The sequence below is a fragment of the Streptomyces humicola genome, from assembly GCF_024436035.1.
Lineage (GTDB): Bacteria > Actinomycetota > Actinomycetes > Streptomycetales > Streptomycetaceae > Streptantibioticus_B > Streptantibioticus_B humicola.
Genome location: NZ_JANFNG010000007.1, coordinates 1 through 56738 on the forward strand (window position 1 = coordinate 1; position 56738 = coordinate 56738).

A 56738-nucleotide genomic window follows, 5' to 3' on the forward strand; every position below is an offset into this window, starting at 1 on the left:
GATGGTACTGCAGGGGGGACCCTGTGGGAGAGTAGGACGCCGCCGAACAATTATTGAGAAAGAAGCCCTTCCTGGGGAGTGATCCCCAGGAAGGGCTTCTTCGCGTTGCCGACCAGAGCGAGCGAATGCTGGAGTGAATGAATGCGGTACGACCTCGTCATCTTCGACAACGACGGTGTGCTCGTCGACAGTGAACCGATCTCCAACCGGATCCTGGCCGACTACCTGACCGAACTCGGCCATCCCACCTCGTACGAGGACTCGATTCGCGACTACATGGGTGCCGCGGTGCATCGCGTGCACGACCTCGTGATGGAGCGCTCGGGTAAGCAGCTTCCCGCCGACTTCGACGAGACCTTCCACGCCAGGGTGTTCGCCGCGTTCCGGCTCGAGTTGACGCCCGTCCCCGGGGTCGCCGACGTGCTCGGCAAGCTCGCTGCGGACGGTGTGCCGTTCTGTGTTGCGTCGTCGGGGAGCCACGAGCGGATCCGCGTGGCACTGCGCAAGACCGGTCTGTACGCGCATTTTGACGAGTCACGTATCTTCAGCTCGCAGGACGTCGGCCGGGGCAAGCCGGCGCCGGATCTCTTCCTGCATGCGGCGGAGGTGATGGGCGTGCCGCCCGCGCGATGTGCCGTCGTGGAGGACAGCCCGCTGGGTGTGCAGGCGGCCGCGGCAGCCGGGATGGATGTGTTCGGGTTCGCTGCGATGACCTCGGCGGCTGAACTCGCGGGTGCGAATGCGCTGTTCACCGACATGTCGGCGCTTTCCGCCCTGCTCTGCTGATACGTCCGCTGACGCAGCGGACGGACCAGGATCAGCCAGGGGATACCAATCAGTAGGCCCTGCCCGTACGCTCCAGCCCCATGGACGCACGCGTGCGGCACGGCCGGGCATCGCTCGCTGTCAGCTTCTTCGTGCAGGGGGCGGTCTTCGCACTTCTGGTGACCCGTATCCCTGCCATTCAGGCTCGCTACGGCATCTCCAACGCCCTCCTGCCTCTCTTCCTCGCCGCCGTGCCTGTGCTCGCCGGCGTCGGCAGCGTCACCACCGAGCACATCGTCAAGCGAGTGCGGCCGACGGTCGTGCTGCGCTGCGTCCAGCCCGTCGTCTGCCTCACGCTCGCGGGCGTCGGCGCCGGGAACGCGCTGTGGGAGTGCGCGCTGACGCTTGCACTCTTCGGGATCACGGTCGGTGGCCTGGACGCGTCCATGAACATGCTCGGGGTGAGCCTGCAACGGGCCTACGGCCGCAGCATCATGCTCGGCTTCCACGCCGCGTACAGCCTGGGCGGGATCACCGGCGCGTCACTTGCATGGGTGGGCGCGCACTGGCATCTGCCGCTTGTGGTGCTGTACGGGCCGGCGGTTGCCGTGCTGATTCCGATGGCGGGGGTTGCCGGGCGCTGGTTCGTCGACCAGGAGCCGGGCGCGCAGCCCGGCGTCACTGACCAGGCCGGGGAGGGGGCCGGCGTCGGGTTCCGTCCATTGCTGCCGCTCTGCCTGGTCATGGCGTTCGCATACATCGGCGACTCGACCGTCTCCAACTGGAGCGCCAAGTACCTGCAGGACATCCTGCACAGCTCGGAGCAGCTGGCGACCGTCCCGTACAACGTCTACATGGTGACCACGCTGCTCGGGCGCTCGGTGGGCGACTTGGGCGTGCGGCGTTTCGGGCCGGTGCCCGTCGTCCGCTTCGGGAGCGTGGTGGCGGCTGCAGGGTTCGCCGTGGTGGCCGCGGCGCCCGGTGCGTGGGTGGGGATGCTCGGCTTCACGCTGCTCGGCTTCGGGCTGTGCGTGATCGTTCCGCAGACCTTCGCCGCCGCGGGACGGCTCTTCCCGGGCGCGTCCGACACGGCCATCGCGCGGCTGAACGTCTTCAACTACGTCGGGTTCCTCGTCGGCTCCCCGCTGGTGGGTGCGATCGGCAACGCCTGGAACTACCGGGCCGCGATGCTCGTCCCGATGGTGCTTGTACTCGCGACACTGCTTTACGCCCGTTCGTTCGGTGTCAAACCTGACCGGTACGGTGTCGGACATGAGCGGGCGCGGGCAGTTGATGTGGGATGACGCGGTTACCGGCTACGACTTCGGGCCGAGCCACCCGATGGACCCGGTGCGGCTCGCGCTGACCAGATCGCTAATCGAGGCCTTCGGGCTGACCAGGGCCATGCGGGTGGTGTCGGCCCCGGCCGCCGGGGAGTCGACACTGCGGCTGGTGCACCGGCAGGACTACATCGATGCCGTGCGCCTCGCTTCCACCGATCCGATGGACGCGGATCCGGCGTACGGACTGGGGACGGAGGACGATCCCGCCTTCAACGGCATGCACGAGGTGTCGGCGCTGATCGCGGGGCAGTCGGTGGGGGCGGCGGAGGCCGTGTGGCGCGGCGATGTCGATCATGCCGTGAACTTCGCGGGCGGGCTGCACCACGCGATGCCCGGTGCGGCATCCGGTTTCTGTGTCTACAACGATGCGGCGCTGGCCATCGCGCGGTTGCTGGAACTGGGCGCTGAGCGTGTCGCGTACGTCGATGTGGATGTGCACCACGGCGACGGGGTCCAGGCGGCGTTCTGGGACGATCCGCGGGTGCTGACGATCTCAGTGCACGAGCATCCACGCACGCTGTTCCCACAGACCGGGTGGCCGGAGGAGACGGGCGGTCCGCAGGCCGAGGGGCGTGCGGTGAATCTGGCGCTGCCGGCCGGCACGGGGGACGAGGGGTGGCTGCGGGCGTTCCACGCCGTGGTGCCGGAGCTGGTGGCGGCGTTCCGCCCGCAGGTATTGGTCTCGCAGCACGGTGCCGATACGCATGTCGAGGATCCGCTGGCGCATCTGGCCGTCAGCCTGGACGCGCAGCGGGTGGTCGCGGAGGCGTGTCATGAGCTGGCGCACGAGCACGCAGGCGGCAGGTGGGTGGCCTTGGGCGGCGGCGGGTACGCGGTGGTGGACGTCGTCCCGCGGAGCTGGACGCATCTGACGGCGCTTGCCGCGGGCCGGCCGGTCCCGCCGGAGGCGGAGACACCGCAGGAGTGGCGGGCGGAGGTCTACCGGCGGACGCGGCAGAGCGCCCCGCTGCGGATGACGGACGGGCGGACCCCGGTGTGGCGTGGGTTCGAGGAGGCGGGGTACGACCCGGCGGACCGGCTCGACCAGGCGGTGCTGGCGACGCGCCGGGCCGTGTTCCCGCTGCACGGGCTGCTGCCGTGAGTCCTCTGTGAACGCCGTCGTAAACGCCGTGAGCGCCGTGGGCGCCGTAAACGCCGTGGCGCACGGTCTCACTCGAACGGGCCTTGTCCTGGCGGGATTTGGAGATATGTCTGCATGACGTCGTGGCATCGCGCCACGATCGGGGGGTGCTGACTTCCGGCGCGCTGCGCGCGCATCTGCTGGCAGCCCGGTTGGCCGGTCCCGTTGCCACGCCCCGGGAGGAGATCCTCCGCAGCTATCGGATGTTCGCGGAGCGGGATCCGCAGTATCTGATCGGTCTTGACCCGGAGGGGAGGTGGACGCCGGGCGAGCTGTTGACGTTGATGGCGGACCGGTGCGGCGTGTCGCCGGATCCGGGTTACAGAACCGGTCGAGATTTGATCAATCCCGATCGTACGGTGGCGGCGCTCGATGCCTTCGCAGAGCGGCTCGCGATCGCTGCGGTGGGTCGGGTGCCGGTGCTCTTCGGTACCGGGCATCCGGAGCGGCTCCTGGGGTTCTACGCCACTTTGGCGTCGGCGCTGTCGGCAGTGGGATGTCGTGTTCTCACCCCCGCGTATGGTCGATGTGTCGACATCTCGACCCGGTTCGGTCTACGCACGCACACGCTCGACTACGTACAAGGGGTCGCGGTGGTGCGTCCGGCGGGCGCGCGAGGTAACGGCCGTATGACCGGCGTGCACACCCATTCACCCTTGCCCGTCCGGGTGGCGCTCGCTGCCGCGGCCGACGGGGGAGGCCCGCTGCCGGCCCTGGTGATCGGGGACCACGGATGGGTCTGCGGGGCTGGTCAGCTGGGTGTCGAAGCGATCGGTCTCGCCGACGCCGACGATCCCGCGGTGTTCGTGGGCGAAGCCGAGGGACGGGTGTCGGTCGCCGTTCCCCTTGATGACGCTGTGCGGCCTGCTTACTACCGACCGCTTACTCGCTATGTACTCAATCGAGCGTGTCTGTCACAGTAGGCGACCGAACGTTACTCCTCTTCCCCACTTGCCTCACCCGCACCTAATCTGGGGGGTGAGCGCACGTGCCTGCAGGAGTCGCCGGAGGGGAAGCCGGTGGCCGTCATGTGCGGAAGGTTCAGGTGTTGACATGGCGTCTGTCGAGAGGCCTCTCAACGAGGTCGTGTTCCTGACCGTGGCCGAGGTGGCTTCGGTGATGCGAGTCTCCAAGATGACCGTGTACCGGCTGGTGCACAGCGGTCATCTGCCCGCGATCCGGGTGGGCAGGTCCTTCCGGGTCCCAGAACAGGCCGTCCACGACTACCTGAGGGAGTCCTACGTAGGGGTCGAGTCGGCCTAGCCCCTGGCCCTCGCGCGGACCCTGGGGTCAACCCTTGCCGTGACGCCTCCGACGCCCGGATGAACCCCGGATTACACCCGTTGCGATTCGACGGGTAGTCTTGGCCGACGTAGGTCGTGTGGGCTCCGACGCCCCGCACCGAGTGATTCCGATCATGAGCGAGGGTAGTCGTGGGCTCAGTCATCAAGAAGCGCCGTAAGCGCATGGCCAAGAAGAAGCACCGCAAGCTGCTCAAGCGCACGCGAGTGCAGCGCCGCAACAAGAAGTAAGCGAGCCCCAGGTTTGCTCTCCTGCCCTCCGCCCCCACCGCACTCGCGGCGGGGGCGGAGGGCAGCGGCGTTCGGACGGGCGCACGGGCAGCGGTCCACGGGCAATGACGCGCGTGGCGTACCCGTCTCGACACCCGTGCGTGTGGAAGCCGTCACTTCCCGCATCCCCAGGTCATCACAGCGCAACATCGAACCGATACGGTGACAGCTGGTGACATCGGTTCGATGCCGCCCCAGGCCGGGTGAGAAGGAAGGCTTCGATCTTGGGCAAGGTCGTGCTCGTCACGGGAGTGGCCCGCAGGCTCGGCGGCCGGTTCGTACGGCGTCTCCAGCGTGAGCCCGACGTCGACCGGGTGATCGCCGTCGACGCGGTGCCTCCCGAACACCATCTCGGCGGGGCCGAGTTCGTACGCGCCGACATCCGGCACCCCATGATCGCCAAGGTGCTCGCGGAGCACGCGGTCGACACCGTCGTCCACATGGACGTCAACGGCACGCCGCTCGGCCGCGCCCGCGGCGGCAGGGCCACCGTCAAAGAGATCAACGTCATCGGCACGATGCAGCTGCTCGGCGCATGCCAGAAGGCGCCCGCGGTGCGGCGGCTCGTGGTCAAGTCGACGACGAACGTCTACGGCTCCGCGCCCCGCGACCCTGCCGTGTTCACCGAGACCACGCCGCCGAAGTCCCTGCCGAGCGGCGGCTTCGCCAAGGACGCAGTCGAGGTTGAGGGCTACGTACGCGGCTTCGCCCGGCGCCGCCCCGACGTCGCCGTCGCCGTGCTCCGCTTCGCCAACATCCTCGGACCGAGCGCGGACTCCCCGCTCGCCGAGTACTTCTCGCTTCCGGTGCTGCCGACGGTCTTCGGTTACGACCCGCGGCTGCAGTTCGTCCATGAGGACGACGTCATCGAGGTGCTGATCGTGGCCTCCCAGGATCCGGCCCGCGGCACGCTCAACAGCGGCACGTTCAACATCGCGGGCGACGGGGTGCTGCTGCTGTCGCAGACGGCGCGGCGGCTGGGGAAGCCGACCGTGCCGGTGCTGCTGCCCGCCGTGACGCTGCTCGGCTCCATGATGCGCAATGTCGGCATCACCGATTTCTCGCCCGAGCAAATCCGTTTGCTGACGCACGGCCGGGTAGTGGACACCACACAGATGCGTGAGACGCTCGGATTCACGCCGAAATTCACCACCGCGGGGACTTTCCACGACTTCGCCGTCGGCCGGGGGCCCGGGCTGCTGCCGCCGGAGCGGCTCGCCCACGCCGTCGACACGGTCGCCGCGATGCTTCCCGGGGCCGGCGTCCACCGCCCGTACGAGGAGGAGCCGAACCATGGCTGACGCGAAGGTCATCCCGCTCGACGAGGACACCCGTTCGCGCCGAGGCACGGCACGGCCCGGTGGACGGGCGGCCGGTGGACGGCGCAAGAATGCGCCCGCCGGGCAGCCGGAGCTCACCGCGGTGCCGGCCGAGGAGCACTCCGAAGGCACGGCGCCGCGCAGGCGTGGGCTGCGGCGTGCAACGGCCCGGCAGGAGGAGGGAGCGGAGTCCGCCTCCGGCGCGGGCCGCGGCGACGGCGGCGACACCGCCGCCGAGCCGGCGCAGGAGGAGGCCGCACACGCCGCACACGCGGCGCCTTCGCCGGGGTCGTTGCCGCTGCCGGTCGGGATGCTCACGGACGCGCTCGGAGGCGCGGCCGACCGGCTGCTCGGTGGCAGCTGGGAGCGCAGGGTCGCCGGCGGCCTGTCGTTCCTGCGCCGCAGGATCACCGGGGACTACGAGGTCGACGAGTTCGGCTACGACGAGGAGCTCACCGACCAGGTGCTCATGTCGCTGCTGCGGCCGCTGTTCGACAACTACTTCCGGATCGAGGTCAAGGGGGTCGGCAACATCCCGTCGCAGGGTGGGGCACTCGTGGTCTGCAACCACTCCGGGACGCTGCCGTGGGACGCGCTCATGACACAGGTCGCCGTCCACGACCACCACCCGTCCGGCCGCCATCTGCGACTGCTCGCCGCCGATTTGGTCTTCGTGCTTCCCCTCATCAACGAGCTGGCGCGCAAGGCCGGGCACACCCTGGCGTGCGCGGAGGATGCGCAACTGCTGCTGGGGAACGGCGAAGTGGTCGGGGTGATGCCCGAGGGCTTCAAGGGGCTCGGCAAGCCGTTCTCGGAGCGCTACAAGCTCCAGCGCTTCGGGCGCGGCGGCTTCGTGTCGACGGCGCTGCGCACCGGGGTGCCGATCGTGCCGTGCTCGATCGTCGGGGCCGAGGAGATCTACCCGATGGTGGGGAACGCGAAGACGCTGGCGCGGCTGCTGGGTCTGCCGTACTTCCCGGTGACGCCGACGTTCCCGTGGCTGGGGCTGCTGGGGATGGTGCCGCTGCCGACGAAGTGGACGATCCAGTTCGGCGAGCCGATCCCGACGGACCACTACCCGCCGGAGGCGGCGGACGATCCGATGCTGGTGTTCAACCTCACCGACCAGGTGCGGGAGACGATCCAGCACACGCTCTACAAGCTGCTTGTGCAGCGCCGCTCGGTCTTCTTCTGACGCGTCTTCTTCCGAAGCCCGAGCAGCGCTGCGTCGACGTGGCGGCGGCTACTTCGATGAGTCGCCGCCCGTGATGCCGATGCCGGGCAGGATGCCCGGTAGCAGCGGCGGAATGGTGACACCCGGCTGCGAGGGCTGGCCGGAGCTGCTCTTGCCGGACGAGGAGCTCGGGCTGACGCTCGGTGCCGGGTTGTTGAGCAGTCCGGAGCCGCCGATGAGCCCCTGGCCCGCGCCGCCGGTCCCGTCCGTGGGCGACGGCGCGGTGTTCTTGCCGTGCCCGGAGGCGCCACTGTGCGACCCGGCTCCGCTGCCGGACGATGGGTGGCCGGTGCCGTTGGAGAACGAACCGCCCTCCCCCGAGCCCGTATCGCTGTGGTGATGGCGGGAGCCGCTGCCGGGCGCAGGGGGCAACAGGCTCTGCAGCGGGGCGACTTCCCGCTCTATGGCGTCGAAGACCGAGGTCACCTGGGCGCCGACCTCATGGAGCTGGGGCGGCAGCTGACGACGCAGCTGGCCCCACGTGCTGCCGTTCGTCCGCGAGAAGTCGTTGAGCGCCTCGATCGACGTGAGCGAGCCGTTGCGCTGGTAGGCACCGCTCAGCAGCCGGTGGCCTTCGGCGGCCTCCTTGTGCATGCCGACCAGCGCCCTGCCGACCTCGCGCACCGAGTCGGCATCGAGCGGCCCGGAACGGCCACGCTCCATGAGGCGGCGGGCCTCCTGCATTCGGGTCGAGGCCATGTCGAGCAGCACCCGGCCGCGGCCGGCGTCGTCGTTGGCCATGCCGAGGCGGAGGTCTTCCATGCCGCGTTTGAGCCCGTACAGGGTGTCACCGGGCAGCGCGTTGGTGCTCGCGGCGGCTACGCCTCCGAACGCCCCGGCGGCGACCCCGACGGTGAGCCCGCCCGCGGCGAGCCTGCGCGACCAGCGCGAGCGCGGTCGCAGCCTGCGCAGGCCGACGGCGCGGTGGGCGCCCGGACCCTTGCGCTGCTCTGGAACGCGTCCGCTCGTATCCAGCGTGCCGTCGGCGATCGCGGCCTCCATGGCGGCGATCAGCTGTGCCCGCTGGACCGTTTTCACCTCGGGGGCAAGATCCGGCTTCGGGACGTCGGCGAGTGCGCTCGCCATGGCCAGCAGCCGCTCCTGCGCAGGATCGGCGCGCCGGTCCGCTGCGTGCGTCTCGCGCTCGCCGGAGCCCTCCAGGGCCTTGGCGAAGGCGTTCGCCCGCCGGTGCGCCGTTGCTTGGCCGATCACGGGCGGCACCTCCTCTCGTCATCACCATCGACTCCCCGAAGTGCCCGAAGGGTTGCGCACCTTGAGGGCATCCACTCTTTCGAGTGAGTGGAGCGGAACAGGGTGCGATCGCGGGGAGCCCGCACTCCATGCAACGAGCGGCGCGCCAGCCGGGTTACGCGGGCGTGATGATCCGACCGGAACATCCCCATAGTCGGAAAAGAGCAGTTCAGAACGGTCGCGATGACCGCCGCGCCATGAGGCGCGGTCCGTCTGTGAGCGGTCACCGTGCGTCGTCAGGGAGCAGTCTGGCCAGGGTGCGCACGGCGCGGTACTGCAGGGTTTTGATCGCGCCCTCGTTCTTGCCCATGATCCGCGCGGTCTCGGCCACCGAGAGTCCCTGCAGGAAACGGAGTGTCACGCACTCCTGCTGCTGCGGGTTGAGCTTGCGCACGGCTTGCAGCAGCGCCTCGTTGGAGAGCGATTCGAGGACGGAGTCCTCCGGACTGCGCTCCACCTCGTTGGCGTCGAGCATCTCGCCTGTGGTCACTTCGAGCCGGAAGCGACTCGACTTGAAGTGGTCGGCGACCAGGTTGCGGGCGATGGTGACCAGCCAGGCGCCGAAGTCGCGGCCCTGCCAGGTGAAGGTGCCGATGCGGCGCAGGGCGCGCAGGAAGGTCTCGCTGGTCAGGTCCTCGGCCGTCGCCTTACCCCCGACCCGGTAGTAGATATAGCGGTAGACGGTGTCGGAGTAGTGGTCGTAGAGGCGGCCGAAGGCCTCGGTCTCGCCGCCCTGGGCACGCTCGACCAGCTCCATCATCCGCATGGAGTCGCTGTCGGCCGGGGGTCGGCGCGAGGATGTGCCCGCGCCGGCGCGGGGTCCGGCTGTGGCGCGTCCGCTCTGCGTCCCGGTGCGCTGCGCCGGGTTGCCGTGGCGGGCGGTTCGTCTGCCGAGCGCAGGCTTGCCCATGCCGGCCGAGAGGGGGGCGCTGCCGGCGGCGAGAGCGTAGGCGCCCGCGGCTGGTGTGACAGGTCCTGAGGCGGCGTACGCGGGGACGGCGTACGCGGGGACGAGGCGCAGGCGCAGAGCCACCTGTGCGCGGAGCGCGGCCAGGCCTGAGGCTTCAACCCCGACGAGTGGGTACACGGGACTCCCAGAGGCAGAACTTTCCATCACGTGCAGTACGGGACCGTTCACCCGCCGTAGGGACGCGTGGGTACCGGTGTGCGTCAGAGGAGAATAACGCTTCGTGCAGACGACGCTACACCGAGTTGCTGAATTCGTCGGTTGCGTCTAGTCCGTGCCGGAATGACAATCGATCAATTATCGAACGAGAGACGGATTTTGACCGCTTTCCATCGCCCCGTGCTCGGGTCAAGCGCGTGTTGTGGCTATGTGTCAGTCGTGCGACTGACGGGGCGCCAGAAGGGGTAAGACATACGGTCAGCGCTTGCGGCGCTGGAGCGCCACGGCCGCCGCGGCGCCGCCCGCCACCGCGCCCACCCCGGCCGCCGCGGGCAGCCCGATCCGGGCGGCCTTGCGCGTCGTGCGGTAGTCGCGCAGCCGCCAATCGTGCTCGCGTGCGTATTTGCGCAGCGTGCTGTCCGGGTTGATCGCGTAGGGGTGGCCGACGAGCGAGAGCATCGGGATGTCGTTCGAGGAGTCGCTGTACGCGGCGCAGCGCGACAGGTCCAGGCCGCGGGCGGCGGCGAGCGCCTTGATCGCCTCCGCCTTGGCGGGGCCGTGCAGCGGCTCGCCGACGAGCCGGCCGGTGTAGACGCCGTTCACCGACTCGGCGACCGTGCCGAGCGCGCCGGTGAGGCCGAGCCGCCGTGCGATGATCGTCGCGGTCTCGAGAGGGGCGGCGGTCACCAGCCAGACGCGCTGTCCGGCGTCGAGGTGGGCCTGGGCGAGAGCGCGCGTGCCCGGCCAGATCTTGCCGGCCATGTACTCGTCGTAGATCTCCTCGCCGATGGACATCAGTTCCTCGACGCGGTGGCCCTTGACGATCGACAGGGCACTGTTGCGCGCGTCCTCCATGTGGGCAGGGTCCTCGATGCCGACCAGCCGGAACCACGCCTGCTGCCAGGCGAAGCGCACCAGGTCGCGGCTGTGGAAGAACTTGCGCTTGTACAGGCCGCGCCCGAAGTGGAAGAGGGCCGCGCCCTGCATCACCGTGTTGTCCAGGTCGAAGAAGGCGGCGGCTCGCGGGTCGCCGGCGACCGGGAACTCGGCGGCCTGCCCGGCTATCTCCGCCTCTCCCGCCTGCTCCTTCTCGGGGGCGGCGAGCGCGGCCTCGGCGGCAGCCTCGCCTGCCAGGACGCTTCGCGGTGTCGCGGAGCGCCTACGCGTGGTGAGCCATCCCAGACCGGCCATGTGGTGAGCATATCCACTGGCATCGTGCCTCCCCGGAACTGGCACGCTCCGGTCGTATGAACTCTTCGCGTCGATGCCGTTACGGAGGTGCGTGAGGGCACAATGGGCCGAATGAACAGGACTCCACAGCCGCCGCAGCGGCGCACGGTCACGCTGATCGGCAAGCCCGGCTGCCATCTGTGCGACGACGCGCGAGGGGTGATCGAGAAGGTCGCCTCGGAGCTGGGCGCGTCCGTGGAGGAGCGCGACATCACCCAGGACGAGGAGCTGTACCGCAAGTACTGGGAGCAGATTCCGGTCGTGCTCGTCGACGGGGCGCAGCACGACTTCTGGCGTGTCGACGAGAAGCGCCTGAGGAAGGCGCTGGGCGGCTGACCGCCGCCGACCTCGGTCAACGTGGGTCAACGCGGATCTTGAGCCGCTCGCGACTGGTTCCGTACTGCTCGCGTATTCGATTACCATCGAGTGGTTTTTGGCCGAGGGGGCGTACGTAGGAAGGTGAGCGCGTGCTCTCGCTCGGGCTCCAGGGGGCGTTGGGCATCCCTGGTCGGTCCGGTGGATGCGGGGGATACGCCGTGGTGGACATCGAGGCCACCGGGTCGAGTTCGCGCAGGCACCGGATCGTCGAGCTCGCGGTGGTGCTGCTCGACCGGGAGCGCCGGCCGCACGGTGAGTTCAGCACGCTCGTGGACCCCGGGAGCCCGGTCGGGCCGACGCACATCCACGGCATCGAGCAGCATCACCTGATCCGGGCCCCGCGCTTCGCGCAGATCGCGCCGCGGCTGCTCGGGCTGCTGCGCGGCCGGGTCCTCGTCGGCCACAACGTCGGGTGCGACCGGGCGTTCCTCGCCGCCGAGTACGCGCGGGTGGGCGTTGAGCTGCCGCAGGTGCCCGAGCTGTGCACGATGCGTCTGGCGCAAGAGCACCTTCCGTCATCTCCCTATGGGCTCTCGCTGCGCGCCTGTGCGGCGGCCGCCGGTCTGCCGTCGTGGGCTGCGCACACCGCGCTCGGCGACGCACGGGCGTCGGGCCAGCTGCTGGCGCGCTGCTCGCCCGAGGACGACGGACGGCTGGCCGAGGCGCAGGCGGTGCGGTGGCCGCGGCTGCCGCGCACGCCGGGGGACGACGCCGTGTGGATCGGCCGCTCGGGGAGGGCGGGCGACCGTGCACCGGGGGACACATCCGCCTCACAGGCTGCCGAAGGGAACGATCCGGCCAGTCGAATGGTTGCGATTGTCCGTAATGGGGGTGCGTGATGCCCGTCACTTCCCACGGACAAAGCGGACACTATCTTTGTGCACGCGTTCACAAAGACATAGCCTGGCGTACACAGGGCGGCTTCATGCAGCGTGGCCGTCCGCAGCCCAGCTCTACCCGCAGGAGCATCGTGGCAACTGGCCGAACTCACCGACCGGCGACCCGGAGCCGAGGGATTCCCGAGGCCACGGTCGCCAGGCTTCCGCTGTACCTGCGGGCGCTCACCGCTTTGTCCGAGCGATCCGTGCCCACGGTCTCCTCCGAGGAGCTGGCGAGCGCTGCGGGGGTGAACTCCGCCAAGCTCCGCAAGGACTTCAGCTACCTCGGCTCGTACGGCACGCGCGGTGTCGGCTACGACGTCGAATACCTCGTCTACCAGATCTCCCGCGAGCTCGGCCTCACCCAGGACTGGCCCGTCGTCATCGTCGGTATCGGTAACCTCGGCGCGGCGCTCGCCAACTACGGCGGCTTCGCCTCCCGCGGCTTCCGGGTCGCGGCGCTGATAGACGCCGACCCGGCGCAGGCCGGGAAGATGGTCGCCGGGCTGCCGATCCGGCACACAGACGAGCTGGAAGCGATCATCGAGGACAACCAGGTCTCCATCGGCGTGATCGCGACCCCGGCGGGCGCCGCCCAGGAGGTCTGCGACCGGCTCGTCGCCGCGGGCGTCACCTCGATCCTCAACTTCGCGCCGACCGTGCTGTCGGTTCCCGACGGCGTCGATGTACGCAAGGTCGACCTCTCGATCGAGCTGCAGATTCTCGCCTTCCACGAGCAGCGCAAGGCCGGTGAGGACCTCGGCGGCGCGGTTGCGCCGACGAGCCTGCCCAAGGCCGCCGTGGACCGCAGCGAACGACCAGGACCTGACGGTGACGTGCCCGTCGTGATGCCGGCATGAGTCTGCTCGTCGTAGGCCTGAGCCACCGCAGCGCACCGGTCAGCGTCCTGGAGAGCGCCGCGCTGAGCGAGGACGCCAAGGCCAAGCTGCTGCAGGACACCCTCGCCGCGGAGCCCGCCGCCGAGGCCGCGATCCTCGGCACCTGCAACCGCATCGAGCTCTACGCCGACGTGGACAAGTTCCACGCGGGCGTCGCCGAGCTGTCCACGCTGCTCTCCCAGCACAGCGGCGTCGGGCTCGACGAGCTCACCCCGCATCTGTACGTGCACTACGAGGACCGCGCCGTCCACCACCTGTTCTCCGTGGCCTGCGGACTGGACTCGATGGTCGTCGGCGAGGGCCAGATCCTCGGCCAGATCAAGGACGCGCTCCTGCTCGGGCAGGAACTGCACACCGCGGGCCGCGTCCTCAACGACCTGTTCCAGCAGGCGCTGCGGGTCGGCAAGCGTGCCCACAGCGAGACCGGGATCGACAAGGCCGGCCAGTCGCTGGTCACCTTCGGCCTCGCCGAGCTCGCCAAGGGCATCGACGCGGACGCCGGCGACCTCGGCGACCGGCGTGCGCTCGTCGTCGGGGCCGGCTCGATGTCGTCGCTCGCCGCGGCGACCCTGGCGCGCGCCGGGGTCACCGAGATCGTCGTCGCCAACCGGACGCAGGACCGCGCCGAGCGGCTCGCCGCCTCGGTCGGCGGGCGCGCCGTACCCTTCACCGAGGTGCACGCCGAGCTGGCCGGCACCGACATCGTCGTCTCCTGTACCGGCGCCACCGGGCTCGTCCTCGACAAGGACGCCGTCGTCACGGCGCTCGCCGCCCGTACCTCCCCGCTGCCGCTCGGGCTGCTCGACCTCGCCATGCCGCGGGACGTCGACGGCGCGGTGCACGACGTGGACGGCGCTCACCTCGTCGACATCGAGGACCTCGCGGCAGCCGCCGCCGACGAGCCGATGGCCGCGGACGTGGATGCGGTGCGGCGGATCGTCTCTGCCGAGATCGCGGCGTTCGGCGCCGCCCAGCGCGCCGCGCGCATCACCCCGACCGTCGTCGCGCTGCGCACCATGGCCGCCGATGTGGTCGCCTCCGAACTCGCCCGCCTCGACGGGCGCCTCCCCGACCTGGACGACAGGCAGCGCGCCGAGATCACCCAAGCGGTGCGCCGCGTCGTCGACAAGCTCCTGCACGCGCCCACCGTGCGGGTCAAGCAGCTGGCGGGTGAACCCGGCGGTGCCGGGTACGCCGACGCGCTGCGCGAACTGTTCGACCTCGACCCGCAGGCGGTCGCCGCCGTCAGCCGGGCCGACACCGGCGACCCGAAGCGAGACCGGGCATGACCACCCTCACCACCCCCCTCAGGCTGGGCACGCGGCGCAGCAAGCTCGCCATGGCCCAGTCCGGCCAGGTCGCCGAGCAGGTCAGCAAGCTGACCGGCCGGCCCGTCGAACTGGTCGAGATCACCACCTACGGCGACACCTCCCGGGAGGCGCTCGCCCAGATCGGCGGCACCGGCGTCTTCGTCTCGGCGCTGCGCGACGCCCTGCTCGAAGGACGCATCGACTTCGCCGTCCACTCGCTGAAGGACCTGCCCACCGCCGACCCCGACGGCCTGCTGATCGCCGCGATCCCGCTCCGCGAGGACCCGCGCGATGTGCTGGTCGCCCGGGACGGGCTGACGTTCGCGCAACTGCCGGACGGCGCGCGGGTGGGCACCGGTTCGCCGCGCAGGATGTCGCAGCTCAACGCGTGGGCGCGCACCCTCGGCCTGCGCATCGAGACGGTGCCGATCCGCGGGAACATCGACACCCGCATCGGATACGTCGCCTCCGGTGAGCTGGACGCGGTGGTGCTTGCCGCCGCCGGCCTCAGCCGCATCGGCCGCCTCGACGAGGCGACCGAGCTGCTCCACACCGATGTGGTGCTGCCCGCTCCCGGACAGGGAGCGCTGGCCGTCGAATGCTCCGTCGGGCAGACGGAGTTGACGGCCCGGCTCGCCGAGCTCGACGACCCGTTCACACGGGCCGCCGTGACCGCCGAGCGATCCCTGCTCGCCGCCCTCGAGGCCGGCTGCTCCGCCCCCGTGGGCGCGCTCGCCGAGCCAGACATCGAACGGGACGACGAGCACGGGCCTGTAACCGAGCTGCGCCTGCGCGGCGTCGTCGGCACGACCGACGGCACCTCGCTGGTGCAGATGTCCGCCACCGGCCCCCTGCCGGCATCCCGCGAGGAAGCGACCGCACTCGGCCGCGAGCTCGCACAGGAGATGCTGGCCAAGGGCGCGGCCGGTCTGATGGGGGAGCGAGCACTTTGAGCCCCACCGCCACGCACAAGCCTGCCCAAGGGCACGTCACCTTCCTCGGGGCCGGGCCCGGAGACCCTGGGTTGCTCACGCTGCGCGCCGTCGAGGCGCTGGCCGACGCGGACGTCCTCGTCGCCGACCCGCAGGTGCTCGAGGTGGTGCGCAAGCACGCGCGGGCGGCCACGGAGGCACCCGAACTGACAGCGCTTGACGGTGCGTCCGGCATCGCCGCGCATGCCTCCAAGCTTGTCATGGCGTCCGCGAGCAACGGCAAGCGGGTGGTACGTGCGGTAGCAGGCGACCCCGGACTCGACGGCGACGCCGCAGAGGAAATGCTCGCCTGCGCCAAGGCCGGCATCCCCTTCGATGTCGTGCCGGGCGTGGCCACCGCCGTGGGCGTCCCCGCCTACGCGGGCGTGCCGATCGGCCGCGACGTGCGGTTCATCGACGCCGCCTCCGCCGACGCGCGCTGCTGGAGCGAGGTCGGAACGAGCGACGCGACGCTCGTCGTCAGCACCACGCTGGAGTCGGTCGCGGGCGCCGCGTCCGAACTGGTTGCGGCCGGCCGTAAGCCGGACACCCCGATGACCGTCACCGTCGGCGGCACCACCACCCGGCAGCGCACCTGGACTGCGACGCTCGGCACCGTCGGGGCGGTGCTGAAGGCAGCCAAGGTGCTGCCGTCGCCCGAGCCGGGCCAGGCGGCGATAGCCGTGGTCGGTGACCCCACGCAGGGCGAGCGCAGTCGGCTGTCGTGGTTCGAGACCAAGCCGCTGTTCGGCTGGAGGGTGCTGGTGCCCCGCACCAAGGAGCAGGCCGCCTCGCTCTCGGAGCAGCTGCGTTCCTACGGTGCCGTGCCGCACGAGGTGCCGACGATCGCCGTCGAACCGCCGCGCACGCCGCAGCAGATGGAGCGCGCGGTCAAGGGCCTGGTCACCGGCCGCTACGAGTGGATTGCCTTCACCTCGGTGAACGCGGTCAAGGCGGTGCGGGAGAAGTTCGAGGAGTACGGCCTGGACGCGCGGGCGTTCGCCGGCATCAAGGTGGCCGCGGTCGGCGAGCAGACCGCCAAGGCGCTCGTCGAGTTCGGCGTCAAGCCCGATCTCGTGCCGTCCGGCGAGCAGTCGGCGGCCGGGCTACTGGAGGACTGGCCGCCGTACGACCCGGTCTTCGACCCGATCGACCGGGTCTTCCTGCCGCGCGCCGACATCGCCACCGAGACGCTGGTCGCCGGCCTGATCGAGCTGGGCTGGGAGGTCGACGACGTGACCGCGTACCGGACGGTGCGCGCGTCGCCGCCGCCGGCCGAGACCCGTGAGGCGATCAAGGGCGGCGGGTTCGACGCGGTGCTGTTCACCTCGTCGAGCACCGTGCGCAACCTCGTCGGCATCGCGGGCAAGCCGCACAACGTCACCGTCATCGCCTGCATCGGCCCGGCCACCGCCAAGACGGCGGAGGAGCACGGGCTGCGCGTCGACGTGATGGCGCCCGAGCCTTCGGTGCACGCACTCGCCGAGGCCCTGGCAGACTTCGGTACGGCGCGCCGCGTGGCCGCGGAGGAGGCTGGTGACCCCGTCACCCGGCCGAGTGAGCGCCGTCCCGGAGCACGGAGGAGGGCCCGAGGATGAGCACTGCAGGGGCATACGGGGAGTACCCGGCGGCGCGGCCGCGTCGGCTGCGGGTGACACCGGCGATGCGGCGGATGGTCGCCGAAACCCGGCTGCACCCGGCCGAGTTGATCCTTCCCGCGTTCGTGCGCGAGGGGCTCACCGAGCCGGCCGCGATCTCCACGATGCCCGGTGTCGTCCAGCACACGCGCGACACGTTGCGAAAGGCCGCCGTCGAAGCGGCGGAGGCCGGCGTCGGCGGGATCATGCTGTTCGGCGTGCCGGAGTCGAAGGACGCCATCGGCTCGCAGGGCACCGACCCCGACGGGATCCTCCAAGTCGCCATCCGGGACGTGAAGTCCGAGGTCGGCGATGCGCTGGTGGTCATGTCCGACCTGTGCCTGGACGAGTACACCGACCACGGTCATTGCGGTGTCCTCGACGAGCACGGCCGGGTGGACAACGACGCGACGCTGCTGCGCTACGCCGAGATGGCGCGGGTGCAGGCGAACGCGGGCGTCGACGTGGTCGGCCCCAGCGGCATGATGGACGGTCAGGTCGGCGTGATCCGCAAGGCGCTGGACGCCGCCGGGCACCAGGACGTGGCCGTGCTCGCCTACACGGCGAAGTACGCGTCGGCGTTCTACGGGCCGTTCCGCGAGGCGGTCAACTCCTCGCTCAAGGGTGACCGGAGGACGTACCAGCAAGATCCCGCCAATGCGCGGGAGGCGCTGCGGGAGCTGGCGCTCGACCTCGCCGAGGGCGCCGACATGGTCATGGTCAAGCCGGCGCTGCCCTATCTGGACATTCTTCGGCAGATCGCCGATGCGTCGGACGTGCCGGTGGCCGCCTACCAGATCTCCGGCGAGTACGCGATGGTGGAGGCGGCGGCGGCGAACGGCTGGATCGACCGCGACCGCGCGATCATGGAGACGCTCACCAGCGTGCGACGGGCCGGTGCGGGCTTGGTGCTGACGTACTGGGCCACGGAAGTCGCCCATCGACTCGCGTAGACGGACCTCAGGACAGGGCTCATGACAAGGGGGGGCCGGGGGCTGCAGTCCCCGGCCCCCCCTTGTCTCATCCGGGACCCCGCATTAACGCATATGCTCAACTCCCCCTTAGAGTACGGGAGTTGCACGAAGACGTTTCGACGGGGGAGCGCATGACGTGCGTCGAGCGGTTGTTGAATTGCTGAGGAGCGCTCCCCATGACGACGACGCAGAAGCTGTGTGCCCCGGTTGCGGTTGCGCCCGAGGCCGCCGCGAGTCGTCGATGCCGCAGGTGCGGATGCCGTCTCAGCGCGTACAACGCCGATGAGCTGTGCGGCGCCTGCGCGCGCGCCGAGCTGCCTCCGGCCGACGACACCCCGCGGGTCCCGGCCCGGGTCTGGGCCGACCCCGAGGTGCGTGAGGCGCTCGCGGCCTGGAATTTCGGACAGGTCAGCAGGCTGGTGCGGCAGCGCGGTTCGATCCGGCAGGAGGACGTGGCCCAGCTCACCGGCCTCAGCCAGGGGTTCCTGTCCATGCTCGAATCGGGCGCCCGCCGGCTGACCAGCATCGACCGCATAGTCGACTTCCTCGACGGCCTCGCCGTCCCCGCCGATCTGGTGCGCGTACCCAGGCGCAGGCCCGTGCCCCGTACGGCAGCGCTCGCCGCGATTCCCGCCCAGGCCGATCCGCGTCGCGCCGAGGGGGTCCCCCCGCAGGGCAGGGGGAGCACGGAGGCCGACGCCCCCTGGACAGCCGAACAGGCCATCGCCGCGCTCTCGGAGGCGACCACCTCCGTCTCCTCCGAGAGCCGAGCCGGCGCCGGCATGCCGCCTGCCCGTTGCTCGGAGCTCTCCGCGTACGTCCAGCGCTGGGCCACCGCCCCCTCGTACCGCATCGCCCGCCCCCAGCACACCGGTGCCGAGGTGCCGTCGGCCCTGCTCGACCAGGTACAGGCGACCACCGACCTGATGCGGCGCATGGATGACGAGCACGGAGGCGGCAGCCTCGCCCAGCCCGCGACCGCCCATCTCGCGGTCGTCGTGGGCCTGTTGCGGCACGGCCGTTACGGAACGGACACGGGACGGCGGCTCGCCGCCGTCGCCGCGGACGCGGCCGGACAGGCGGGCTGGTACCAACTCGACGGCGGCCGCCCTGCGGCGGCCGCCCAGCGGCTGATGTTCGCCGCCCTGCGCGCCGCTCACGCCGCCGACGACGCGCGGATCGCCGCCGGGGTGCTGGTGCACCTGGCGATCAGCGCCCACGCCGTCGGCCGTCCGCGCGACATGCTGGACGCGGTGCGCGCCGGCCAGGAGCGCACGCGCGACCTGGACGCCCCCGGGCTGCGCTCGGTCCTGCTCGCCTGGGAGGCCCGCGGCCACGCCAGACTCGGCCGGCGCCGCGAGGCGCTGAACGCCCTCGGCCTCGCCGCCGATCTGTGCGTACGCGGCCGCGGTGAGGACGAGCCGCAGTGGCTGATCAACCTCGACGAGGGCGACATCCACGCACAGGCCGGCAGCTGCCACCTCGACCTCGGCGACCACCGGCAGGCCGTCGCCTCGCTCACCCTCGCCGCCGAGCGGCTGCGCCCGGCCCAGGTGCGCACCCGCGGCCTGGTCCTCGCCAGGACGGCGACGGCGCGGCTGCGGCTCGGCGACCCGCAGGGAGCCCACGAGGTGGGCGAGAAGGCGATGGATCTCGCCGCCCGGATACGCTCCGCACGCCTGGACGAGCTGATCCGCGGCCTCACCGAATCGCTGCCCGGGTTGCGGCACCGCGTAGACTGAGCCCTTTGCCGAGGACGCTGCGAGGGGAGGGGCCGGATGGACGTGCTGCGCGCCGCCGACCCTTCCACCGAGGTGCTGCACGAGGCCGCTGCGTCCTTCGGTCTGCTCGCCTCGGCCGCGCGCCTGCACATCGTCTGGGTGCTCTCGCAGGGCGAATGCGATGTGAGCACCCTCGCCCAGCGCGTCGGCGGCGCGCTGCCCGCCGTCAGCCAGCATCTCGCCAAGCTGAAACTGGCCGGTCTCGTACGGTCGCGCCGTGAGGGCCGCCGCCAGGTGTATCTCGTCGACGACCCTCAAGTCGTCACGATCGTCCGCCTGATGGTCGGCCAGCTCACCGACCGCCACGCAACCCCGGACCGGCTGCGCGGCCTGGGGGCGTGACGGTCGGCTGCCTGCGGGGTGGTCAGAGACGCTCGGGTGTGCGGATGCCCAGCAGGGACATGCCCCGGTGGAGGGTGCGGGCGGTGAGATCGCAGAGGAACAGCCGGTTCTCCACCATCGCCGGGCCGCCCTCGGCCTTCAGCACCGGGCACTGGTCGTAGAACGTCGTGTACGCCGAGGCCAGTGCGTAGAGGTAGGAGGCGAGCCGGTGCGGCTCGTAGACCTCGGTCACCTGGGCGATGGTCTCGGCGAACTCGTCCAGCAACAGCCCGAGTTGACGCTCGGCCGGAGCCAGCGGCAGCTCGGCGTGGGCCACCGGCCGCGCATCCCCGGCCTTGCGGAGGATCGAGCGGATACGGGCGTACGCGTACTGCAGGTAGACACTGGTGTCACCGCTGAGCGACACCATCCGGTCGAGGTCGAAGACGTAGTCCCGGCCGAGCGACGTCGACAGGTCCGCGTACTTGATCGCACCAATGCCGACCTCGGCGGCCCGCTCGGCGATCTCCGCCTCCGTGAGGTCCTGGCTCTTCTCGCGGACGACGGCCGCGGCCCGGTCGACCGCCTCGTCGAGCAGGTCCACCAAGCGGAAGGACTCGCCCTCACGGGTCTTGAACGGCTTGCCGTCCTTGCCGAGGACAGTGCCGAACGGCAGATGCTTGACCGTGACGTCCTCGGTGAGCCAGCCGGCCCGCCGGGCGGTCTCGAAGACCATCCGGAAGTGCAGCGCCTGCCGTGCGTCCACGACGTACAGCAGTGTGTCGGCGTGCAGGTCGGCAACCCGGTTGCGGATCGCGGACAGGTCGGTCGCCGCGTAGCCGAAGCCGCCGTCGGCCTTCTGCACGATCAACGGGACCGGCTCGCCGTCCTTGCCCTTGATGTCGTCGAAGAAGACGCACAGCGCGCCGTTGGAACGGACGGCGACGCCCGACTCCTCCAGCAGCTTGCAGGTCTCGACGAGCATGTCGTTGTAGGCGCTCTCGCCGACGATGTCCGCGTCGCGGATCTCGATGTCCAGCTTGTCGTAGACCGAGTAGAAGTAGATCTTCGACTCGTCGACGAACTTCTGCCACAGCTGCAGCGTCTCCGGGTCGCCCGCCTGCAGGTCCACCACGCGCCGCCGCGCCCGGTCCCTGAACTCGGGGTCGGAGTCGAAGAGCGTGCGCGAGGCCTTGTAGAGGCGGTTCAGCCGCGACATCGCCTCCTCGCCGGCCTCCTCGCCGGCCTGCGCCTCGTCGGCCGCGTGGTCCAGCTCGTGCGGGTGCTCGATCAGGTACTGGATGAGCATGCCGAACTGGGTGCCCCAGTCGCCAATGTGGTGGCGCCGGATCACCGTCTCGCCGCCGAACTCCAGGATCTTCACGATCGCGTCGCCGATCACCGACGACCGCAGATGGCCGACGTGCATCTCCTTGGCCACGTTCGGCTGCGCGTAGTCGACCACCGTGATGCCCGGCGTCTGCGCCCGCGGCACCCCGAGCCGGTCGTCCGCGGCGCGCGCCGCCAGCGTGGAGGTGATCGCCGCGTCGGCCACCGTGATGTTGAGGAAGCCCGGGCCCGACACCTCGACGTCCGCGATCAGGTCGTCGGCCGGGAGGGCGCCCACCACCTGGGTCGCGAGCTCCCGCGGGTTGGCCTTGTTCCGCTTGGCCAGGCCCAGCACCCCGTTGGCCTGGAAGTCCGCCCGGTCGCTGCGTCGCAGCAGCGGGTCGGCACCGGCGGCCGACGGCACGGCAGCCGCGAGGGCGGCCGAGACACGCTGCTGGATCGAGGCGGAAAGGGAAGGGACCGAAGCCATGGGATGAGTGCCGTTCCTGGATAGGTGGTCAGGGTTGGTCGGGGTCGGTTATGGGTCGCATCGTCGCACGTATGGCGTCTCAATCGCTCCTGAGTATTCCACGGCGACAGGCCGCCCTCGGGAGATGGGACAATCGACGCGGGACAGCAATCAGAGCGACAGCAAGCGCAGGAAGGGACCAGAGACTGTGGCTGGCAGCACCGAGGCCGACTGGGTCGCCCGTTTCGCCGATGACGTCATCGCGGAAGCCGAGCGTCGGGCTCCCGGCGAGAAAATCATCTGCGCCTCGGGCATCAGCCCGTCCGGGCCCATCCACCTGGGCAATCTGCGCGAGATCATGGTCCCGCACCTGGTCGCCGACGAGATCAAGCGCCGCGGTGTGCCGTGCGAGCACATCCTGTCGTGGGACGACTTCGACCGGTACCGCAAGGTCCCGGCCGGATACGACCCCGCGTACTGCGAGCACATCGGCAAGCCGCTGACCTCGGTCCCGGCGCCCGCGGGCAGCGAGTACGACAGCTGGTCGGAACACTTCAAGGCGCCGTTCCGGGCCGCGCTCGCCACGCTCGGCGTTGAGGTGACCGAGATCAGCCAGACGCACGAGTACACCTCGGGCACCTACCGCGACAGCATCCTCCACGCGATGCGCGAGCGCAGGCACATCGACTCCGTCCTCGGCCGTTACCGCACCAAGAAGAAGACGACGGAGGTGCAGGACGACGAGGAGACCGGCGTTGCGGCCGATTACTACCCGTACAAGCCGTACTGCTCCGTGTGCGACCGCGACCTGACCACCGTCACCTCGTACGACGAGGAGACCACCGAGCTGACGTACACCTGCGTGTGCGGGCACTGCGAGACCGTCCGGCTCAGCGAGTTCAACCGCGGCAAGCTGGTCTGGAAGGTCGACTGGCCGATGCGCTGGGCCTACAAGGGCGTGATGTTCGAGCCGTCCGGCGTCGACCATCAGTCGCCCGGCTCGTCGTTCATGGTCGGCCAGCAACTGGTGCGGGAGATCTTCGGCGCCGAGCCGCCGATCGGCCCGATGTACGCGTTCGTCGGCATCAGCGGCATGGCCAAGATGAGCAGCTCCAAGGGCGGCGTGCCGACCGCCGAGGACGCGCTGCGGATCATGGAGCCGCAGCTGCTGCGCTGGCTGTACGCGCGGCGCCGCCCCAACCAGGCGTTCAACATCTCCTTCGATCAGGAGATCAGCCGCACCTACGACGAGTGGGACGCGCTGGAGCGCAAGATCGAGGCCGGCACGGCGGCGCCGGTCGACGTCGCGATCCACTCGCGCGCCGCCCGCACGGCGTCGGGCGAGCTGCCGACGACGCCGCGCAAGCTGCCGTTCCGCACCCTCGCATCGGTGGTGGACATCACCACCGGCCACGAGGAGCAGACGCTGCGGATCCTGCGCGACTTCACCATCGACGACCCGATCGACTCGCTCGACGAGTTGCAGCCGCGGCTGGGCAAGGCCGAGGCGTGGGTCACCACCCATGTCGAGCCGGAGCAGCGCACCCAGGTGCGCACCGAGCCCGACCGCGAGACGCTCGCCACGCTCGGCGACGCCGACCGCGAGGCGCTCAAACTCCTCGTCGACGGGCTGGAGGAGCACTGGTCGCTCGACGGGCTGACGACGCTCGTCTACGCCGTGCCGAAGCTCCAGGCCGGCATGGCGGCCGACGCCAAGCCGACTCCGGAGCTGAAGGTGGCGCAGCGGTCGTTCTTCGCCCTGCTCTACAAGCTGCTCGTCGGCCGTGACACCGGTCCGCGGCTGCCCACGCTTCTGCTCGCCGTGGGCGCGGACAAGGTGCGGGAGTTGCTCGGCGCGAGCTGAGTCACCCGACCCGAGTCATCCGACCTGCTCCATCTCCAGGCGGTAGCGCTCGTGGAGCTCGCGCAGGTGAGGGCGGAGGTACTGCTCGGTGAGCGGGCCTCCGCTCTCGGCCGTTATGCCGTAACCGTCCACCAGATACAGCGCGAGCTGGCGGGCGTTGGGCGCCGTGCCGTGGTCGGAGACGTAGGTGTTGTACGCGCTGTAGAGCGCGTCGTCGAGGGTGACGCCGTCCGGCAGGAGAGGCCCCTCAGGCTCGGGCTGCGGGGGCGCGGGAGGCACGAGCGCACGGCGGCGTCCCGGGCCCACGGGGACGGTGACGGCAGGTTCGGGCGGCTGGGGTGCTGGGGGCGCGGGCGCGGGTTCCGGCTCCGGGACGGGCTCCTGCTGCGGCTCCGGCTCCCGTACCCGTTCCCTTACGGGCTGCGGCGGTTCGGGGACCGCCTCGTGCACCGGCTCGGGGCCCGGCGCGGGCGCGGGTGCCGGAGCCGGCGCGGCTTCGAGGGCCCGGTCGGGAGCGATCCCGGCGGCCGCGAGACCGGCCGGACCGGTCTCGGCGAGCGGTACCCCGTACCGTGCGAGCCGCAGCGGCATCAGCGACTCCACCGGCGCCCTGCGCCGCCAGCCGCGCCCGTACCTCGCGCGCAGGCGCGCCTGGTAGACGAGCCGGTCCTGCTCGAGCCGGATCACCTCGTCGTAGGAGCGCAGCTCCCACAGCTTCATCCGGCGCCACAGCCGGAAGGTGGACGGGAACGCCAGCAGCCAGCGCGCGATGCGCACCGACTCCATGTGCCGGTCCGCGGTGATGTCCGCGATTCGCCCGATGGCGTGGCGCGCGGCCTCGACAGTGACCACGAACAGGATCGGGATCACGGCGTGCATGCCGACACCGAGCGGATCCGGCCACGCGGCGGCGCCGTTGAAGGCGATGGTCGCCGCAGTGAGCAGCCACGCGGTGTGCCGCAGCAGCGGGAACGGGATGCGGAACCAGGTCAGCAGCAGGTCGAGCGCGAGCAGGACGACGATTCCCGCGTCGATCCCGATCGGGAAGACGTTCGCGAACCAGCCGAAACCTTCCCGCAGCGCGAGCGTGCGCACCGCCGCATACGACCCGGCGAAGCCGATCGCGGCGATGACCACCGCGCCGGTGACGACGACTCCGGCCAATATGCGGTGCGCACGGCCCATTCGTATCGCGGACATCCCGGCGGTTCCTCCCGCCCTCGGCAACTGGCCGCGCCAGCTTGTCATACCAACGCGAGCCAGGTGCGCAGGGCACGGCAGGGGTTACACAGCAGTCACTTGCCGGCCACCGTGGCCTGCACCGATGCGATGGCATCCTTGGCGGCCTGCTGTGCGTCGGTGTTCATCTGGTCGGCCTTGGGCTTGTTGTCGCCTTCGAGGCCGGCGCCGCTGAAGTCCACCGTCACGATGACGTTGGAGGTACGGGCCACCACGGTCGCGTAGTGATAGTCCGTATTGCTCTTGTTTGCGTCCCAGGTGATCAGGGTCGCCTCGTCGCCGACGCCGCTCGCCTGCGTGGTCTTGGCGCCCGCGGCCTTTGCGGCGTTCTGCACGGCCGTCTGCAGAGCGGACGCGGCCTGCTCCTCCGCGGAGCCGCCGCCGGGGGCGGAGTCGAAGCGCTGGAACGAGTCGTCGAGGTAGCGGTACTGGTAGCCGTCGAGCCCCGTCCACGAGCAGCCGCCGCGGTCGTTGGCGTCCTCGGAGGCCACGGGCTGCCCGCCCGCGTCCTTCACGCTCGGGACCATCGACTTGACGGTGTTCTGGTTGATCGCCTTGCAGGGGTCGGGCACCTTCGCATACTTCGCCGGCGCCAGGCTCGGCGACGCATCGGCGGATGACGACGCGGCTGCGCCGCCGGACCCGCTCTGCGCGCCGTTCGACGAGCCTGATCCCGAGGAGCAGCCGGCCACGAGCATCACCGGCACGGTTGCGGAGGCGAGGAGAAGAGCGAGGCGCGGGGCTTGTCTGTGCATGGGTCCTTCCGTCGTTCGCGGACGTAAGGGCCCACAATACGTTCTTTGCCGCAATGCCCCTATGCGGAGAGCCTCGATGCGGATGAGGCTTCGGCCACAGCGGCGGCTGCGGGGCGGGGCGGCTGCTGCCTCAGCCGCTGCCTCGCCGCCGCCTCAGCTGTTGAAGCTCCGGGCGAGCTGCTGCGCCAGTCCGAAGGTGCCCAGTTGAAGGTCTGCACTCGGCGGAATGACCGTTTTGTCGTTCGACCACTGTGAAAACTTCACGGTGACGAGGACGTTGGCGATCCGGAACACGACCGTGACATCACGGTGCACGGCCGAATCCATCGTCGTGAGCGCGTCATTCAGATACGCGGCGTCACCGATGCCGCCGACCCGCCGCGGAGTGGTGTCGCTCGCCTCGGCGCTGTCGCTGGGCGCGGCGGAGAAGGAGGCGGAGGGGGTCGACGTCGCAGTGAGCGTGGGTGAGGCGGACGCGGAAGCCGGTGCCGACGCCGATGAGCTGGGCGATGCCGACGGGCTGGACGACGTGCTGGGCGATGCGCTCGGGTCCGCGCCGGGGATGTGCGCGGCCTGTGCCATCTGCTCGTAGACCTGGGCCGCCTTGTCGTCGTCGCTGACCGTCGGGTCGTACGAGACGACACGCTCGAAATCGACGCTGAGGTAGCGGGTGCCGCCCGGCACCGTACCGTTCCACTGGCACCCGACGCGCCGGTCGGGGTCGTAGGTGAGCGTGGCTGTGCCGGCGTAATTCTGTGAGCTGGGCAGCAACGCGTGCAGCGTCTGGCTGTCGACGCTGCCGCACGGCTCGGGAAGCGTCTGGTACTTGCCGGGCGGGGCGGCCGGGGCGGTGTCGCTGCGGCTGCTGGTGTTCGCGCTGCCCGAGGTGGAGCCGGAACCGCCCGAGCCCGAGCAGGACGCGAGCGAGGCGATGGCGGCAAGCGACAGCACGCCCGCGAGGGCGCCGCTGAGCACCGGCCGGGACGTGGCTCCCCTTGGCTGCACTACCTGGCCCCTTCCGCTCGCCCCGTTCGCCGTCAAAATCCGTTGCCGCCCACGGGCGGTCGGTGAACACAATGTCTATCGCAGACCTTGGCGTTGCCGCCGGTTCGATGTGGTGAATGAGCTGCTTCGCCCTCTATTCCGCTCTGCGCATGTTCGTTGGAAATCAGCATGCTTTTGCCGCCTTGGTGGTCCTTAATGCCAAGGCTCGGGGGAGACGATGAGTTACACAGAGGTACCCGGCATCCGGGTGCCGATCAGGATGTGGACGGATCCGTCCACCGTCGAGGACGTCGCGATGCAGCAGCTGCGCAACGTCTCGTCGCTGCCGTGGATCAAGGGCCTGGCCGTGATGCCGGATGTGCACTACGGCAAGGGAGCCACGGTCGGCTCGGTGATCGCGATGCACGGCGCGGTGTGCCCGGCGGCAGTCGGCGTCGACATCGGCTGCGGGATGAGTGCGGTGAGGACATCGTTGACCGCGAACGACCTCCCCGGCGACCTCTCCCGGCTGCGCTCGCGCATCGAGCAGGCCATCCCGGTCGGCCGCGGCATGCACGACGACCCGGTGGACCCGCGCCGCCTGCACGGCGTCCCCACTGCCGACTGGGACTGCTTCTGGAGCGCATTCGGCGAACTCGCCGAGCCGGTCAGGCCCCGCGAGGAGCGCGCCGCCAAGCAGATGGGCACGCTCGGTTCCGGCAACCACTTCATCGAGGTGTGTCTCGACGAGTCGGGCGCGGTCTGGCTCATGCTGCACTCGGGATCGCGCAACATTGGCAAGGAGCTTGCCGAGTACCACATCGGCGAGGCCCGGAAACTCCCGCACAACCAGGGCCTGATCGACCGTGACCTGGCCGTCTTCGTCTCCGACACCCCGCAGATGGCGGCGTACCGCCGCGATCTGTTCTGGGCGCAGGAGTACGCCAGGCGCAACCGCGCGATCATGATGGCGCTCTTCCAGGACGTGCTGCGCAAGGAGTTCAGGAAGGCGAAGGTCACCTTCGACGACGTGATCTCCTGTCACCACAACTACGTGAGCGAGGAGCAGTGCGAGGGCATGGACCTGCTCGTGACCCGCAAGGGCGCGATCCGTGCGGGCTCCGGAGACTATGGGATCATTCCCGGCTCGATGGGGACGGGCTCGTACATCGTGCGCGGTCTGGGCAATGCGGCGTCGTTCAACTCGGCCTCGCACGGTGCGGGGAGGAGGATGAGCCGCAACGCGGCGAAGCGGCGTTTCACCGCGCGCGACCTGGAGGAGCAGACGCGGGGCGTGGAGTGCCGCAAGGACTCCGGTGTGGTGGACGAGATCCCGGGCGCCTACAAGCCGATCGAGAAGGTCATCGACCAGCAGCGGGACCTGGTGGAGGTCGTGGCCAAGCTGAAGCAGGTCGTGTGCGTCAAGGGCTGACAACCCGGCTCGGCGCCATGATGGCCGCGGCCCTGGGCACGCCGGCCTGGTTCGGGCGCCGCTCCGTGGTCTGACGTCCGTCCCAGCCGCGGTCGCCTACCCGATTCGTACGCGAGGGCGCTGCGTCAGTTCTCGCGGTGGACCTTGGAGTTGGAGGCCTGGGCGCGAGGGCGGACGACGAGGAGGTCGATGTTGACGTGGGAGGGGCGGGTGACCGCCCATTCCACTGTGTCGGCGATGTCGTCCGCCGTGAGCGGCTGGGCGACGCCCGCGTAGACGGCGGCGGCCTTCGCCTCGTCGCCCGCGAAACGGGTCTTGGCGAACTCCTCGGTCTTGACCATGCCGGGCGCGATCTCGATGACGCGCACCGGTTCGCCGCACAGTTCGAGGCGGAGGGTCTCGGCGATGACGTGGGCGCCGTGCTTGGCGGCGACGTAGCCTCCGCCGCCCTCGTAAGTGGCGTGGCCGGCGGTGGAGGACAGGACGACGATCGTGCCGTCTCCGCTCGCGCGCAGCGCGGGCAGCAGCGCCTGGGTGACGTTGAGCACGCCGAGGACGTTCACCTCGTACATCGCCCGCCAGTCGGCCGGGTCGGAGGTGGCGACGGGGTCGGCGCCGATCGCACCGCCCGCGTTGTTGACCACGACGTCGCAGCGGTCGAGGCCCGCGGCGAACGCGTCGACGGCGGCGCGGTCGGTGACGTCGAGCGCATGCGGCTCGGCCGTGAGCCCCGCCGCCGTCAGCTCCGCGGCGAGCGCCTCGATGCGCTCCTTGCGGCGCGCGGTGAGCACCACGCGGTAGCCGGCGGCGGCGAGCCTGCGGGCCGTGGCCGCCCCGATGCCGCTGCTCGCTCCGGTGACCACTGCGGTGCGGGTGCTCATGGCGCGCGTCTCCTTGCCCGGTCTTGTCCGATGGTTGTCGTACGAATACCCACCCTATCGCCGGGCGGTCGCGGCGCACTCGCGGTGGCGTGGGCGCCGTCGGTGCCGCCAGTGCTGTCCACCGGCTGAAATGGTGGGCTCACCGCGGGCGGAACCTGTTCCAATGACTGTATGGGGAAGCTATACGAACGCATCGACGGCCGGCTGCGGTCCTTCATCGAGCGTCAGCCGGTCTTCTTCGTTGGCACGGCTCCGCTCGACGGGGACGGCCACGTCAATCTGTCGCCGAAGGGCCGGGCGGGCACGCTCACCGTGCTCGACGAGCGGCGGCTGGCGTATCTGGACTTCGGCGGCAGCCACGCGGAGACCATCGCCCATCTGCGGGAGAACGGGCGCATCACCCTGATGTGGTGCGCCTTCGACGGCCCGCCCACCGTCGTCCGGGTGCATGGGCGCGGCGAGCCGGTCTTCCGGGACGACCCGCGCTTTGCGGAGCTCCTCCCGCACTTCGGCGAGGCCGACGCCCCCGGGGTGCGCGTGATCGTCCTCGTCGCCGCGGAGCGGGTCAGCGACAGCTGCGGCTTCGCCGTCCCGTTCATGGACTACCGGGGCGAGCGGCCGCTGCACGCCGAGTACTTCGGCCGCAAGACGGACGAGGAGTTCGCCGCGTACTGCGCCGCCAAGGAGCACAACGGCACCAGCATCGACGGTCTGCCGGGGCTGCCCTTGCCGCTGCCGCCGCGCACCTGAGCCCCCGGGGCGCGGAGGAGCGGAGGAGCGGAGGAGCGGTTGTCGGCGCCCGGTCGGGGCACGGGGTGGGACCCTGCGTACCCGTTCTGGTCGCTGGTGATCATCGCGCTCGACGTGGTCGCGACCTGGGGGCTGTGCGCTTACGGCGGCAGGCTCGAAGAGGCGTGATCGCACCTGCGTGACGTTCCCGCGCGTTCAGCGGACGTGCGCCTCGGCGGCGCGGCCGGCCGTGTACTGCGCGTACTCGGCGTCGGTGAGCAGGCAGGAGTCGAGCAGGTCGAGGAGCGCGTCGCGGTCGAGGCCGGGCGAGGTGAAGGTGAGCTGCTGGCGGCGGTCGCCGAGGACGGGGTGCCAGTCGAGGGCGGCGGCGGCGCGGTGTTCGGCGGGGACGGCCTCCCAGGCAGAAGGTGTGTCGGGCAGTGCGGCGAGCCACGGGCCGACCTCGTCGAGGCGGAGTTCTCCGCCTGCGGCATCCCACGAGAGCATGGCGTGGGGACGGTCGGCGACCCAGCAGCGCCCGCGGCTGCGGACGGCGGCGCGGGCCAGCTCCTCTTGCGCGGCGCGGAGCCGTCCCGGGTGGAAGGGACGGCGGTGGCGCCAGACGAGGGTGGTGACCCCGTGTGCTGAGGCCTCCTGGGGCAGCAAGGCGGTGGCCGGGTGAAGGCGGGCGGAGGCTGCCGTGGCGTCGAATCCAGCAAGCAGGGCGGGTCCGAATGATCCTGTGCCGGGGGTGCCGGGGGTGCCGGGGGTGCCGGGGGTGCCGGGGGTGCCGGGGGTGCCGAGGGTGAAGTGGCGTGCGGCGGGGGTGAGTTGGGCCAGCAGGGCGTGGTCGGCCTCGCTCGCGCGGTGCTCGCCTTCGGCGAGGGCGATGACGGTGGGGTATTCGATCTGCCGCGTGAAGGCGGCGGCCAGGCCGTCGCCGCCCTGTCGGGGCGCTCGCAGGGACGGCAGGACGAGGGCCGGATCGACGGCGGTGGCCACCCCCGTCAGCTCCACCGTGGGGCATTCCGCGAGGCGTGCGGCTATGGGCCGCGGGTCGACGGAGTCCCACAGCTCGACGACGGCGAGGCGGTAGGCGCCGGTCCCGGCGAGGTCGAGCAGTTGGGGGACGAGGTCGTCGCGCATCGCCCGGTCGGCGGAGCCGTCGACGAGGGGAGCGTCGCCGCTGGTGAGCGGGCCGTTCGCGTCGCGCAGTGTGCGGCGCACCGCGCCCTGCGCCACGGCGGCCGCCAGGTCGTGGTGCAGGACGACGGTGCCGGGCACGGTGCGCAGGATCTCCCCGACGGCGGCGCGCCGGGCGCCGGGGCACAGCCCGGCGACGACCGCCACGCGCAGCCGCCGCGTACCGCCGTTCACCTCGCCGTTCACCTCGTTCACCGAGCTCATGCCGATAAAGTGTACAGAATTGGTTTTCATTTTCAGAAGACCGGCATAGGGGATTGTGGGGCAGCTCACGGGACGTCTGGGGTAATGTTGCGAGCTCCAGGTATGGATTGGATATGACGTTCGAGGAGGTGGGCCCCATTACCGCCATGTCAGGCCGGGTGCTCTCACCTCACGGCGCCGCCGTACAACCGGCATAGGCGACCGAGAGCGCCCTTCGTCGCCCCGAAAGGCTCTCGTGTCCCCTTCGTCTTCCTCTTCCTCTTCCTCGTCGTCTTCGTCGTCTTCGTCTTCGTCTTCGTCGTCTTCGTCGTCTTCTTCGTCGTCAAGCATCGTCACCAGACTCCGCGCCGCCGGTTGCGTCTTCGCCGAGGACGAGGCGGAGTTGATCGTCTCCACGGCGCGGACGCCGACCGAACTCGCCGCCATGGTGGACCGGCGCGTCGCGGGTCTGCCGCTGGAACATGTGCTGGGCTGGGCGGAGTTCTGCGGTCTGCGGATCGCTGTGGATCCCGGCGTGTTCGTACCGCGCCGTCGTAGCGAGTTCCTCGTCCGCGAGGCCGCCGCGCTCGCCCCGGCGGGCGGCCCGGCGGCGCAAGCTGTCGTCGTCGACCTGTGCTGCGGCTCCGGCGCGGTGGGCGCAGCGCTGGTCGCGGCCCTGGAGCGGCCGGCCGTGCTGTACGCCGTCGACATCGATCCCGCAGCGGTGCGGTGCGCTCGTCGCAACGTAGCCGCGGTGGGCGAACACGTCTACGAGGGCGACCTCTACCAGCCGTTGCCCGCTGCGCTGCGCGGCCGTGTCGACGTGCTCGTCGCCAACGTGCCCTACGTACCTACCGAAGCGGTGTCCCTGCTGCCTGCGGAGGCGCGCGTGCACGAGCCGCGCGTCGCGCTCGACGGTGGCGCGGACGGCCTCGACATCCTGCGGCGGGTGACCGCCGAGGCGCCGCATTGGCTGTCGCCGGGCGGTCACTTGCTGATCGAGACGAGCGAGCGCCAGGCGGGGCAGGCCGTCGGGACGATCGCCGGAAGCGGCCTGATCCCGCGAGTGGCCCGCTGCGAGGAATTGAACGCCACCGTCGTCATCGGTTCTGCGTACTAGTGTCGTCGGCCATGACCGACGCTGCCCTCCTGCGCACCACCCGGACGTTCTACGACGCGATCGCCGCCGACTACGCCGAGCGCTTCCGTGCCGAGCTCGAAGCCAAGCCGCTGGGGCGTGCCATGCTCGCCGCGTTCGCCGAACTCGTGCGCGCCGGAGGCGACAGCAGTGCGGGCCCGGTCGCCGATCTCGGCTGCGGCCCCGGCCGTGTGACGGCGCACCTGCGCTCGCTCGGGCTGGAGGTCTTCGGCATCGATCTGTCGCCGGAGATGGTTGCTCTGGCGAGGCGGGAGCATCCGGGAGTTCGGTTCGAGGTGGGCTCGATGACCGACCTGGGCCTGGCGGACGGTGCCCTTGCCGGCGTCGTCGCCTGGTACTCCGTCATCCACACCCCACCGGGGCGGCTGCCGGCCGTCTTCGCCGAGTTCCATCGGCTGCTGGCCGCGGGTGGCCATCTGCTCCTCGCCTTCCAGGTCGGCGACGAACCCCTGCACCTGGCACAGCCGTTCGGCCATCCGGTGGCGCTCGACTTCAACCGGCTGCAGCCCGAGGGCGTCGCCGAGCTGCTGAGCCGGACCGGGTTCGTGGTGCAGGCCCGTCTTGTACGAGAACCCGATGCGTCGGAGAAGGTTCCGCAGGCCTACCTGCTGGCCCGCAAGCCTTCGCCGTCCTCGCCGTCCTCGCCGTCCTCGGAGTCCTCGGAGTCCTCGGCCTGAGAGTTCGCCTGCGGGAACCAGTGGGTGGAACTGTGCGTGGGGGGAACGTTGCGGCAAATGCAACCGACCTGGTGGCAACCGACCTGATGGTCCGGGCGTGTCCTGTTCAAGAAGGCCCCATCGGATACCAGAAGGTCGGTTGGCATGAGACTTCCCAGATGGTCCACCAGATGTTCCACGAGACGTTCCCTGATGCACGTGGCCGTGGTCCTGGCTGCCGGCGCTCTTGCCGCCGGATGCACGTCCCCAGTTCACGTGAGCGCGACGCCGAAACTGGCGCCGTCCTCCTCCGGCACCGCGCCGTCCCGACCGTCCTCCGGCATCCCGACGACGGCCTCACCGTCTCCCGCCCGGGCCGGCACGGGCTCCTGTACGTCACTGGCCGTCCCGGACAGCGTCAAGCAGGCCGTCACCAGTGCGTACGGCCACCAGGCGCAGCCGAACCTCGTCCACATCACCCCTGTCAAGGGCACCTTCTACTACGGTCGTTGCGGCCAGGTCCTCTACGCCGCCACCCGTTTCACGCTCACCAGCGGCGCGACCTACGCCGAACAGGTAGCGCTGCAGGACGACGGCGCCGCGATGAAGTACTTCTCCGCCCCCATGCACGGTTCCTGGACCTTCGTGAACAGCGACGGCTTTCCTGCCGGCTCCCGCGGCTGTGCGGCCATCCCGCAGATCCCCTCGCAGCTCGCCGCGCTCTGGGGCGATTGCCTGACGCGTACCGCGGCTGAGTGAACAGCTGAGCGGAAAATCGCGTGCTCCGCGCCGGACCTTCGCAGTACGGTCGGGCGATGGACGACGAGGACGGCTACTTCGGGGAGCTCGTTGCGGCCAGGTATGACGAGTCGTCAGCAGACATGTTCGAGCCGAGCGTCGTGGACCCGGCGGTCGACGTACTGGAGGGCCTGGCCGGCCGCGGCCGGGCCCTTGAGCTGGGCATCGGGACGGGTCGTATCGCTTTGCCGCTGGCACGTCGCGCAGTCCCGGTCCACGGCATCGATCTGTCGCGGGCGATGGTTGCCCGGCTGCGCGCCAAGCCGGGCGGCGACGCCATCGGCGTGACGATCGGAGACTTCGCGACGACGAAGGCGGACGGGACGTTCTCCGTCGCGTATCTGGTCTTCAACACGATCATGAATCTGACGACGCAGGCAGCACAAGTGGCCTGTTTCCGCAACGTCGCGTCTCACCTCGAACCCGGTGGCTGCTTCGTCGCCGAGGTCACGGTCCCCGAACTGCGGAAGCTGCCTGCCGGCCAGAATGTCGTGCCGTTCCATGTGAGCCCGGCGCGGTGGGCGTTCGATGTCTACGACGTCGCCACCCAGGCGATGAGTTCGAACTACGTCGAGGTCGCAGACGGGCACGGCACGTACCGATCGATCCCCTTCCGGTATGTGTGGCCGTCGGAACTCGACCTGATGGCCCAGCTCGCGGGGATGCGCTTGCGCGAGCGCTGGGACGGATGGACACGGCAGCCCTTCACGAGCGAGAGCCGTCGGCACGTCTCGGTCTGGGAGAAGCCGGTCGACTGATCACCGCCCGGCTTCTTCGCCTGCGGCGCCGAGCGGTTCCCGGCGCCGCTGCCCGACGCATCGTCAGGCTCTGTCGGCCGCCAGGGATGCCAGTGCGCGGTCGACGCTGCGCCGGTGTTCCTCGGCGTCCTCTCGGGCCTTCTTCGGGCTCCAGCGCCCGGCCATGATGAAAACAAAGGGCACGAACACCGCTTGGCCGCCCACGGTGACCCACCACCAGGTCTGCCACTGCCCCGGCCCTTCGGCTGCGGCCTTCTGCACCTGCGGGCCGTACTTCTGCAGGAGCGCGAGCTGCGGCTGCGCCTTCTGCACGACGGCGAGACCGGCAGGCCCCACCTGGTGCAGCGCCTGCGCGGCGAGCGCCGGAGGCACCGTCGTCCGTGGGTATCCTGCGAGTTCGGCGAAGAGCCGCGGGTGCGCGTTGATGATGGACAGTGCCGGTTCGGCCCGCGCCTGAGCGGCCGCGACCTCGGCGCCGTGGTCGACCAACGGAGTCACGGAGGTCACCACCGCCGGGACGAAGGCCGCGGAGACAGCGACCACCACGCGGATGATCCACCCCCACACGGCAAGGCCGGTGGCCGTAGCAGCCGGGTTGTGCTTCTCGACGGTCTCGGTGAAGCTCGCCATCCACGGTGCGTAGGCGAGGCCGGCCAGCGCTCCGATGCCGACGAATAGCCAAGCGAACGTGTAGTAGCCGGTGTTGGGACGGGTCGCGCTGACGGCGAAGGCGGAGGTGACCGCGATCGACCCGAGTGCGCCGACGATCATGAATGGCTTGCGGACCTTGAGGAAGTCGGAGAACAACCCGGCAGCCACCAGGGAGATGGCGTTGGCGGCCCAGTACCAGTTGGCCAGAGCGTTGGTGCGCTGTTCGCTGTAGCCGAAGGTGGTGGCGAAGTAGACGACGAAGTTGCCTACTGCGGCGAAGTAGAGCAGGAGGAAGACGCTGACGGCGAAGGCGGAGCCGACGACGTCGAGGTGGAGCATCTGCCGCCAGCCGCCGTGCGACGAGCGCTCGGGGTGGATGCCTGTGGCCCGTGCCTCGATCAGAGCCCGGTCGCGGATGCTGACCATGATCTGGTCGCGCAGTCGGGGGGAGAGCTCGTGCAGCCCGAAGAGGGCGACGACGAACACGATCAGGCCCGTGAGGCCGGCGTAGCGCAGCTCGTCCTGCCAACTGGAGGACGACAGCGTGCTGCTGGTGACGGTGGTGACGACCAGGCTGCCGATGACCGGGCCCATGGTCCAGTACCCCATGGCGGTGGCCCGGCCGAGCTGCGGTGAGAAGTCGCGGATCAGAGCCGGGGTGGCCACCAGAACGATCCCCTCGACGAAGCAGACGGCCGCGAAGGAGACGAGGAAGACGGTCTTGTCGGGAGCGCTGGGCAGGGCGAAGAGCACCAGCACACCGGTGACGAGAAGCCCGTAGACCACCATGTTGGCCCGGCCCCAGCGATCGGCGAGCCCGGCCACCAGGGAAGCGAACGCCCCCACGGCGTTGCCGATGACGGACACCCACACGAAGTACCGGTAGGTCATGTGGAAGTGCGTGATGATCGATGTGGCGACCGCGTACTGGACGTAGAGCTCGTAGTACAGAACGACGGTGGTTATGACCACGATGGCCAGATACGCGTAGCGTCGTCCTGCGTCGGGGTAATGCGCCAGGTCGCGGCGGAACAGCCGGGTGGCGAGTGAGGGGATGGTGGCGCGGGGGTCGGGCATTGAGCCGGCGTCGTCGACCGAGGGCGGGATGGTGGACATACGGCCTCCTCCGGAGCGCCGGAACCGTGGGCGTCCCGCGCTTGTGCGCTTGTGCCTGGTCCGGCGGTGTGAGCAGAGGGTAGTACCGACCAGTCGGTACGGCCTAGACGGCTGAACCGGGACGTTACCAACGCGTGTCCGGAAGGCGTCACCGCCGGGGGTGTCCGTGCGTGACACCAAATCCCGGCCCGGCCACCGCAGTTCGGCGACGGCTTCCAGCGTGTCGCCGCGCTCGTATCCGACGACCGGCTGCTGACCGGCCCGCCGCGACGACCCCGCTGCCGCGGCCGCCATCTCCGGTGCCGCGCCCTCCGGGGCGGGCCTGGTCTCCGGCCTGGTCAACACCTCCCGTCGGATCGGCGGCGCTCTCGGTCTCACCGTCCTCTCGGTGGTCGCCGCCGACCGCATCGGTGGCCGATCTGCTGGTGCCGGCGGCGCCGCCCAAGTGCCTGTGGCGAAGGGGAGTTGGCTACCGCTGGTCAGGAAGCGTCGGCCGCGGCGGAGTAGCGGGCGGCCACGTCTTCCCAGTCGACCAAGTCCCACAGTTTGGTGACGTAGTCGGGGCGGACGTTCTTGTACTGCAGGTAGTACGCGTGCTCCCACGCGTCGAAGACCAGCAGCGGGGTGGTGCCCTGACCGACGTTGCCGTGATGGTCGTAGACCTGCTCGACGACCAGGCGGCGGCCGAGCGGTTCCCAGGCGAGCACACCCCACCCGGAGCCCTGCACGGTCGACGTGGCAAGGGAGAGTTGCCGCTTGAACGCCTCGAAGCCGCCGAGGTGGTCGTCGATGGCGTCGGCCAGGGCGCCATCGGGGCGGTCCCCGCCGTGGGGGGAGAGGTTCTGCCAGAAGATCGAGTGCAGGACGTGGCCGGAGAGGTTGAAGGCGTAGGTCTTCTCCAGGCCGACCAAGTTGCCGTACTGCTCCTTCTCGCGGGCCTCGGCGAGCTGTTCGAGGGTGTCGTTGGCGCCCTTGACGTAGGCGGCGTGGTGCTTGGCGTGATGCAGCTCCAGGATCTGCCCGGTGATCGCCGGTTCCAGCGCGGCGTAGTCGTAGGGCAGGTCCGGCAGGGCGTACTGGCTCATGAGGGGAAGCCTTTCGGGTGCCGGGTGATCATCTGGAGCCACTATTGCGAATGACTTGCAACAACTTCAAGTCTGCATCAGGATGAGGTCTGGCGGGAGCGGCCCGACAGCCTCCCGGAGTTCCCGGCCCGGATGAGGTCGGGAGTCCTTCCGCGTGCTGATCGTCTGTGCCCCCGGCGCCCGCCGGACCGGCCGCCCCGCCACCCGAGCAGTGCGCCGTCCGCGAGAAGGGAGCGTTATATGCGGGCGTGCGAAGAGATGTCCGCGATGAATTCGTCGACCATGCCGGAGGTGACGGTGGGCCGGCATTGCTTCAGCGCGGTGAGGTAGTCGTCCGTGGTCGCGCCGTCCTGGCGTTCGGGTACGGGGCCGGGCTGGGCGAGGTCGCGTTCGAACGCCGACTGCGCGGCGATGCGGGCGGCGTGCTCGATGTCGGCCGGCGTGAGCAGCTCGCTCGCGGCGACCAGGGCGTCCAGGTCGACCTCGGTGCGGCCGCCGGTGTAACGGGACCAGATCGCGGATCGGGCCTCCGCGTCGGGTGTGCCGATCGGGATCAGGTAGTCGAAGCGGCCGGGGCGGAGAAAGGCGGGATCGAGCGAGCGGATCGAGTTGGTGGCGCAGACCAGCAGCCGCTCGTCCCGTTCCCGGAAGCCCGGGATGAGTTTGAGCAGTTCGTTGGTGACCCCGTGCATACCGGGAGGGGTTCCTTCGCCGCGGACGGGAGCGATCTCCTCCACCTCGTCGATGAAGACCAGGACGCGTTCGAGCTCGGCGATCCGCGCGAAAGCGCTGCGCAACGCGGTGGCGAGGTTGCCTTCGTCCGCGAGGCGTGAGGGGAGCAGTTCGACGAAGGGCCAGCCGAGGCGGGAGGCGATGGCCCGCGCGAAGGTCGTCTTTCCGGTGCCGGGCGGGCCGAAAAGGGTGATGGCCCTGGGCGGGCGCACCCCGTGCCGGGCAGCTCGCTCCGGTTCGGCGAGCGGCATGACAACGCGGCGTTCGATCAGGTCCTTCTCCGCCTTCATGCCGGCCACATCGGCCCACAGGTGGCCCGGCAGCCACCGGCCGCCGAGCTCTTCGAGGTAGTCGGCCATGGGACCGGTCGGCGGCTCGTCCTTCTCGTAGTACGCCACCGCGGGCCGCCGCGTGTAGCCCGCGTTGCTCAGGCCCTCGCCGAGCAGCTCGTCCGCCGGCAGCACGTAGGCGATGCGCCGCACGCGGGCCGCGACCAGGCGCCGTTCGAGCTCCATCAGCAGCGCGCTGGCCAGGCCACGCCCGCGCCAGGCCGGTTCGATGGCGATGCGCATCACCCAGGCCCGCTCGCCCGCCAGGCATGCGAGCGCCGAGCCGATGGGCGCACCTCTGTGTACGGCGACGACCGCAGGCTGGCGGGAGGTCAGCGCGCTGATGCACTCGGCGAGGGAGAAGACCGACTCCTGGCCGAGCTCGGCAGTGGTGTCGATGAGATGGACGACGGTCGCGAGGTCGTCCTCGCGATAGTCCCGGATGAGCCAGTCCATGTCTGAGCCCCTCGCCTGGTGATGGTCCCCAGACGCTAGGGGCGGCGCAGGGGCGACTGCCTGCTCCACCGTGGACAACTCGATGGGAGGGAACGCTACGCAACCGTGCTTGACGGCGCACGCCGGCTCGACCGGGGCCCACTTCGCCTGTCGCTGCGAGTCAGCCCGGACACGGCGACGGCGCCCGAAGCAGGCTTCGAGGGCCGGTGTGCCAGGGGAAGATCTGTGACGAAGCTCCCACGGCCCCGCCGGTGCAGCCAGGTTCCTTCCCCGTGTCCCGGACCAGCCGCTTCGGGCAGCATCAGGCCACGGCCGACCATTCGCACCACGTATCCCTGGCCCACCTCTTCATTCGGATCGTCGCCGTGAGCGCCGGTGAACTGCGGAATCGGAAGTCCTCGGGGGCCCTCGCCCTCGTTGCAGGCCGGGGCATACGATGCCGGGCATGCCGTCGACGATGGGGCTGTTCAAGCGGGTTCTCGTGGGTCCGCCAGTGCACAGCGAGAAGCTCTCTGAAGCCACCCTGTCCAAAAAAATCGCTCTGCCGGTCTTCGCGTCCGACGCCCTGTCGTCGGTCGCGTACGCCACAGAGGAGATCCTGCTGGTCCTCTCGGCAGGCGGCCTCGCGTTCTTCCACTTCACCTGGTACATCGCCGCCGCGGTCGGGCTGCTGATGCTCGTGGTCGTCGCCTCGTACCGGCAGAACGTGCACGCCTACCCCTCCGGCGGCGGTGACTACGAGGTCGCCACGACCAACCTCGGACCGAAGGTCGGGTTGACGGTGGCGAGCGCGCTGATGGTCGACTACGTGCTGACCGTGGCCGTGTCGGTCTCCTCCGGCGTCGCGAACCTGGCATCGGCGCTCCCGGCCCTCAACGCGCACGTCGTGTTGATCGCCGTGGTGGTGATCGCGGTGATCACGCTGATGAACCTGCGCGGCGTGCGGGAATCCGGCGCGGCGTTCGCGGTGCCCACATACTGCTTCATCGCGGCGGTCGCCACGATGATCCTTTGGGGCATCTTCAAGATCGCCACCGGCCACCACATCGTCGCGGAGAGCGCGAACTACCACATCAAGGCCACCGGCACCTTCGGCGGACTGGCACTGATATTCCTGCTGTTGCGCGCCTTCGCCTCCGGCTGCACCGCGCTGACCGGTGTGGAGGCGATCAGCAACGGCGTTCCCGCGTTCAAGAAGCCGAAGAGCAAGAACGCCGCCACCACACTGGCCCTGCTCGGCGCGATCGCGGTGTCGATGTTCGCCGGCGTCACCGCGCTGGCTCTCGCGGGACACGTGCACGCCGCCGACCCGTCCGATCTGGTCGGCCTCCCGGCAGGTCAGACCCCGCGCACCGTGATCGCGCAGGTCGCCCGATCGGTGTTCGGCGGCAGTTCGCCGTTCTTCTTCATCCTGCAGTTCGTCACCGCACTGATCCTGGTCCTCGCCGCGAACACCGCGTTCAACGGCTTCCCGGTGCTGGCCTCGATCCTCGCCAAGGACGGCTACCTGCCTCGGCAGCTGCACACCCGCGGTGACCGGCTGGCGTACTCCAACGGCATTCTGCTGCTGGCCGGTTTCGCGATCCTGCTCGTGGTGACGTTCCAGGCGTCCCCGACCCGGCTGATCCAGCTGTACATCGTCGGCGTGTTCGTCTCCTTCGTCTGCAGCCAGACCGGCATGATCCGCCACTGGAACCGTCTGCTGCGCACCACCACCGACCCCGCGGCACGCCGCCACATGATGCGCTCCCGGGTGATCAACGCGATCGGCGCCGGGTTCACCGGTTCCGTGCTGGTGATCGTGCTGACGACGAAGTTCGCCAAGGGCGCGTGGATCGTGTGCGTCGCCATGCCGCTGATCTGGCTGCTGATGCGCGGCATCCAACGCCACTACGCACAGGTGGCCAAGGAACTGACCCCGCCGGCCGACTTCAAGTTCACGACACCGTCCAACATCCACGCGATCGTGCTCGTCTCCAAGCTGCACCTGCCCACGCTGCGCGCACTCGGCTACGCGAAGGCCACGCGCCCCAGCCGCTTGGAGGCGGTCACCGTCGACCTGGACGACCCGGAGACCGCGTCCCTCAAACAGCAGTGGGACGACCGGGACATCTCGGTCCCGCTCACCGTGATCGCCTCCCCGTACCGGGAGATCACCCGGCCCGTGGTCGACTACGTCAAGCGGCTGCGGACGGAGAACCCGAACGACATGGTCACCGTCTACATCCCGGAGTACGTGCTCGGCCACTGGTGGGAGCAACTGCTGCACAACCAGTCCGCATTGCGCCTGAAGAGCCGTCTGCTGTTCCAGCGCCGCGTCATCGTCGCCAGCGTTCCGTACCAACTCCAGTCGGTGACCGGCCAGGCCACCGAGCCCGCGGTCGGAGCATCACCAGTGGGAGCAGCCGATGACCGTACAGCCCACCCCACCGGCTGAGTCCGGCGACGCCGACCCGGCGCCGCCACGGTATGCGTTCAGGGTCCTGGCGTTTCGGGGGCGAAGCGGTAGCCGATGCCCGGCTCGGTGATCAGGTAGCGGGGGCGTGAGGGATCGGGTTCGAGTTTGCGGCGCAGGTTGGCCAGGTGCACCCGCAGATAGTTGGTCTCGGTCTCGTAGCGGGGTCCCCATACCTCTTGCAGGAGTTGGCGCTGGGTGACCAGGTGCCCGGGGCTGCGGACCAGGGTCTCCAGCAGGTGCCATTCGGTGGGGGTGAGCCGGGTCTCTCCGCCGCAGGTGGTGACGCGCTTGGCGGCCAGGTCGATGGTGAAGGCGGCCGTGGTGATCACGGGCTGTTCCTCCGAGGGCGCGGCCCGGCGCAGGGCGGCGCGGATACGGGCGAGGAGTTCACCCATGCCGAAGGGTTTGGTGACGTAGTCGTCGGCGCCCGCGTCCAGCGCGTTGATCTTGGCGGTCTGGTCGTGGCGGGCGGAGAGCACGATGATCGGGGCCGTGGACCAGCCGCGCAGGCTCTCGACGATGGTGATGCCGTCGAGGTCGGGCAGGCCGAGATCGATGACGGCGAGGTCGGGCGCGGCGGTGGCCGCGGCCTGAAGGGCGCCGGCGGCGTCGGAGGCAGCGCTGGTCTGATAGCCACCGGCCGTCAGGGCGATGGTCAGCGCACGCAGCAGGTGCGGATCGTCGTCGACGAGGAGGATGCGGGTCATGGTGCTGCCGGGAGGGTGAGGGTCATGGTCAGGCCGCCGCCGGGAGTTTCGGTCGGAGCGAGGCTACCGCCCATGGCCTCGGTGAAGCCGCGGGCGATGGCCAGGCCCAGTCCGAGGCCGTGATCGGTGGTGCGGTCGTGCAGGCGTTGGAACGGGGCGAAGACGCGTTCGCGGTCGGCGGCGGGGATCCCCGGTCCGTGGTCGATGATCCGCAGGCGGAGCCCGTCCTGTTCCTGGCAGGCGTGCAGGTGGACGGGACGACCGTCGGGCGAGGCGTGCAGCGCGTTGTCGACCAGGTTGGCGACGACCCGTTCCAGTAGGCCCGGGTCGGCCCAGACCGCAGGCAGGTCGTCGGGCACATGCACATCCAGGTGGTGCTCTTCGGGCACGGAGGTGTGCAGGAGGGCGGCGGCCACGACCTCGTCCAGGGTTGTGGGGCGGGGGTGCACGCTCAACGCGCCGACCTGCAGACGGCTGAGCGCGAGCAGGTTCTCGACCAACGCGTTCATCTTGTCGGCGGAGGCGTTGACGGTGGCCAGCAGTTCGGCCTGCTGGGCTTCGGTGAGCGACAGCTCGGGTTCGCAGAGGCTCGAGATGCACGCCTTGATGCCTGCCAGCGGGGTGCGCAGGTCGTGGCCGACGGCGGCCAGCAGCCCGGCCCGCAGCTTGTCGATCTCGGCCAACTCGCGGGCCTGCGCGGCCTCGGCGGCGAGGCGCTCGGCCTGCAGGGCGCGGGCAGCAGCGGTGGCCAGCAGGGTGAGGAATCGCTGGTCCGCGGCGATGACGGGTGGTCCGTCGGCTACCAGCCGCAGACGTTCGCCCGCCGATACGGACAACACCGGTTGCGCGGAGGGCGCGTGCCCGACGACGGCCACCGGCTGCTCGCCGTCCTCGCTGCTTTCCAGGAGCGCCGCTCCGGTCATCCCGAAGGTGTCGCGGACGTGTTCCAGAACGGCGCTCAACGACCGCTCCTCCAGCGGCGTCTGGGTGATGCGGGCGAGCAGTGCCGCTTCCAGGCCGCTGCGGGCGGCGGCGGCCCGCTGCCGTGCGGCCAGATCGACCGCGACGCTGACGGTGGCGGCGACCACCACGTACACGGCCAGGGTGATGAACGAGTCCTGGCTGTCCACACTCAGGGTGTGGAAGGGGCGTACGAAGTAGTAGTTGACCAGTACGTCCGAGGCGACCGCGGATGCCAGAGCCAGACGTACTCCGCAGGTGGCGGCCACGAGCACCACCGCGGTGAGGTAGATGAGCACGATGCCGGCCAGCGACAGGCCGACGCCGCTGAGCACCAGCGCCGCCGTAAGGGCCGCCAGGCCGCCCGCGGCCCCGCAGGCCGCGAGGAACCGGCGGCGCGTGCCCGGACGGTGCGCGCCCGGACGGCGCGTGCCCGGACGGTGCGCGCCACCGCCACCCTGCGGCATGTCCTGGTCCTTCATGCCCAGCACGCTAACGCGGCAGCAGCACGACAACGGCGAACCATCACGGGGGTTCCGCATGCCCGGTGACAAGAACCCGTTAAGATCTAGGGAAGTTCAATGCCGTTTGTCCGTTTCTCGCGCTGTGTTCCCGTTAAGAATTGGTCGGCTCTTCGGCCAATTTCATCTCAGCTCAGCCCAGCCGAACGGACATACCGATGGCTACCGAGACAAAGCCCGCATCGACGGCTGCCGCGCCGCGCCGCCCCGGAGCGCTCTCGATCGATGTCGATCTGCCCGAAAGCCTCGGGTACCGGCTGAAGAAGACATTTCTCGGTCCGCCGCTCGTCACCGCCGCGCTGCACAACGAGAAGCTCTCCAAGCCCATCGCGCTCGGCGTGCTCGCGCCCGACTGCATCAGCTCCAGCGCGTACGGCACGGAGCAGATGCTCACGGTGCTCCTTCCCGCCGTCGGTGTGGCGGGTTTCGCCCTGGTGATGCCCGTCACCGGCATCATCCTCGCGCTGCTGTTCCTGCTGACCTTGGCGTACCGGGACGTCGTCATGACGTACACGCGGGCCGGTGGTTCGTACGTCGTGGCGCGCGAGAACTTCGGCCCCCGCGTTGCCCAGATCGCGGCGGTCGCGCTGCTGATCGACTACATCGTGACGGTGGCGGTGCAGACCGCGGCCGGGACCGACGCCGTCGCCTCCATGCTGCAGCTGCTCTTCCACATGAACATCGATCCGCACAAATTGTGGATCACCATCGGCGTGGTGTGCCTGCTGTGCTACGGGAACCTGCGTGGCATCCGTGAGGCGGGCCGCGCCTTCTCGCTGCCGACCTATCTGTTCGTCCTGGCCACCGGCCTGACAGTGGTAGTAGGACTGGTGCGGCTCGCCCTCGGCAACCTGCCGCGGCTCACCGACGCCCAACTGCACGATGCCGGCACGATAGGCCTCGGGCATCCGGGCGGCGGCCTGCTGATGGGCGCATCGCTGTTCATCATGCTCCGGGCCTTCGCCAACGGCGGCTCCTCGCTGACCGGCCTGGAGGCCATCTCGAACGGCGTGAGCGCCTTCAGGGAGCCCCAAGGCTCCAACGCGCGCCGCACGTTGGTGATCATGAGCGTCATCCTCGGCATCCTGGTCCTCGGCGTCTCCACGCTGGCCTGGCAGACGCATGCGATGCCGTATGCCTCCGGGAGCCCGACCGTGCTTGCGCAGGAGGCCCATCTGGTCTTCGGACAGAGCGGCTTCGGCAACGTGATGTTCACCTTCGTGCAGGTGGCCACGGCGCTGATCCTCTACACCGGCGGCAACACATCCTTCAACGGCTTCCCGTTCCTGGCCAGCTTCGTGGCCGAGGACTCCTTCCTGCCACGGCAGCTGACCATCCGCGGCCACCGGCTCGCCTTCTCCAACGGCATCATCGTGCTGACCGCGGTCTCGCTCCTGCTGCTCATCGGCACCCAGGGCAATCTGACCAAGCTGGTCTCGCTCTACGCAATCGGCGTCTTCACCGGATTCGTGATGGCGGCCTCCGGCCTGTTCAAGTACCACTGGTCGCGTCAGGAGCGGCACCGCACGGCGCGGTTGGTGATCAACGGGGCCGCCGCGATCGCCTCCGCTGCCGTGGTGCTGATCTTCGCGATCACCAAGTTCACCGAAGGCGCCTGGATGGTCGTGGTGATCTTCCCGATCGGCGTCTGGGCGTTGATTCGCACCAACAGCCGCTATCGCGTGGAGACCGCGGTCCTGCGCGCCGCACCCGCCACCGCCAGCGTGCCCACCTGGACCCGCAGCGTGGTCTACGTGCTCGTGGACAGGCTCGACCTGGCCGTCATCAAGGCCCTGCGCTATGCACGGTCGTTGCGCCCCGCAGAGCTGAGGGCGGTGCACTGGATGGTGGACGACCGCAACGCAGCGCGGCTGCGCGCCGAGTGGGAGGCAAGCCGCGCCGCGGACGTACCGCTGGAGATCGTCGAGTGCCTCGACCGGCGGATCAGGCGCGCAGCCGCCGAACTCGCGGCCCGCACCGCCGCCGACGGCGACACCGAGGTGACGCTGCTGATACCGCGGCGCGCCTACGGTCCCCTGGTGGGCCGGCTGCTGCACAGCCGCTTCGGTGACTCGATCGCGCAGGCGGTCAGCAGGCTCCCTCATGTCGCCGCGATCGTGGTGCCGTTCGACGTCGCGACGGCGATCGAGAAGTCGGAAAGCGCCCATGCGGGCCATGGGAGCCCGCGCAGCGGCCGTGCCGTAGTGGCCGGGCGCGAGGACCGGCACGGGGAGGGTAACGGCACTGCCCGTGCCCGTCGTTCCGCCACAGCGAACCGGCGCACGGCTCCGACCTTGCTCACCCACTCCGACGTGCCGGACAGCCCCCCGCTGTGTCGCCCGGACGGCACCACAGCGATCGGCGACCTTGCCTGGCGGCAGCGGGCCACCGTCACCGGCCGCATACGCGCCCTGCAGGTCACCCCGGTCTCCGGCTCGCCTCGCCTCGAATGCGAGCTGTACGACGAGACCGGCGGCCTCACCCTCGTCTTCTACGGCCGACGGTCCGTGCCGGGCATCGAGACCGGGGCGCAGCTGCGCGTGGCGGGCATGATCGGAGCCACGAACGGCTACCTCACCATGGCCAACCCGACCTATACCTTGCTGCCCCACGAGCAGGACGAGAGCCAACAGCACTGAACCGGGGTCCGTCACCCCCTGCGCCTCTGTCGGCAGGCACATCCGCATCGTCCGACCGATGGGCGTCAAGAGGCGTCAAGACGACATCAAGAAGCGGATGATCGACATCAAGACGGCATTAAGAACGGGGAGCGCAGGCCGGGCCTGCCTACCGTGCCTGCATGGGGAGACCGACCGATCGAACGTTCCCGCTGCGTGGTGAGCTGCACAGGCGAGAGACAGGGCAGATCGCCGTCGATCGCTGGTGGGCCGTCGGCGCCCGGTGGGCGGTCTACGGCGCGGTGGTATTCCTCGGTCTGACGACGCTGTTCGACTGGGGTTCAGGCGGGCTCACAGGGCTGCGCATCGGCCTCTGGGCCACGCTGGGGGCCATGGTCTTCGCCGTCGCCCTGCCTCCGCGTGTGACCGCGGGTGAGGGGTGGCTCGCCGTTCGGACCTTCGTCCGCACAAACCAGGTGCGCACCGACGCCCTGGTGGAGGTGCGCAGGTCGGGCGCGATTGCGATGCGTCTGGTCCTCACGGATGCCTACGGTGGGTGCGTGGAGGTCGACCCCCGCATCCTCATCGACAACCCGCTGCTGTGGCACTTGCTGGACGCGGGCGCCCGCCGGTCCATCGAGCGCGGCACGCTGCTCAGCGGATCAGCAGTGCTGAAGGAATTGGACGAACGGATCAGCGGCGAAGCGGCAAGGGCGGTGTTCACGGCTTCCGGGATGCGCTGACCGGCGTGCCGCTTTTGGGTCCAGGCGGCGGCCGGGTTCGATCGTCAGCCGGGGGGAGCGTCCCTGCTCCTGACGCGATGTTGCCAGTATCGGGCCGAGCATTGACGCGGTGTTGGTACGGCCCCCTTCGTCCCGGGGCGGCCCGCTACGCGGCTACTCGCCTTGGCCCGTCACGGCGGTGTCAAGGGCGGCGCCGACCTGGTCGGCGAGGGTCACCGAGACGAGGCGGGCCTGCAGCGGTGGCTTCGCCCCGGGCATCGGCTGGAGCATGAACCGGCCGTAGTAGTGGCCGTTGCCGAAGGCCCGCAGCTCCACCTCTTCGTCCGGCAGCCCTCGTTCGTCGACGTTCCACGGCTTGTGGCCGACGATGACGGTGCCGTCCGCTTCGAGTCGTGCCGGATGGCCCAACAGGGATCCGTACTCGAACCGGCAGCCACGCAAGGTCAGCAACTCCGTGAGCTGCTGCTTCACCTTGTCGACTACCTGGCTGGGGGAAGTCGTGGACCTCGCCAGCTCGGCGGTGTCGTGGATCTGGGACAGATAGCGCGCATCGGTGATGGCGATCACCTGCAGTCGCCGGGCCCGGGCAGCCAGCTGGGAGACTGCCAGACCCACCAGGAGCAGCAGGACGGCCGTCCTGATGTCGGCGGACTTGGTGATCGTGAACCGTTCATAGGGCTGAGTGAAGAAGAAGTCGAACCAGACGGCGGCCGAGAGCGCCGCGAGCACACCGGCGAGACGATGCCCGTCGGCGGCCACCGCGACGACGACCACGACGAGCACGAGGGCCACATCCGTATTCGAGATGTGCGTGCGAGCGGGCACCAGTACTGCGGCGACGGCGAGGGGGGCCACCAGCCCGGCCGCGACCGCAATGACATCCCTGTGCAGGAAGCGATGCATGCCGCACCTCCCGTCTCACCTCCAGGGTCGCCCGTCCGGCGTCGGCAGTCGAGTGCTCCGGTGGTTCCTGGGTGTCAGGATCGTGTCAACGTCCTGAGCTGGAGATTCGATCCCTTCGCAGTGAGGTGACCATGATGACGTATGAACATTGCGAGCCACGGTGTCCGGGCGCGCGGTCCCCAGGACGACCGAGCGGCGTGGCAGGGACGAGGAGAGTTCGGTGGAGCAGAACGAGATCGCGGGGGGACCGCCCGATACCGGGCCGGGCAGGCTGAAGGTCCTGCTCGGCGCGGCACCCGGGCTCGGCAAGACCTACCGGATGCTGGACGCGGGCCGCCGTCGTGCACACCGCGGCACTGATGTGGCGGTGGCGTTCGCCGAGTGCCGGGGACGTCTGCACACCGAGCAGATGCTCGGCGGCCTGGAGACCGTGCCCCGCGCGAGGCGCCGGCACCAGGGCAGTGACGTCGAGGAGCTGGACCTCGATGCAGTGCCGGCCCGTCGGCCACGGGTCGCCCTCGTCGACGGCCTGGCGCACACCAACGTTCCCGGGGGACGCAATGCCGAACGGTGGCAGGACATCGACGAATTGCCGGGCGCGGGCATCGACGTGGTCAGCACCATCACCATCCACCACCTCGAATCCCTACCGGCTTCGTCCAGAAGATCACGGGAGTGCCACAGCACGAGACCGTCCCTGACGAGATCGTCCGCCGCGCTCACGAGATCGAACTCGTCGACATGCCCGCTGAAGGGCTGCGGCGGCGGCGTGCGCACGCAATGTGCACTGGCGGCCTGACGCGGCCCTCTCGCGCTGAGCGGATGGCCGCCGCTCAACGGTCCAACTGACCAGCATTCGTGTAGCTCACGGCCACACCAGGCAGTACAGCTGATGCCCCGCCTCGTACAGCCTATGCGCGAAGTCCTGCCATTCGTGGAGCATTTGGTAAATCACGAACGCGTCGCGCGGCCCGCGGCGGTCCGGGACCGTGGACCATATGAAGGCCGCGGCGCCCAACTCCTCCTCGCCCGCCTTGCGCAGGGGCTCGACGACGTTCGCCGGGAGCTTCACCACGGCGTAGTCCGGGTGCAGGACGACCAGTTCGAGCGGGGGGACCTTGGCCAGGGGGATGCCCTGGATGCCGGTGAGAACCATCGCGGACATGGTCTCCGGCTTGACCTTGGTGAACATCCCGTTGCCGAGTTCGTCGCCGCCGAGCTCCTCGGGGCGCATGGAGATCGGGACGCGCGCTGCGGTGGCACCGTCGGGTGCGCCGAAGTACTTGTAGGTCACCCCCACTCGCCCACCCCTGTTTCCACCCTCCGCGGCTCGTGGGCGCCCTGCTCCTGCGGGTCGGCGCCTCTTGCCGGTGGGGCGGGCGTGCTCGGGGTCGCGGTCGCCCGCCCCTTCGCCCAGTTCGCCACCTGGCTGCATTTCACTACCCGACCATCCGCAGACCCAACCGCGCAACCCGATCATCCTCTCAGATGCAGGGTCGAGACCTGATCGCGCAACGCCCGCCCCCACCCAGACCGGCTCGACAGAAAGTGTCGCGCCTCTGAGAGCATGTCTGTGTGAGCTATCCGTACGAAGCCCCAGTTTCGCAGACCCTCTTCGACCGGGCTGCCGTCGTGACGCCAGGTGGCGTGAACTCTCCGGTCCGCGCCTTCCGGGCCGTGGGCGGTACGCCCCGTTTCATGGTGTCCGGTACCGGCCCGTATCTGACGGACGCCGACGGACGAGAGTACGTGGACCTGGTGTGCTCGTGGGGTCCGATGATCCTCGGGCATGCGCATCCGGCCGTCATCGATGCAGTTCAGGCCGCCGTCGCGCGCGGTACGTCCTTCGGTACGCCCGGTCAGGGCGAAGTCGAGCTCGCCGAGGAGATTGTGGCACGCGTCACACCTGTTGAGCAGGTGCGGCTGGTCTCCTCCGGTACCGAGGCGACGATGTCGGCCATCCGCCTCGCTCGCGGATTCACCGGCCGCGCCAAGGTGATCAAGTTCGCGGGCTGCTACCACGGTCATGTGGACGCGCTGCTGGCCGCCGCCGGTTCCGGCGTGGCCACGTTCGGGCTGCCCGACACGCCCGGCGTGACCGGTGCGCAGGCCGGCGACACGATCGTGCTGCCGTACAACGACCTCGACGCGGTACGGGAGGCCTTCGCTGCGAACTCCGGCCAGATCGCGTGCGTGATCACGGAGGCGTCACCCGGGAACATGGGCGTCGTGCCGCCGCTGCCCGGCTTCAACCAGGGGCTGGCCGATCTGTGCCGGCAGAACGGGGCGCTCCACATCTCCGACGAGGTGATGACGGGCTTCCGCGTCTCCAAGGCCGGCTGGTACGGGCTCGACGGGGTCACCCCCGACCTGATGACCTTCGGCAAGGTGATGGGCGGCGGCTTCCCGGCCGCGGCGTTCGGCGGGCGCGCCGACGTCATGGCGCACCTCGCGCCGGCCGGGCCGGTCTACCAGGCGGGCACGCTCTCGGGGAACCCGGTGGCCACGGCGGCCGGCCTCGCGCAGCTGCGGCTGCTCGACGACGCCGCGTACGCCACGGTGGACGCGGTGGCGGCTCAGGTGTCGACGCTGGTCAGTGAGGCTCTGGCCAAGGAGGGTGTGGCGCACCGGCTGCAGACCGCGGGCAATATGTTCTCGGTTTTCTTCACCGACGAGGCCGTCACGGACTTCGAGAAGGCCAAGGCCCAGCAGGCGTACCGTTTCACCCCGTTCTTCCACTCGATGCTGGCGCAGGGCGTTTATCTGCCGCCGTCGGCGTTCGAGTCGTGGTTCGTCTCCACGGCACACGATGATGCCGCCGTGGAGCGCATCGCATCCGCCCTGCCGGCGGCTGCCCGTGCCGCTGCGGAGGCAACGGAGGCCGCCGGTGAGTGACGCGGAGGAGCTCACCGTCGTGCATCTGATCCGGCACGGCGAGGTCGACAACCCCGACGGGGTGCTGTACGGGCGGCTGCCCGGCTACCACCTCTCCGAGCTCGGACGTCAGATGGCGGACCGGGTCGCGGAGCATCTCGCCGGCCACGACATCGCGTCCGTCGTCGCCTCGCCGCTGGAGCGGGCGCAGGAGACGGCGACGCCGATCGCCAAGGCGCACGGGCTGCAGATCGCCGTGGATGAGCGGCTGATCGAGGCGGACAACGTCTTCCAGGGCAAGACCTTCGGGGTCGGCGACGGCGCGCTGAAGAGGCCGTCGAACTGGAAGTACCTGGCCAACCCGTTCAAGCCGAGCTGGGGCGAGCCGTACATCGACCAGGTGGTGCGGATGATGGCGGCGCTCGGCGCGGCGCGGGATGCGGCGCGTGGTCGTGAGGCGGTGTGCGTCAGCCATCAGCTGCCGATCTGGGTGGTGCGCAGCTTCGCCGAGCGGCGGCGGCTGTGGCACGACCCGCGCAAGCGGCAGTGCACGCTGGCGAGCCTGACGAGCTTCACCTTCCGGGGGGACAAGATCGTGGCGGTCGGCTACAGCGAGCCGGCGATCGATCTGGTTCCCGCGCATCTGCGGGCGGGTGCGAAGCCCAAGGGCGGTGCGAAGGGGTTCGGCGCCTGACGGGACCCTTGTCCAGTTCGCTCGGTTCCTCCCCTATGCCGGGTTGTCCCGTGTAGTTGGTTAAGAATTTCATGAGATCGGGTCGGAACCTGCCCTCCCGCTGTGGCGTCTTGTGTCATGCGCGCGCTTGACGGCGAGCGCACAGACCACTCGCCACTGGATGCGGAATCGACCGCCAGTGGCTTCCACGTACATGGGCGGGGAACAGCATGCGTTCGATGACCCGAAGGGGTTTGCTTTCACTTACCGCGGGGGCTGCCGTCGGCGCGGCCGCTGCCGGCTGCTCGGCGATCGGGGGATCCGCCAAGAGCCAGACGAACGGGGCGAGTTCACCGAACGGGGGACAGAGCGCCGATCCGACGCGGCCGGCCGGCACCCCGATTGGCGACGGATCGACCATGGACACCGGCCCGCAGCCGTTCCAGCCGGTCGCCGAGCGCCTCGAACCGGGTCAGACGCCGCCGCAGTTCGTCATCTTCTCCTGGGACGGCGCGGGCGAGCTCGACAACGGTCTGTTCTCGCGTTTCCGTAAGCTCGCGCAGGACCACAACGCGAAGATGACGTTCTTCCTCTCCGGCCTGTACTGCCTGCCGGAGTCGAAGAAGCACCTGTACCGGCCGCCGAACAACCCGGTGGGCGCCTCGGCGATCGGCTACTTCAGCGACCAGCACATAAAGATGACCATCGAGCAGGTGCGCCTCGCCTGGCTCGAAGGCCACGAGATAGGCACCCACTTCAACGGCCACTTCTGCGACGGCTACGGCTCGGTCGGCAACTGGACCCCCGCGCAGTGGCAGAGCGAGACCGAGCAGGCGGTTTCCTTCGTCACCCAATGGAAAACCAACACCGGGTTCACCGACGTTCAGTCGCTTCCGTTCGACTACCGCAAGGAAATGATCGGCGGCCGCACCCCGTGCCTCCTCGGCCAGAACCAGTGGCTGCCGACGGCGAAGAAGCTGGGTTTCCGCTACGACGCGAGCTCGCCCGGCGGCCGCCAGGTCTGGCCGACGAAGAGGCACGGGCTGTGGGACCTCCCGCTGCAGGCGATCCCGTTCCCTGGGCACAGCTTCGAGGTCCTGTCGATGGACTACAACATGCTCTACAACCAGTCGAAGAACGCGACCAAGAGCGACCCGCGCAACTACCCGGGGTGGCGTCAGCAGGCGACGAAGGCCTATGTCGCCGGTTTCCAGCGGGCGTACGAGACCAACCGCGCACCGTTCTACGTCGGCAACCACTTCGAGCAGTGGAACGGCGGCATCTACATGGACGCCGTCGAAGAAGCGCTCAAGCAGATATCCGACGAGAAGCGCAACGATGTGCGGCTCGTCTCGTTCAAGCAGTACGTGAACTGGCTCGACGCCCAGGACCCGAAGCTGCTCGCCAAGCTGCGCATGCTCAACGTCGGCGAGAAGCCGGCCGAGGGGTGGCAGGCCTTCACGCAGAGCGTCTGACGCGCACACGCCCGCCCGTACGCCTCACCGCGCCACGCGCGCGGAGTGTTTCGCCTGGTGGGCAGGGACGTGCGAAGTGATGCCGGGGGGTGCCAAAAGGCGCGGGAAGGGCCATGCGAAACTTTTCACATGAGTCTGACGCGCGCCCCCCTCCCGCGCCCCCGACGCCGCGCCGCTGCCGCCCTCGCCGCAGCGGCGTCACTGGCGCTGGCGCTCTCCGGCTGCGGCTCGCTCTCGGGGTCCGGCAGCTCGCCGTCGGGGACCGCAGACACCAAGTTCGTCCAGGGCACGGGCGTGATCACCACCGCACCCAAGGGCCAACGCCCCACCGCCCCCGATATTTCGGGCAAAACGGTTGACGGGAAGCAGCTCTCCCTCTCCGACTTCAAGGGCAAGGTCGTCGTCCTCAACGTCTGGGGCTCGTGGTGCGACCCGTGCCGCGCCGAGGCACCCAATCTCGCCGCGGTCGCCAAGGCGACCCAGTCCCAGGGCGTCCAGTTCGTCGGCATCAACACCCGCGACTACTCGCCCGCCCAGGCGCAGAGCTTCGAGCGCAGTTTCGGGATCACCTACCCCAGCTTCTTCGACCCCAATGGGACGCTGCTGCTGAAGTTCCCGCAAGGCAGCCTGCCCCCGCAGGCCATCCCCACCACCTTGATCATCGACCGGCAGGGGAAGATCGCGGTACGCGCGCTCACCGCGCTCACCCAGGACCAGCTGACCAAGGCGCTCGACCCGATCATCGCGGAGAAGTGACGGAGACGTGACACTTCTCGCCGCCGCGATCGAGACCCCCAACCAGACCGTGATGTCCGGGGCGCTGCTGCTGGCGATCCCCGTCGCGCTCGTCGGCGGCCTCGTGTCGTTCTTCTCCCCCTGCGTCCTGCCGCTCGTCCCCGGCTATCTCAGCTATGTCACCGGCGTGTCGGGCGCGGACCTCGCCGACGCCAGGCGCGGCCGGATGGCGGCCGGCGCATCGCTGTTCGTGCTCGGCTTCACCGCCGTCTTCGTCTCCAGCGGCGTGCTCTTCGACAGCTTCGCTTACACCCTTCAGGCGCACAGGGACGCCATCGACAAGGTGCTCGGCGCGCTGACCATCGTGCTCGGGCTTGCTTTCATGGGGGCGCTGCCCGGCGTCTTCCAACGTGAGTTCCGGCTCCACAAGCGGCCGTCGATCGGGCTCGCGGGCGCACCCCTGCTCGGGGTCCTCTTCGGCATCGGCTGGACACCGTGCATCGGGCCGACGCTCTCAGCGGCGCTCGCGCTGTCCGCGGCACAGGCGAGCGCGGCACGCGGCGCGCTGCTCGTCGCCGCGTACTGCATGGGGCTGGGCGTGCCGTTCATCGTCGCCGCGATAGCGTTCCGTAGGGCGCTCGGTGCGTTCGCGTTCGTCAAGCGGCATTACGCATGGGTGATGCGGATCGGCGGCGGGATGCTCGTCGTCGTCGGTCTGCTGCTCGTCACGGGGGCCTGGGACCGGATCGTCTACCAGATGCAGATCTGGTCCACCGGCTTCAATGTGGGGATCTGAATCATGAGTACCACCGACCGGACCGACCGGACCGACCGGACCGAGAGGGCCGACAGGGCCGATGCGGACGCCGAGGCGATCAGCACCGCGCCGCGCGACGAGGCCGAGGAGATCTACGGCGGCGAGCAGGCCAACGCTCCCGCACAGCCGGGGCTCGGCTTCCTCGGCTGGACCCGCTGGTTCTGGCGGCAGCTGACCTCGATGCGGGTCGCGCTGATCCTGCTCTTCCTGCTCTCGCTCGCCGCGATCCCCGGCTCGCTGATCCCGCAGGAGGGCACCGACCCGGTCAAGGTCCAGGACTTCCTGAAGAACCACACCACCCTCGGCCCGATCTACACCAAGCTCGGGTTGTTCCACGTCTACAGCTCGGTTTGGTTCGCGGCGATCTACCTGCTGCTGTTCGTCTCGCTCGCCGGTTGCATCATCCCGCGCAGTTGGCAGTACGTCGGCCAGCTGCGCGGCCGCCCGCCGCGCGCCCCGCGCAAGCTCGACCGGATGCCCGCGTACGCGACGTGGACCACCGACGCCGACCCCGACGCCGTACTGGGCGCGGCCCGGCGGCTGCTGCGCAAGCGGCGCTACCGCATCGCTCCGGGAGAAGGCTCGGTTGCCGCCGAGAAGGGCTATCTGCGCGAGGCCGGCAACCTGCTCTTCCACATCGCGCTCTTCGGGATGCTCATCGCCTTCGCCATCGCGACGCTGTACAAGTCCGACGGTGACAAGATCGTTGTCCAGGGCACGGGATTCACCAACACCCTCACGCAGTACGACGACTTCAAGCACGGTGCGCTCTTCGACCCCGACCACATGTCGCCGTTCGGCTTCACGCTCAACGCGTTCCACGCCACGTACGCCCGCTCGGGCCCGCAGAAGGGCACGGCACGCGAGTACGCCGCCGACATCGCCTACTTCGGCAGCGACGGCAAGAGCCACAACACGACCATCCACGTCAACCAGCCGCTGCAGATCGAGGGCAACAACGTCTATCTGACCTCGCACGGCTACGCGCCGGTGGTGACCGTCCGTGACGGCCAGGGCAACGTCGCCTACCAGGGCCCGGTCCCGTTCCTCCCGCTCGACGGCAACGCCACCTCGCAGGGCGTCATCAAGGTGCCCGACGCGGTGGGCAAGAACGGCCAGCAGGACCAGCTGGGCTTCCAGGGTTTCTTCGTACCGGACTTCGTGCCGCAGTCGGGCACGATGTTCTCCCAGTTCCCGGCGGCCGACAATCCGGTGATGATGCTCACCGCCTACCACGGTGACCTCGGGATGGACGCCGGACTGCCGCAGAACGTCTACCAGCTCGACACCAGCAACAAGAACCTCAAGCAGTTCAAGAACGCGGACGGCAGCGCGCTGGCACAGAAGCTCACCGTCGGCCAGACCATGACGCTGCCCAACGGTGCCGGCTCGATCCACTTCGACCGCATCGACCAGTGGGCGAGCTTCGAGATCGTCCACCAGCCCGGCGACTCGCTGGCGCTCGGCAGCGCGATCGCGATGCTCGCCGGACTCGCCGGCTCGCTGTTCATCCAGCGGCGCCGGGTGTGGGTCCGGACGCAGCGGGACTCCGAGGGCCGCACTGTCGTGGAGCTCGCGGGACTCGGCCGCAGCGAGTCGCAGAAGGTCGGCGAGGAGCTCACGGTCCTCGTCGGCGCGCTGCACGCCGAGGCACCCTCCGTGAAACCACCGGACGAACCAGCAGAGACTTCACCTACTCCGCCTACTTCCCCTGAGGACGGCTCGGACAAGGAGCGCGCGTGAACATCGCAGCCGGGGTCAACGAGAGCTACGCTCAGCTGAGCAACTATCTGATCTATTCGGCCATGGCCGTCTACACGCTGGCGTTCCTCGCGCACATCGCCGAGTGGCTCTTCGGCAGCCGCAGCAAGGTCGCCCGCACCTCGGCGGCGCTCGCCGCGTCCGCCGGTTCCGCTGGGTCTGCCGCACCCGCAGCACCCGCCGTGAAGGTGGCGCAGCGCGGCGGCGGGACGGCGGTCGTGGACCGCCCGAAGGTCGTCCTCCGCTCGACCTCCGACGACCGCGGCGCCACCGACGGCATCGGCGCGGCCGGCACCGACGAGCAGGGCGAGCTGTACGGTCGGATCGCCATCTCGCTCACCGTGCTGGCGTTCCTGCTGCACCTCGGCGGGGTCCTCTGCCGCGCTCTGTCGGTGGACCGGGCGCCGTGGGGCAACATGTACGAGTTCTCCACGGCCTTCGGCGTCGTCGCGGTCGGCACGTACCTGGTGCTGCTCGCGCTGGGCAAGAGGGTCCGCTGGATCGGCCTCTTCCTCGTCGGGGCCGTCCTGCTCGACCTGGGCCTCGCCGTCACGGT

The 56738-nt window shown here is 69.9% G+C and carries 51 protein-coding genes and 3 pseudogenes (1 of these 54 running past the window's edge); 37 read left to right on the forward strand and 17 right to left on the reverse strand.

Annotated features, from left to right (window positions below; all coding sequences use genetic code 11):
• Positions 1 to 141 precede the first annotated feature (141 nt).
• From NGB36_RS11475 to NGB36_RS11510, 8 genes are all read left to right on the forward strand, one after another.
• The gene (locus tag NGB36_RS11475; RefSeq protein ID WP_255920105.1) at positions 142 to 786 is read left to right on the forward strand and encodes an HAD family hydrolase; all 645 of its coding nucleotides are present in this window, start codon (positions 142 to 144) and stop codon (positions 784 to 786) included.
• A gap of 80 nt (positions 787 to 866) precedes the next feature.
• Positions 867 to 2069, forward strand: a complete 1203-nt coding sequence (locus NGB36_RS11480; protein ID WP_255920106.1) for an MFS transporter — start codon at positions 867 to 869, stop codon at positions 2067 to 2069.
• Positions 2038 to 3210: an acetoin utilization protein AcuC gene (locus tag NGB36_RS11485; RefSeq protein WP_255920107.1), complete on the forward strand. Its 1173-nt coding sequence runs from the start codon at positions 2038 to 2040 to the stop codon at positions 3208 to 3210. Before NGB36_RS11480 ends, NGB36_RS11485 begins: the two co-directional genes overlap by 32 nt.
• A 146-nt stretch (positions 3211 to 3356) precedes the next feature.
• Positions 3357 to 4172 (forward strand): phosphatase, encoded by an 816-nt coding sequence (locus NGB36_RS11490; protein WP_255920108.1) that lies wholly within the window; start codon positions 3357 to 3359, stop codon positions 4170 to 4172.
• Between the two features lie 130 nt (positions 4173 to 4302).
• A complete protein-coding gene (locus NGB36_RS11495) occupies positions 4303 to 4512 on the forward strand; it encodes a helix-turn-helix domain-containing protein (protein ID WP_255920109.1) in 210 nt (69 codons plus the stop codon).
• 170 nt (positions 4513 to 4682) lie between these two features.
• The gene (locus NGB36_RS11500) at positions 4683 to 4781 is read left to right on the forward strand and encodes a 30S ribosomal protein bS22 (RefSeq protein WP_003948845.1); all 99 of its coding nucleotides are present in this window, start codon (positions 4683 to 4685) and stop codon (positions 4779 to 4781) included.
• Positions 4782 to 5044: 263 nt separating this feature from the next.
• A complete protein-coding gene (locus NGB36_RS11505; RefSeq protein ID WP_255920110.1) occupies positions 5045 to 6121 on the forward strand; it encodes an NAD-dependent epimerase/dehydratase family protein in 1077 nt (358 codons plus the stop codon).
• On the forward strand, positions 6114 to 7334 hold the full coding sequence (locus NGB36_RS11510; RefSeq protein WP_255920111.1) for a lysophospholipid acyltransferase family protein: 1221 nt from the start codon (positions 6114 to 6116) through the stop codon (positions 7332 to 7334). Before NGB36_RS11505 ends, NGB36_RS11510 begins: the two co-directional genes overlap by 8 nt.
• Before the next feature lie 48 nt (positions 7335 to 7382).
• Here the strand turns inward: NGB36_RS11510 and NGB36_RS11515 are convergent, their stop codons facing one another.
• From NGB36_RS11515 to NGB36_RS11525, 3 genes are all read right to left on the reverse strand, one after another.
• Positions 7383 to 8585, reverse strand: a complete 1203-nt coding sequence (locus tag NGB36_RS11515) for a DUF5667 domain-containing protein (protein ID WP_255920112.1) — start codon at positions 8583 to 8585, stop codon at positions 7383 to 7385.
• A gap of 262 nt (positions 8586 to 8847) precedes the next feature.
• Positions 8848 to 9711 (reverse strand): ECF subfamily RNA polymerase sigma factor, BldN family, encoded by an 864-nt coding sequence (locus NGB36_RS11520; RefSeq protein ID WP_255920113.1) that lies wholly within the window; start codon positions 9709 to 9711, stop codon positions 8848 to 8850.
• Positions 9712 to 10008: 297 nt separating this feature from the next.
• Positions 10009 to 10941: an HAD family hydrolase gene (locus tag NGB36_RS11525; protein WP_255920114.1), complete on the reverse strand. Its 933-nt coding sequence runs from the start codon at positions 10939 to 10941 to the stop codon at positions 10009 to 10011.
• A 111-nt stretch (positions 10942 to 11052) separates the two neighbouring features.
• Between NGB36_RS11525 and NGB36_RS11530 the strand changes: the two genes are divergently transcribed.
• The 9 genes from NGB36_RS11530 (at position 11053) to NGB36_RS11570 (ending at position 20150) form a co-directional block, all read left to right on the forward strand.
• Complete coding sequence (locus NGB36_RS11530) at positions 11053 to 11316, forward strand: glutaredoxin family protein (RefSeq protein ID WP_372509414.1); 264 nt, start codon at positions 11053 to 11055, stop codon at positions 11314 to 11316.
• 200 nt (positions 11317 to 11516) lie between these two features.
• Positions 11517 to 12197 carry a 3'-5' exonuclease gene (locus NGB36_RS11535; protein WP_255920116.1) on the forward strand — a complete coding sequence of 227 codons (681 nt, stop codon included), beginning with the start codon at positions 11517 to 11519 and terminating at the stop codon, positions 12195 to 12197.
• Positions 12198 to 12328: 131 nt separating this feature from the next.
• Positions 12329 to 13096, forward strand: a complete 768-nt coding sequence (locus NGB36_RS11540) for a redox-sensing transcriptional repressor Rex (RefSeq protein ID WP_255920117.1) — start codon at positions 12329 to 12331, stop codon at positions 13094 to 13096.
• Complete coding sequence (locus NGB36_RS11545; RefSeq protein WP_255920118.1) at positions 13093 to 14424, forward strand: glutamyl-tRNA reductase; 1332 nt, start codon at positions 13093 to 13095, stop codon at positions 14422 to 14424. Before NGB36_RS11540 ends, NGB36_RS11545 begins: the two co-directional genes overlap by 4 nt.
• Positions 14421 to 15398 (forward strand): hydroxymethylbilane synthase, encoded by a 978-nt coding sequence (hemC, locus tag NGB36_RS11550; RefSeq protein ID WP_255920119.1) that lies wholly within the window; start codon positions 14421 to 14423, stop codon positions 15396 to 15398. Before NGB36_RS11545 ends, hemC begins: the two co-directional genes overlap by 4 nt.
• The gene (locus NGB36_RS11555) at positions 15395 to 17014 is read left to right on the forward strand and encodes a bifunctional uroporphyrinogen-III C-methyltransferase/uroporphyrinogen-III synthase (protein ID WP_255920120.1); all 1620 of its coding nucleotides are present in this window, start codon (positions 15395 to 15397) and stop codon (positions 17012 to 17014) included. Before hemC ends, NGB36_RS11555 begins: the two co-directional genes overlap by 4 nt.
• Positions 17011 to 18006 carry a porphobilinogen synthase gene (hemB, locus tag NGB36_RS11560; RefSeq protein ID WP_255920121.1) on the forward strand — a complete coding sequence of 332 codons (996 nt, stop codon included), beginning with the start codon at positions 17011 to 17013 and terminating at the stop codon, positions 18004 to 18006. The genes NGB36_RS11555 and hemB overlap by 4 nt, the downstream gene beginning before the upstream one ends.
• Positions 18007 to 18203: 197 nt before the next feature.
• Positions 18204 to 19769, forward strand: a complete 1566-nt coding sequence (locus tag NGB36_RS11565; protein ID WP_255920122.1) for a helix-turn-helix domain-containing protein — start codon at positions 18204 to 18206, stop codon at positions 19767 to 19769.
• A 36-nt stretch (positions 19770 to 19805) separates the two neighbouring features.
• Positions 19806 to 20150, forward strand: a complete 345-nt coding sequence (locus tag NGB36_RS11570) for an ArsR/SmtB family transcription factor (protein WP_255920123.1) — start codon at positions 19806 to 19808, stop codon at positions 20148 to 20150.
• 22 nt (positions 20151 to 20172) lie between these two features.
• On the opposite strand, the gene argS is transcribed toward NGB36_RS11570, so the two are convergent.
• Entirely contained in the window at positions 20173 to 21948 is a 1776-nt protein-coding gene (gene argS / locus NGB36_RS11575; protein ID WP_255920124.1) for an arginine--tRNA ligase, read from the reverse strand.
• 187 nt (positions 21949 to 22135) lie between these two features.
• Between argS and lysS the strand changes: the two genes are divergently transcribed.
• The gene (gene lysS / locus NGB36_RS11580; protein ID WP_255920125.1) at positions 22136 to 23791 is read left to right on the forward strand and encodes a lysine--tRNA ligase; all 1656 of its coding nucleotides are present in this window, start codon (positions 22136 to 22138) and stop codon (positions 23789 to 23791) included.
• A 15-nt stretch (positions 23792 to 23806) separates the two neighbouring features.
• Here the strand turns inward: lysS and NGB36_RS11585 are convergent, their stop codons facing one another.
• The 3 genes from NGB36_RS11585 to NGB36_RS11595 all read right to left on the reverse strand — a co-directional run bounded on the left by NGB36_RS11585 (position 23807) and on the right by NGB36_RS11595 (position 26790).
• The gene (locus NGB36_RS11585) at positions 23807 to 24991 is read right to left on the reverse strand and encodes a DUF2637 domain-containing protein (protein ID WP_255920126.1); all 1185 of its coding nucleotides are present in this window, start codon (positions 24989 to 24991) and stop codon (positions 23807 to 23809) included.
• A gap of 95 nt (positions 24992 to 25086) precedes the next feature.
• Positions 25087 to 25785 carry a DUF3558 domain-containing protein gene (locus tag NGB36_RS11590; RefSeq protein ID WP_255920127.1) on the reverse strand — a complete coding sequence of 233 codons (699 nt, stop codon included), beginning with the start codon at positions 25783 to 25785 and terminating at the stop codon, positions 25087 to 25089.
• A 153-nt stretch (positions 25786 to 25938) separates the two neighbouring features.
• On the reverse strand, positions 25939 to 26790 hold the full coding sequence (locus NGB36_RS11595; protein WP_255920128.1) for a hypothetical protein: 852 nt from the start codon (positions 26788 to 26790) through the stop codon (positions 25939 to 25941).
• A 217-nt stretch (positions 26791 to 27007) separates the two neighbouring features.
• Between NGB36_RS11595 and NGB36_RS11600 the strand changes: the two genes are divergently transcribed.
• Positions 27008 to 28201: an RtcB family protein gene (locus tag NGB36_RS11600; protein ID WP_255920129.1), complete on the forward strand. Its 1194-nt coding sequence runs from the start codon at positions 27008 to 27010 to the stop codon at positions 28199 to 28201.
• A 125-nt stretch (positions 28202 to 28326) separates the two neighbouring features.
• Here the strand turns inward: NGB36_RS11600 and NGB36_RS11605 are convergent, their stop codons facing one another.
• Positions 28327 to 29082, reverse strand: coding sequence for an SDR family NAD(P)-dependent oxidoreductase (locus NGB36_RS11605; RefSeq protein ID WP_255920130.1), 756 nt, complete (start codon positions 29080 to 29082; stop codon positions 28327 to 28329).
• Positions 29083 to 29253: 171 nt separating this feature from the next.
• Between NGB36_RS11605 and NGB36_RS11610 the strand changes: the two genes are divergently transcribed.
• Together NGB36_RS11610 and NGB36_RS11615 are read left to right on the forward strand one after the other, a co-directional pair.
• On the forward strand, positions 29254 to 29832 hold the full coding sequence (locus tag NGB36_RS11610; protein WP_255920131.1) for a pyridoxamine 5'-phosphate oxidase family protein: 579 nt from the start codon (positions 29254 to 29256) through the stop codon (positions 29830 to 29832).
• 39 nt (positions 29833 to 29871) lie between these two features.
• Entirely contained in the window at positions 29872 to 30000 is a 129-nt protein-coding gene (locus tag NGB36_RS11615; protein ID WP_255920132.1) for a DUF7144 family membrane protein, read from the forward strand.
• Positions 30001 to 30027: 27 nt separating this feature from the next.
• On the opposite strand, the gene NGB36_RS11620 is transcribed toward NGB36_RS11615, so the two are convergent.
• A complete protein-coding gene (locus NGB36_RS11620; RefSeq protein WP_255920133.1) occupies positions 30028 to 31218 on the reverse strand; it encodes a GTP-binding protein in 1191 nt (396 codons plus the stop codon).
• Positions 31219 to 31356: 138 nt separating this feature from the next.
• A complete protein-coding gene (locus tag NGB36_RS11625; RefSeq protein WP_255920334.1) occupies positions 31357 to 31554 on the reverse strand; it encodes a hypothetical protein in 198 nt (65 codons plus the stop codon).
• Between NGB36_RS11625 and NGB36_RS11630 the strand changes: the two genes are divergently transcribed.
• The 4 genes from NGB36_RS11630 (at position 31547) to NGB36_RS11645 (ending at position 34568) form a co-directional block, all read left to right on the forward strand.
• Positions 31547 to 32317 (forward strand): putative protein N(5)-glutamine methyltransferase, encoded by a 771-nt coding sequence (locus NGB36_RS11630; RefSeq protein WP_255920317.1) that lies wholly within the window; start codon positions 31547 to 31549, stop codon positions 32315 to 32317. The genes NGB36_RS11625 and NGB36_RS11630 overlap by 8 nt on opposite strands.
• An 11-nt stretch (positions 32318 to 32328) precedes the next feature.
• Positions 32329 to 33033 carry a class I SAM-dependent DNA methyltransferase gene (locus NGB36_RS11635; protein ID WP_255920134.1) on the forward strand — a complete coding sequence of 235 codons (705 nt, stop codon included), beginning with the start codon at positions 32329 to 32331 and terminating at the stop codon, positions 33031 to 33033.
• Between the two features lie 255 nt (positions 33034 to 33288).
• A complete protein-coding gene (locus NGB36_RS11640; protein ID WP_255920135.1) occupies positions 33289 to 33771 on the forward strand; it encodes a hypothetical protein in 483 nt (160 codons plus the stop codon).
• A 56-nt stretch (positions 33772 to 33827) separates the two neighbouring features.
• Positions 33828 to 34568: a class I SAM-dependent DNA methyltransferase gene (locus NGB36_RS11645; RefSeq protein ID WP_255920136.1), complete on the forward strand. Its 741-nt coding sequence runs from the start codon at positions 33828 to 33830 to the stop codon at positions 34566 to 34568.
• Positions 34569 to 34631: 63 nt separating this feature from the next.
• On the opposite strand, the gene NGB36_RS11650 is transcribed toward NGB36_RS11645, so the two are convergent.
• Positions 34632 to 36335 (reverse strand): MFS transporter, encoded by a 1704-nt coding sequence (locus NGB36_RS11650; RefSeq protein ID WP_255920137.1) that lies wholly within the window; start codon positions 36333 to 36335, stop codon positions 34632 to 34634.
• Positions 36336 to 36609: 274 nt separating this feature from the next.
• Here NGB36_RS11650 and NGB36_RS33770 point away from each other — a divergent pair.
• Positions 36610 to 36888, forward strand: a pseudogene (locus NGB36_RS33770) (MFS transporter); the annotation flags it as partial.
• On the opposite strand, the gene NGB36_RS11655 reads toward NGB36_RS33770, so the two are convergent.
• On the reverse strand, positions 36815 to 37420 hold the full coding sequence (locus tag NGB36_RS11655; protein ID WP_255920138.1) for a superoxide dismutase: 606 nt from the start codon (positions 37418 to 37420) through the stop codon (positions 36815 to 36817). The pseudogene NGB36_RS33770 and the gene NGB36_RS11655 overlap by 74 nt on opposite strands.
• Before the next feature lie 236 nt (positions 37421 to 37656).
• Complete coding sequence (locus NGB36_RS11660) at positions 37657 to 38937, reverse strand: ATP-binding protein (protein ID WP_255920139.1); 1281 nt, start codon at positions 38935 to 38937, stop codon at positions 37657 to 37659.
• 445 nt (positions 38938 to 39382) lie between these two features.
• On the opposite strand from NGB36_RS11660, the gene NGB36_RS11665 reads away from it, so the two are divergent.
• Positions 39383 to 41374 (forward strand): APC family permease, encoded by a 1992-nt coding sequence (locus NGB36_RS11665; RefSeq protein WP_255920140.1) that lies wholly within the window; start codon positions 39383 to 39385, stop codon positions 41372 to 41374.
• Between the two features lie 38 nt (positions 41375 to 41412).
• Here the strand turns inward: NGB36_RS11665 and NGB36_RS11670 are convergent, their stop codons facing one another.
• Entirely contained in the window at positions 41413 to 42102 is a 690-nt protein-coding gene (locus tag NGB36_RS11670) for a response regulator (RefSeq protein ID WP_255920141.1), read from the reverse strand.
• Positions 42099 to 43544: a sensor histidine kinase gene (locus NGB36_RS11675; RefSeq protein WP_255920142.1), complete on the reverse strand. Its 1446-nt coding sequence runs from the start codon at positions 43542 to 43544 to the stop codon at positions 42099 to 42101. The genes NGB36_RS11670 and NGB36_RS11675 overlap by 4 nt, the downstream gene beginning before the upstream one ends.
• A gap of 260 nt (positions 43545 to 43804) precedes the next feature.
• Between NGB36_RS11675 and NGB36_RS11680 the strand changes: the two are divergent.
• A pseudogene (locus NGB36_RS11680) lies at positions 43805 to 45745 on the forward strand (APC family permease); the annotation flags it as partial.
• A 638-nt stretch (positions 45746 to 46383) separates the two neighbouring features.
• The gene (locus NGB36_RS11685) at positions 46384 to 46944 is read left to right on the forward strand and encodes a hypothetical protein (protein ID WP_255920143.1); all 561 of its coding nucleotides are present in this window, start codon (positions 46384 to 46386) and stop codon (positions 46942 to 46944) included.
• 153 nt (positions 46945 to 47097) lie between these two features.
• Here NGB36_RS11685 and NGB36_RS11690 read toward each other — a convergent pair whose 3' ends face one another.
• Positions 47098 to 47847 (reverse strand): DUF4118 domain-containing protein, encoded by a 750-nt coding sequence (locus tag NGB36_RS11690; protein WP_255920144.1) that lies wholly within the window; start codon positions 47845 to 47847, stop codon positions 47098 to 47100.
• 220 nt (positions 47848 to 48067) lie between these two features.
• On the opposite strand from NGB36_RS11690, the pseudogene NGB36_RS11695 reads away from it, so the two are divergent.
• Positions 48068 to 48624: pseudogene (locus NGB36_RS11695) on the forward strand (histidine kinase); the annotation flags it as partial.
• An 88-nt stretch (positions 48625 to 48712) separates the two neighbouring features.
• Here the strand turns inward: NGB36_RS11695 and NGB36_RS11700 are convergent.
• On the reverse strand, positions 48713 to 49282 hold the full coding sequence (locus NGB36_RS11700) for a hypothetical protein (protein ID WP_255920145.1): 570 nt from the start codon (positions 49280 to 49282) through the stop codon (positions 48713 to 48715).
• 140 nt (positions 49283 to 49422) lie between these two features.
• Here NGB36_RS11700 and hemL point away from each other — a divergent pair, with 140 nt between their 5' ends.
• From hemL to ccsB, 7 genes are all read left to right on the forward strand, one after another.
• Positions 49423 to 50742 (forward strand): glutamate-1-semialdehyde 2,1-aminomutase, encoded by a 1320-nt coding sequence (gene hemL, locus NGB36_RS11705; protein WP_255920146.1) that lies wholly within the window; start codon positions 49423 to 49425, stop codon positions 50740 to 50742.
• Entirely contained in the window at positions 50735 to 51415 is a 681-nt protein-coding gene (locus NGB36_RS11710) for a histidine phosphatase family protein (RefSeq protein WP_255920147.1), read from the forward strand. Before hemL ends, NGB36_RS11710 begins: the two co-directional genes overlap by 8 nt.
• 209 nt (positions 51416 to 51624) lie before the next feature.
• The gene (locus NGB36_RS11715; protein WP_255920148.1) at positions 51625 to 52869 is read left to right on the forward strand and encodes a polysaccharide deacetylase family protein; all 1245 of its coding nucleotides are present in this window, start codon (positions 51625 to 51627) and stop codon (positions 52867 to 52869) included.
• 129 nt (positions 52870 to 52998) lie between these two features.
• On the forward strand, positions 52999 to 53625 hold the full coding sequence (locus NGB36_RS11720; RefSeq protein WP_255920149.1) for a TlpA family protein disulfide reductase: 627 nt from the start codon (positions 52999 to 53001) through the stop codon (positions 53623 to 53625).
• 52 nt (positions 53626 to 53677) lie between these two features.
• Positions 53678 to 54400 (forward strand): cytochrome c biogenesis CcdA family protein, encoded by a 723-nt coding sequence (locus tag NGB36_RS11725; RefSeq protein ID WP_255920318.1) that lies wholly within the window; start codon positions 53678 to 53680, stop codon positions 54398 to 54400.
• A gap of 3 nt (positions 54401 to 54403) precedes the next feature.
• Complete coding sequence (resB, locus tag NGB36_RS11730) at positions 54404 to 56164, forward strand: cytochrome c biogenesis protein ResB (RefSeq protein WP_255920150.1); 1761 nt, start codon at positions 54404 to 54406, stop codon at positions 56162 to 56164.
• A protein-coding gene (gene ccsB / locus NGB36_RS11735) for a c-type cytochrome biogenesis protein CcsB (RefSeq protein ID WP_255920151.1) crosses the window boundary here: on the forward strand, positions 56161 to 56738 show its 5' portion. 517 nt of this gene lie beyond the right edge of the window; only the first 578 of its 1095 coding nucleotides appear in the window; the start codon lies at positions 56161 to 56163; its stop codon lies beyond the right edge, outside the window. Before resB ends, ccsB begins: the two co-directional genes overlap by 4 nt.

What these genes read in the sequence shown, in the direction of transcription:
- NGB36_RS11475 (WP_255920105.1), top strand. Translation starts at nt 142, where the DNA reads ATGCGGTACGACCTCGTCATCTTCGACAACGACGGTGTGCTCGTCGAC.
- NGB36_RS11480 (WP_255920106.1), top strand. Translation starts at nt 867, where the DNA reads ATGGACGCACGCGTGCGGCACGGCCGGGCATCGCTCGCTGTCAGCTTC.
- NGB36_RS11485 (WP_255920107.1), top strand. Translation starts at nt 2,038, where the DNA reads ATGAGCGGGCGCGGGCAGTTGATGTGGGATGACGCGGTTACCGGCTAC.
- NGB36_RS11495 (WP_255920109.1), top strand. Translation starts at nt 4,303, where the DNA reads ATGGCGTCTGTCGAGAGGCCTCTCAACGAGGTCGTGTTCCTGACCGTG.
- NGB36_RS11510 (WP_255920111.1), top strand. Translation starts at nt 6,114, where the DNA reads ATGGCTGACGCGAAGGTCATCCCGCTCGACGAGGACACCCGTTCGCGC.
- NGB36_RS11525 (WP_255920114.1), bottom strand. Translation starts at nt 10,941, where the DNA reads ATGGCCGGTCTGGGATGGCTCACCACGCGTAGGCGCTCCGCGACACCG.
- NGB36_RS11530 (WP_372509414.1), top strand. Translation starts at nt 11,053, where the DNA reads ATGAACAGGACTCCACAGCCGCCGCAGCGGCGCACGGTCACGCTGATC.
- NGB36_RS11545 (WP_255920118.1), top strand. Translation starts at nt 13,093, where the DNA reads ATGAGTCTGCTCGTCGTAGGCCTGAGCCACCGCAGCGCACCGGTCAGC.
- hemC (WP_255920119.1), top strand. Translation starts at nt 14,421, where the DNA reads ATGACCACCCTCACCACCCCCCTCAGGCTGGGCACGCGGCGCAGCAAG.
- hemB (WP_255920121.1), top strand. Translation starts at nt 17,011, where the DNA reads ATGAGCACTGCAGGGGCATACGGGGAGTACCCGGCGGCGCGGCCGCGT.
- NGB36_RS11565 (WP_255920122.1), top strand. Translation starts at nt 18,204, where the DNA reads ATGACGACGACGCAGAAGCTGTGTGCCCCGGTTGCGGTTGCGCCCGAG.
- NGB36_RS11570 (WP_255920123.1), top strand. Translation starts at nt 19,806, where the DNA reads ATGGACGTGCTGCGCGCCGCCGACCCTTCCACCGAGGTGCTGCACGAG.
- argS (WP_255920124.1), bottom strand. Translation starts at nt 21,948, where the DNA reads ATGGCTTCGGTCCCTTCCCTTTCCGCCTCGATCCAGCAGCGTGTCTCG.
- NGB36_RS11585 (WP_255920126.1), bottom strand. Translation starts at nt 24,991, where the DNA reads ATGTCCGCGATACGAATGGGCCGTGCGCACCGCATATTGGCCGGAGTC.
- NGB36_RS11590 (WP_255920127.1), bottom strand. Translation starts at nt 25,785, where the DNA reads ATGCACAGACAAGCCCCGCGCCTCGCTCTTCTCCTCGCCTCCGCAACC.
- NGB36_RS11600 (WP_255920129.1), top strand. Translation starts at nt 27,008, where the DNA reads ATGAGTTACACAGAGGTACCCGGCATCCGGGTGCCGATCAGGATGTGG.
- NGB36_RS11605 (WP_255920130.1), bottom strand. Translation starts at nt 29,082, where the DNA reads ATGAGCACCCGCACCGCAGTGGTCACCGGAGCGAGCAGCGGCATCGGG.
- NGB36_RS11610 (WP_255920131.1), top strand. Translation starts at nt 29,254, where the DNA reads ATGGGGAAGCTATACGAACGCATCGACGGCCGGCTGCGGTCCTTCATC.
- NGB36_RS11620 (WP_255920133.1), bottom strand. Translation starts at nt 31,218, where the DNA reads ATGAGCTCGGTGAACGAGGTGAACGGCGAGGTGAACGGCGGTACGCGG.
- NGB36_RS11635 (WP_255920134.1), top strand. Translation starts at nt 32,329, where the DNA reads ATGACCGACGCTGCCCTCCTGCGCACCACCCGGACGTTCTACGACGCG.
- NGB36_RS11645 (WP_255920136.1), top strand. Translation starts at nt 33,828, where the DNA reads ATGGACGACGAGGACGGCTACTTCGGGGAGCTCGTTGCGGCCAGGTAT.
- NGB36_RS11650 (WP_255920137.1), bottom strand. Translation starts at nt 36,335, where the DNA reads ATGTCCACCATCCCGCCCTCGGTCGACGACGCCGGCTCAATGCCCGAC.
- NGB36_RS11655 (WP_255920138.1), bottom strand. Translation starts at nt 37,420, where the DNA reads ATGAGCCAGTACGCCCTGCCGGACCTGCCCTACGACTACGCCGCGCTG.
- NGB36_RS11660 (WP_255920139.1), bottom strand. Translation starts at nt 38,937, where the DNA reads ATGGACTGGCTCATCCGGGACTATCGCGAGGACGACCTCGCGACCGTC.
- NGB36_RS11665 (WP_255920140.1), top strand. Translation starts at nt 39,383, where the DNA reads ATGCCGTCGACGATGGGGCTGTTCAAGCGGGTTCTCGTGGGTCCGCCA.
- NGB36_RS11670 (WP_255920141.1), bottom strand. Translation starts at nt 42,102, where the DNA reads ATGACCCGCATCCTCCTCGTCGACGACGATCCGCACCTGCTGCGTGCG.
- NGB36_RS11675 (WP_255920142.1), bottom strand. Translation starts at nt 43,544, where the DNA reads ATGAAGGACCAGGACATGCCGCAGGGTGGCGGTGGCGCGCACCGTCCG.
- NGB36_RS11685 (WP_255920143.1), top strand. Translation starts at nt 46,384, where the DNA reads ATGGGGAGACCGACCGATCGAACGTTCCCGCTGCGTGGTGAGCTGCAC.
- NGB36_RS11690 (WP_255920144.1), bottom strand. Translation starts at nt 47,847, where the DNA reads ATGCATCGCTTCCTGCACAGGGATGTCATTGCGGTCGCGGCCGGGCTG.
- NGB36_RS11700 (WP_255920145.1), bottom strand. Translation starts at nt 49,282, where the DNA reads ATGCAGCCAGGTGGCGAACTGGGCGAAGGGGCGGGCGACCGCGACCCC.
- NGB36_RS11715 (WP_255920148.1), top strand. Translation starts at nt 51,625, where the DNA reads ATGCGTTCGATGACCCGAAGGGGTTTGCTTTCACTTACCGCGGGGGCT.
- NGB36_RS11720 (WP_255920149.1), top strand. Translation starts at nt 52,999, where the DNA reads ATGAGTCTGACGCGCGCCCCCCTCCCGCGCCCCCGACGCCGCGCCGCT.
- NGB36_RS11725 (WP_255920318.1), top strand. Translation starts at nt 53,678, where the DNA reads ATGTCCGGGGCGCTGCTGCTGGCGATCCCCGTCGCGCTCGTCGGCGGC.
- resB (WP_255920150.1), top strand. Translation starts at nt 54,404, where the DNA reads ATGAGTACCACCGACCGGACCGACCGGACCGACCGGACCGAGAGGGCC.